Origin of the sequence: Flavobacterium plurextorum (genome assembly GCF_002217395.1) — a bacterium.
Classification (GTDB): Bacteria; Bacteroidota; Bacteroidia; order Flavobacteriales; family Flavobacteriaceae; genus Flavobacterium; species Flavobacterium plurextorum.
In genome coordinates, this window is sequence record NZ_MUHD01000018.1 from 469 (window position 1) to 58139 (window position 57671).

The 57671-nt window shown below is 33.8% G+C and carries 54 protein-coding genes and 1 pseudogene (1 of these 55 running past the window's edge); 27 read left to right on the plus strand and 28 right to left on the minus strand.

The features are described 5' to 3' along the window. Positions 1-201, plus strand: a 201-nt coding sequence (locus B0A81_RS21745; RefSeq protein WP_208861313.1) for a hypothetical protein, incomplete at its 5' end; no start/stop codon positions are given. 403 nt (positions 202-604) lie between these two features. Here B0A81_RS21745 and hemF read toward each other — a convergent pair. From hemF to hemA, 8 genes are all read right to left on the minus strand, one after another. Beyond that, entirely contained in the window at positions 605-1507 is a 903-nt protein-coding gene (hemF, locus tag B0A81_RS10490; protein WP_089057992.1) for an oxygen-dependent coproporphyrinogen oxidase, read from the minus strand. After that, positions 1497-2048: a GNAT family N-acetyltransferase gene (locus B0A81_RS10495; RefSeq protein WP_089057993.1), complete on the minus strand. Its 552-nt coding sequence runs from the start codon at positions 2046-2048 to the stop codon at positions 1497-1499. The genes hemF and B0A81_RS10495 overlap by 11 nt, the downstream gene beginning before the upstream one ends. Before the next feature lie 2 nt (positions 2049-2050). Then, complete coding sequence (locus B0A81_RS10500; protein WP_089057994.1) at positions 2051-2428, minus strand: hypothetical protein; 378 nt, start codon at positions 2426-2428, stop codon at positions 2051-2053. Between the two features lie 11 nt (positions 2429-2439). Further along, a complete protein-coding gene (locus tag B0A81_RS10505) occupies positions 2440-3258 on the minus strand; it encodes a hypothetical protein (protein WP_089057995.1) in 819 nt (272 codons plus the stop codon). Positions 3259-3326: 68 nt separating this feature from the next. Next, on the minus strand, positions 3327-4352 hold the full coding sequence (gene hemE, locus B0A81_RS10510) for a uroporphyrinogen decarboxylase (protein WP_089057996.1): 1026 nt from the start codon (positions 4350-4352) through the stop codon (positions 3327-3329). A 52-nt stretch (positions 4353-4404) separates the two neighbouring features. Continuing rightward, the gene (locus B0A81_RS10515; RefSeq protein ID WP_089057997.1) at positions 4405-5070 is read right to left on the minus strand and encodes a uroporphyrinogen-III synthase; all 666 of its coding nucleotides are present in this window, start codon (positions 5068-5070) and stop codon (positions 4405-4407) included. Further along, complete coding sequence (gene hemC, locus B0A81_RS10520) at positions 5070-5993, minus strand: hydroxymethylbilane synthase (RefSeq protein ID WP_089057998.1); 924 nt, start codon at positions 5991-5993, stop codon at positions 5070-5072. The genes B0A81_RS10515 and hemC overlap by 1 nt, the downstream gene beginning before the upstream one ends. Before the next feature lie 97 nt (positions 5994-6090). Then, entirely contained in the window at positions 6091-7341 is a 1251-nt protein-coding gene (hemA, locus tag B0A81_RS10525) for a glutamyl-tRNA reductase (protein ID WP_089057999.1), read from the minus strand. Between the two features lie 227 nt (positions 7342-7568). Here hemA and B0A81_RS10530 point away from each other — a divergent pair, with 227 nt between their 5' ends. The 7 genes from B0A81_RS10530 (at position 7569) to B0A81_RS10560 (ending at position 13747) form a co-directional block, all read left to right on the plus strand. Next, complete coding sequence (locus tag B0A81_RS10530; protein WP_089058000.1) at positions 7569-8441, plus strand: helix-turn-helix domain-containing protein; 873 nt, start codon at positions 7569-7571, stop codon at positions 8439-8441. Positions 8442-8662: 221 nt separating this feature from the next. Continuing rightward, complete coding sequence (hemH, locus tag B0A81_RS10535; RefSeq protein ID WP_089058001.1) at positions 8663-9676, plus strand: ferrochelatase; 1014 nt, start codon at positions 8663-8665, stop codon at positions 9674-9676. Between the two features lie 16 nt (positions 9677-9692). Further along, complete coding sequence (locus B0A81_RS10540; RefSeq protein ID WP_089058002.1) at positions 9693-10289, plus strand: hypothetical protein; 597 nt, start codon at positions 9693-9695, stop codon at positions 10287-10289. After that, positions 10290-10838 (plus strand): CopD family protein, encoded by a 549-nt coding sequence (locus B0A81_RS10545; protein ID WP_089058003.1) that lies wholly within the window; start codon positions 10290-10292, stop codon positions 10836-10838. A 121-nt stretch (positions 10839-10959) separates the two neighbouring features. After that, on the plus strand, positions 10960-12375 hold the full coding sequence (locus B0A81_RS10550) for a sensor histidine kinase (protein ID WP_089058004.1): 1416 nt from the start codon (positions 10960-10962) through the stop codon (positions 12373-12375). A 10-nt stretch (positions 12376-12385) separates the two neighbouring features. Then, the gene (locus tag B0A81_RS10555) at positions 12386-13168 is read left to right on the plus strand and encodes an enoyl-CoA hydratase/isomerase family protein (RefSeq protein WP_089058005.1); all 783 of its coding nucleotides are present in this window, start codon (positions 12386-12388) and stop codon (positions 13166-13168) included. A 180-nt stretch (positions 13169-13348) separates the two neighbouring features. Further along, positions 13349-13747: a hypothetical protein gene (locus B0A81_RS10560; protein WP_089058006.1), complete on the plus strand. Its 399-nt coding sequence runs from the start codon at positions 13349-13351 to the stop codon at positions 13745-13747. A 557-nt stretch (positions 13748-14304) separates the two neighbouring features. Here B0A81_RS10560 and B0A81_RS10565 read toward each other — a convergent pair. The 3 genes from B0A81_RS10565 to B0A81_RS10575 all read right to left on the minus strand — a co-directional run bounded on the left by B0A81_RS10565 (position 14305) and on the right by B0A81_RS10575 (position 17394). Then, the gene (locus B0A81_RS10565; RefSeq protein ID WP_089058007.1) at positions 14305-14958 is read right to left on the minus strand and encodes a metal-dependent transcriptional regulator; all 654 of its coding nucleotides are present in this window, start codon (positions 14956-14958) and stop codon (positions 14305-14307) included. Between the two features lie 100 nt (positions 14959-15058). Then, positions 15059-16927, minus strand: a complete 1869-nt coding sequence (locus B0A81_RS10570; RefSeq protein ID WP_089058008.1) for an Nramp family divalent metal transporter — start codon at positions 16925-16927, stop codon at positions 15059-15061. A gap of 74 nt (positions 16928-17001) precedes the next feature. Next, positions 17002-17394, minus strand: a complete 393-nt coding sequence (locus B0A81_RS10575) for a Fur family transcriptional regulator (RefSeq protein ID WP_089058009.1) — start codon at positions 17392-17394, stop codon at positions 17002-17004. Between the two features lie 94 nt (positions 17395-17488). Here B0A81_RS10575 and B0A81_RS10580 point away from each other — a divergent pair, with 94 nt between their 5' ends. The 7 genes from B0A81_RS10580 to B0A81_RS10610 all read left to right on the plus strand — a co-directional run bounded on the left by B0A81_RS10580 (position 17489) and on the right by B0A81_RS10610 (position 24542). Beyond that, positions 17489-17842 carry a MerC domain-containing protein gene (locus tag B0A81_RS10580; protein ID WP_089058010.1) on the plus strand — a complete coding sequence of 118 codons (354 nt, stop codon included), beginning with the start codon at positions 17489-17491 and terminating at the stop codon, positions 17840-17842. 11 nt (positions 17843-17853) lie between these two features. Further along, on the plus strand, positions 17854-18759 hold the full coding sequence (locus tag B0A81_RS10585) for an NAD(P)/FAD-dependent oxidoreductase (protein ID WP_089058011.1): 906 nt from the start codon (positions 17854-17856) through the stop codon (positions 18757-18759). A 257-nt stretch (positions 18760-19016) separates the two neighbouring features. Then, on the plus strand, positions 19017-21278 hold the full coding sequence (locus B0A81_RS10590) for a TonB-dependent receptor (protein ID WP_089058012.1): 2262 nt from the start codon (positions 19017-19019) through the stop codon (positions 21276-21278). Between the two features lie 158 nt (positions 21279-21436). Then, positions 21437-21901, plus strand: a complete 465-nt coding sequence (locus B0A81_RS10595) for a thioredoxin family protein (protein WP_089058013.1) — start codon at positions 21437-21439, stop codon at positions 21899-21901. 18 nt (positions 21902-21919) lie between these two features. Continuing rightward, positions 21920-23092, plus strand: a complete 1173-nt coding sequence (locus B0A81_RS10600) for a lycopene cyclase family protein (RefSeq protein WP_089058014.1) — start codon at positions 21920-21922, stop codon at positions 23090-23092. 17 nt (positions 23093-23109) lie between these two features. Further along, entirely contained in the window at positions 23110-23907 is a 798-nt protein-coding gene (locus B0A81_RS10605) for a tetratricopeptide repeat protein (RefSeq protein ID WP_089058015.1), read from the plus strand. Between the two features lie 224 nt (positions 23908-24131). Further along, complete coding sequence (locus B0A81_RS10610; protein WP_089058016.1) at positions 24132-24542, plus strand: BrxA/BrxB family bacilliredoxin; 411 nt, start codon at positions 24132-24134, stop codon at positions 24540-24542. Positions 24543-24711: 169 nt separating this feature from the next. On the opposite strand, the gene B0A81_RS10615 is transcribed toward B0A81_RS10610, so the two are convergent. The 3 genes from B0A81_RS10615 to B0A81_RS10625 are packed head-to-tail and all read right to left on the minus strand — an operon-like array spanning position 24712 to position 30409. After that, on the minus strand, positions 24712-26079 hold the full coding sequence (locus tag B0A81_RS10615) for a TolC family protein (RefSeq protein WP_089058017.1): 1368 nt from the start codon (positions 26077-26079) through the stop codon (positions 24712-24714). Beyond that, positions 26072-29245 (minus strand): efflux RND transporter permease subunit, encoded by a 3174-nt coding sequence (locus B0A81_RS10620; RefSeq protein ID WP_089058018.1) that lies wholly within the window; start codon positions 29243-29245, stop codon positions 26072-26074. The genes B0A81_RS10615 and B0A81_RS10620 overlap by 8 nt, the downstream gene beginning before the upstream one ends. 18 nt (positions 29246-29263) lie before the next feature. After that, a complete protein-coding gene (locus tag B0A81_RS10625; RefSeq protein WP_089058019.1) occupies positions 29264-30409 on the minus strand; it encodes an efflux RND transporter periplasmic adaptor subunit in 1146 nt (381 codons plus the stop codon). Positions 30410-30728: 319 nt separating this feature from the next. Between B0A81_RS10625 and trhO the strand changes: the two genes are divergently transcribed. From trhO to B0A81_RS10670, 9 genes and pseudogenes are all read left to right on the plus strand, one after another. Then, positions 30729-32087, plus strand: a complete 1359-nt coding sequence (gene trhO / locus B0A81_RS10630) for an oxygen-dependent tRNA uridine(34) hydroxylase TrhO (protein WP_089058020.1) — start codon at positions 30729-30731, stop codon at positions 32085-32087. A 23-nt stretch (positions 32088-32110) separates the two neighbouring features. Next, positions 32111-32537, plus strand: a pseudogene (tnpA, locus tag B0A81_RS22010) (IS200/IS605 family transposase). A gap of 128 nt (positions 32538-32665) precedes the next feature. Beyond that, complete coding sequence (locus tag B0A81_RS10640; RefSeq protein ID WP_089058021.1) at positions 32666-33907, plus strand: peptidase U32 family protein; 1242 nt, start codon at positions 32666-32668, stop codon at positions 33905-33907. Beyond that, on the plus strand, positions 33907-34137 hold the full coding sequence (locus B0A81_RS10645) for a ferredoxin (RefSeq protein WP_089058022.1): 231 nt from the start codon (positions 33907-33909) through the stop codon (positions 34135-34137). Before B0A81_RS10640 ends, B0A81_RS10645 begins: the two co-directional genes overlap by 1 nt. 177 nt (positions 34138-34314) lie before the next feature. Continuing rightward, a complete protein-coding gene (locus B0A81_RS10650) occupies positions 34315-35679 on the plus strand; it encodes a PSP1 domain-containing protein (RefSeq protein ID WP_089058023.1) in 1365 nt (454 codons plus the stop codon). Further along, positions 35663-36142, plus strand: a complete 480-nt coding sequence (locus tag B0A81_RS10655) for a gliding motility lipoprotein GldH (RefSeq protein WP_089058024.1) — start codon at positions 35663-35665, stop codon at positions 36140-36142. Before B0A81_RS10650 ends, B0A81_RS10655 begins: the two co-directional genes overlap by 17 nt. 9 nt (positions 36143-36151) lie before the next feature. Then, positions 36152-38458 carry a penicillin-binding protein 1A gene (locus tag B0A81_RS10660; RefSeq protein WP_089058025.1) on the plus strand — a complete coding sequence of 769 codons (2307 nt, stop codon included), beginning with the start codon at positions 36152-36154 and terminating at the stop codon, positions 38456-38458. Positions 38459-38626: 168 nt separating this feature from the next. Further along, positions 38627-39325 (plus strand): CoA transferase subunit A, encoded by a 699-nt coding sequence (locus B0A81_RS10665; protein WP_089058026.1) that lies wholly within the window; start codon positions 38627-38629, stop codon positions 39323-39325. Between the two features lie 87 nt (positions 39326-39412). Further along, positions 39413-40069, plus strand: a complete 657-nt coding sequence (locus B0A81_RS10670; protein ID WP_089058027.1) for a CoA transferase subunit B — start codon at positions 39413-39415, stop codon at positions 40067-40069. Positions 40070-40232: 163 nt separating this feature from the next. Here the strand turns inward: B0A81_RS10670 and B0A81_RS10675 are convergent, their stop codons facing one another. Both B0A81_RS10675 and B0A81_RS10680 read right to left on the minus strand, forming a co-directional pair. Continuing rightward, positions 40233-40763, minus strand: coding sequence for a DUF6646 family protein (locus B0A81_RS10675; RefSeq protein WP_089058028.1), 531 nt, complete (start codon positions 40761-40763; stop codon positions 40233-40235). A 46-nt stretch (positions 40764-40809) separates the two neighbouring features. Further along, positions 40810-41544 (minus strand): metallophosphoesterase family protein, encoded by a 735-nt coding sequence (locus B0A81_RS10680; RefSeq protein WP_089058029.1) that lies wholly within the window; start codon positions 41542-41544, stop codon positions 40810-40812. A gap of 140 nt (positions 41545-41684) precedes the next feature. Between B0A81_RS10680 and dinB the strand changes: the two genes are divergently transcribed. Both dinB and B0A81_RS10690 read left to right on the plus strand, forming a co-directional pair. Next, entirely contained in the window at positions 41685-42767 is a 1083-nt protein-coding gene (gene dinB / locus B0A81_RS10685) for a DNA polymerase IV (protein ID WP_089058030.1), read from the plus strand. Between the two features lie 100 nt (positions 42768-42867). Next, positions 42868-43368 carry a PAS domain-containing protein gene (locus tag B0A81_RS10690; RefSeq protein ID WP_089058031.1) on the plus strand — a complete coding sequence of 167 codons (501 nt, stop codon included), beginning with the start codon at positions 42868-42870 and terminating at the stop codon, positions 43366-43368. Between the two features lie 166 nt (positions 43369-43534). Here the strand turns inward: B0A81_RS10690 and B0A81_RS10695 are convergent, their stop codons facing one another. The 11 genes from B0A81_RS10695 to B0A81_RS10745 all read right to left on the minus strand — a co-directional run bounded on the left by B0A81_RS10695 (position 43535) and on the right by B0A81_RS10745 (position 56470). Further along, the gene (locus B0A81_RS10695; RefSeq protein ID WP_089058032.1) at positions 43535-45139 is read right to left on the minus strand and encodes a fumarate hydratase; all 1605 of its coding nucleotides are present in this window, start codon (positions 45137-45139) and stop codon (positions 43535-43537) included. Positions 45140-45210: 71 nt separating this feature from the next. Beyond that, positions 45211-45939: a hypothetical protein gene (locus B0A81_RS10700; RefSeq protein ID WP_089058033.1), complete on the minus strand. Its 729-nt coding sequence runs from the start codon at positions 45937-45939 to the stop codon at positions 45211-45213. Between the two features lie 151 nt (positions 45940-46090). Next, positions 46091-46552: an IS200/IS605 family transposase gene (gene tnpA, locus B0A81_RS10705; RefSeq protein WP_089058034.1), complete on the minus strand. Its 462-nt coding sequence runs from the start codon at positions 46550-46552 to the stop codon at positions 46091-46093. Positions 46553-46838: 286 nt separating this feature from the next. Continuing rightward, a complete protein-coding gene (locus tag B0A81_RS10710) occupies positions 46839-48278 on the minus strand; it encodes a nucleoside recognition domain-containing protein (protein ID WP_089058035.1) in 1440 nt (479 codons plus the stop codon). A 112-nt stretch (positions 48279-48390) separates the two neighbouring features. Then, complete coding sequence (locus B0A81_RS10715) at positions 48391-49464, minus strand: winged helix DNA-binding domain-containing protein (protein WP_089058036.1); 1074 nt, start codon at positions 49462-49464, stop codon at positions 48391-48393. Between the two features lie 73 nt (positions 49465-49537). Beyond that, positions 49538-50251 carry a 3'-5' exonuclease gene (locus tag B0A81_RS10720; RefSeq protein WP_089058037.1) on the minus strand — a complete coding sequence of 238 codons (714 nt, stop codon included), beginning with the start codon at positions 50249-50251 and terminating at the stop codon, positions 49538-49540. Positions 50252-50407: 156 nt separating this feature from the next. Continuing rightward, complete coding sequence (locus tag B0A81_RS10725) at positions 50408-50884, minus strand: methylated-DNA--[protein]-cysteine S-methyltransferase (RefSeq protein WP_089058038.1); 477 nt, start codon at positions 50882-50884, stop codon at positions 50408-50410. Between the two features lie 203 nt (positions 50885-51087). After that, on the minus strand, positions 51088-51903 hold the full coding sequence (locus B0A81_RS10730; RefSeq protein ID WP_089058048.1) for an SDR family oxidoreductase: 816 nt from the start codon (positions 51901-51903) through the stop codon (positions 51088-51090). A gap of 283 nt (positions 51904-52186) precedes the next feature. After that, positions 52187-54583 (minus strand): M28 family peptidase, encoded by a 2397-nt coding sequence (locus B0A81_RS10735; protein WP_089058039.1) that lies wholly within the window; start codon positions 54581-54583, stop codon positions 52187-52189. A gap of 13 nt (positions 54584-54596) precedes the next feature. After that, on the minus strand, positions 54597-54944 hold the full coding sequence (locus B0A81_RS10740) for a hypothetical protein (RefSeq protein WP_089058040.1): 348 nt from the start codon (positions 54942-54944) through the stop codon (positions 54597-54599). Continuing rightward, positions 54944-56470: a bifunctional GNAT family N-acetyltransferase/carbon-nitrogen hydrolase family protein gene (locus B0A81_RS10745; protein ID WP_089058041.1), complete on the minus strand. Its 1527-nt coding sequence runs from the start codon at positions 56468-56470 to the stop codon at positions 54944-54946. The genes B0A81_RS10740 and B0A81_RS10745 overlap by 1 nt, the downstream gene beginning before the upstream one ends. A 174-nt stretch (positions 56471-56644) precedes the next feature. Between B0A81_RS10745 and B0A81_RS10750 the strand changes: the two genes are divergently transcribed. Continuing rightward, positions 56645-56977, plus strand: a complete 333-nt coding sequence (locus tag B0A81_RS10750; protein ID WP_089058042.1) for a single-stranded DNA-binding protein — start codon at positions 56645-56647, stop codon at positions 56975-56977. A 67-nt stretch (positions 56978-57044) separates the two neighbouring features. Here B0A81_RS10750 and B0A81_RS10755 read toward each other — a convergent pair whose 3' ends face one another. Next, on the minus strand, positions 57045-57671 hold the 3' portion of the coding sequence (locus B0A81_RS10755; protein WP_089058043.1) for a DUF2461 domain-containing protein. The gene runs 66 nt beyond the window's last position; the window shows 627 of its 693 coding nt (coding positions 67-693); its start codon lies beyond the right edge, outside the window; its stop codon occupies positions 57045-57047.

Here is a 57671-nt window from a genome sequence, read left to right on the forward strand (position 1 = left end):
AACTTGTCGTATATAAAAAATGCTCCGGAGGAGCAAAATATTTATAGAAATTTATACATAATCGATAAAAAGCTCCATCGGAGCGACATCTATTATAAAATAGAAATTCATCAAATTAAAACTAACTCCGCTCACGCGGATTTGCCAATACTTTTGTGGCAAAATAAATATGTCGCCCCTCTGGGGCTTTGTGTAGGATGAATGTAAATTGGTCTATAAATATTTCGCTTCTCCGAAGCTTCTTTAGTAATAGTCTAAAATTTTATAGGAACTTGTCGTATATAAAAAATGCTCCAGAGGAGTAAAATATTTATAGAAATTCATCCAATTAAAACTAAATCCGCTCACGCAGATTTGCCAATTCTTTTGTGGTAAAATAAATATGTAGCCCCTCTGGGGCTTTGTGTAGGATGAATGTAAATTGTTCTATAAATATTTCGCTTCTCCGAAGCTTCTTTAGTAATAGTCTAAAATTTTATAGGAACTTGTCGTATATAAAAAAATGCTCCAGAGGAGCATTATATTTATAGAAATTTATACATAATCGATAAAAAGCTCCATCGGAGCGACATCTATTATAAAATAGAAATTCATCAAATTAAAACTAAATCCATTCACGCGGATTTTCTAACACATTTATTAGTTTTTCTTCATTACTTCCCACTTCTGGATGATGATCGTAAACCCATTGAACATGCGGAGGTAAACTCATCAAAATACTCTCGATTCTTCCGTTTGTTTTTAAGCCGAATAAAGTTCCTTTGTCGTGAACGAGATTAAACTCAACATAGCGGCCGCGGCGAATTTCCTGCCACGTTCTGTTTTCGGGAGTATATTCTAAGTTTTTTCTTCTTTCCACAATCGGAACATAAGCTTCAAGGAAACTATTGCCGACTTCGGTTACAAAATTGTACCAGTTTTCCATCGACATTTGCTCATTTGCTTTGCAATAATCAAAGAATAAACCGCCAATTCCGCGGGCTTCATTTCTGTGCGCATTCCAAAAATACGAATCACATTGCTTTTTATACTTTGAATAAAACTCAGGATTGTGCTTATCACAAGCCGTTTTACAAGTTTGGTGAAAGTGTTTTGCATCTTCCTCAAACAAATAATAAGGCGTTAAATCCTGTCCGCCGCCAAACCATTGTTCGATCACTTTTCCAGATTCATCATACATTTCAAAATAGCGCCAATTCGCATGAACTGTAGGAACCATTGGGTTTTTTGGATGCAAAACCAAACTTAATCCGCAGGCAAAGAAATCAGCTTCGCCAACGCCAAACATTTTTTGCATCGTTTCAGGTAATTTTCCATGAACGGCTGAAATGTTGACACCGCCTTTTTCAAAAACATTTCCGTTTTCAATAACGCGTGTTCTTCCGCCGCCGCCTTCTGGACGTTTCCAAAGATCTTCACGGAATTTCGTCGTTCCGTCAACAGCTTCTAATCCAGCACAGATTTGGTCTTGTAATTGTTGTATGTATGCGTAAAATTTATCTTTCATGTGTATTATATTCTGATTTAAGTAATCCAAAATAAACGACATCTTCAAGTGTGCCGTCGCCGCCTTTAAATTCGTCTCTTAATATTCCTTCTTGCTTAAAATGATGTTTTAATGCAATTTGCTGACTTGCTTTATTGATTTTTGAAGTACAGATAAAAACCTTGTTCATTTTTAAAGTATTGAAACAAAAATCTAATGTTTCTGAAACCAGTTTTGAGGTAATTCCTTTTCCTTGATAATCTTCATCAATAAAGTAACCCAATTCACATTTTGAAATGCGATAATCAATGCTTTTTACACATAAGTAGCCTATCAAATGATTGGTTTTTATATCTCTTGCAAAAAAATAGAACCATTCTTTATTCTTTTCTTTCTCTTGATTTACAGCAATAAACTGTTTCGTTTTTTCTAAATCTAAACAATTTTCAAGTGTAACAGGAAAAGTTTTTTCGATGTGTTTTACATTCTTTTCAATAAGGGCATAAAAATCTTCAGGAAGAATATTTTCTATTCGATCTATTTTCCAATCTATAAAACTCATCTCTATTTGTTTTTAGCCGAAGCAATTTTAGTGTTAATTCCAAAAGAAAAAACCTTGCTTTCTTGTTGGATATATTGATAAATGGCAAGCGCCTTTCCTAGAAAATCAAATTGTTTTTCTACGGAAAGTCCCATTAAAATATCTGCAAACTGCTCTTGTTGATTCCAGTCTAAATGGCATTGTTGTAAAAGAAGAATTAATTCCTCTTCTGGAATTTCGACTGTTTTTTGCAGACTTAATCCAAAACTTTTCAGCTGCTCATCGATAAGACTAGTGTCTTCAGCATTCCAAAATTTTGGAACAAAAATTAAGGCATGCAAAGTTCTTAGAGTATTCTCTATTCTGATAGATTCTTCATCTCTAAGGCCTTTGTTTAGCATGATTTTTAAGGTTACGGATTAAGTATCAATTCTGATATTCTTTTCGTGTCCCAAGTTCCTTTTCTTGAAAAAACAACCGTTTTAAAAGAGTGCTCTTGTCCTGCTCTTTTTAGAATGCCAGTTGTAGAAAAAACTTTGTCTTTTTTTGCTGTATCTTTTAGAAACAAATCTTTATAAACAGAATTTCCAACACAAACAATTAATTTTGGCTGAAGAGCTAAAATTAAGTCAATTGTTCTTTGACGAAAAAAATTCTGAACCGTTCCATTCCAGTGATCTTTTAATGAATCTTCTTTTGACAGTTTATTGTAAATTATTTTTAATTCTTTAGCAGATTTTGTCGCTATTGGAGAAAGATTGGTATAAACAATTTTATCTGCAATTTCACGAATAAATAATTTGCGATCCTCTTCATCTGAAAGATTTATTTCTTTTTTACATTTAACTTTTGAGGTATAATGAAGAATATCAATCATTTGTTTTGGAAAAGTATTTTTTACTTTTCCATGATACCATTTTCCTTGACGTGCATTGTTATCTTGAAGCCAGTTTAGTTCTAATTTTTTATCAGAATCAACTAATTCTTTAGGATAATAAAACGTATTTCCTTCTTTATAGTTCTTTTGAATGAAAGCGCCTTCTCCAGGATTTATTCCTAAAAACAATATTTCTGGTTGAAAAGAAATCTTACTTTGAATAGAAATAATTCCCTTATATAAATGTCTGTACTTAAAGCCTTCTTTGTTGTTTTTTTCTTCTAAAACAGGAATAATTGAATTGAATTTTTCTTCAATTTCTATAATTCTATCAGTAAGGTCTTTAATTTCCATAATTTATTTTATAGCAGGAATTTTTTATAAAACTAAAAAGAAATTACGATTTCTAAAAGAGTAATGATCTATTGTCCGTATTCCTTCACTGCATCAATAAACGCTTTTGCGTGATCTACTGGGATGTGAGGTAAAATTCCGTGACCTAAATTTACAATATATTTGTCTTTTCCAAACTCGTCGATCATTTCGTGAACCATCTTCTTGATAGTCGGAATTGGAGAAAGTAATCTTGACGGATCAAAATTTCCTTGTAAAGTAATGTTTCCACCTGACAAATAACGAGCATTTCTAGCCGAACAAGTCCAGTCAACTCCTAATGCAGAAGCTTTACTTTTTCCCATTTCGCCAAGAGCAAACCAACATCCTTTTCCAAAAACAATAACTGGTGTAATATCAGCTAAAGCATCAACAATCTGGTTGATGTATTTCCATGAAAACTCTTGATAATCAACAGGAGAAAGCATTCCTCCCCAAGAATCAAAAATCTGAACCGCATTTACGCCCGATTTTACTTTTTCTTTTAAGTATAAAATTGTCGTATCTGTGATTTTTTGTAATAAAGTATGTGCTGCAGCTGGATTTGAAAAGCAGAATCCTTTTGCAATATCAAAACTTTTAGAACCTTTTCCTTCAACCGCATAGCAGAAAATTGTCCAAGGTGAACCTGCGAAACCAATTAAAGGCACTTCGTCGTTCAACATTTCTTTAGTCAATTTTACAGCATCAAAAACGTAACCTAAAGTTTCATTTACATCTGGAACAAAAACTTTGTGAACATCGGCTAAAGAACGAATCGGATTTGGAATTATTGGTCCCAAATTGTCTTTCAGTTCTACATGAATTCCCATTGCGCGAGGTACCACTAAAATATCCGAGAATAAAATTGCAGCATCTGGAGCAATTCTGCGAATTGGCTGTACAGTAATTTCAGCAGCTAATTCTGGAGTTTCACAACGTGTAAAAAAATCATATTTATCACGCAGTTCTCTAAATTCAGGTAAATATCTTCCTGCCTGACGCATCATCCATACTGGCGGACGTTGAACTGTTTCTCCTTTTAATGCTCTTAAAAATAGGTCGTTTTTTAACATTGTTTTTTTATTTTAATTGCAAAGCCGCAAAGGGACAAAGTTGCAAAGGTTTTTATTTGTATTCGTTAATTACATCTTCAATTACGTCTTCAACTGTGGGCTGATCTGCAATAATGATGTTTTTGGTGATTTTATGTAAAGCTTCTGCAGTGGTTTCTCCAATGCAAAAACAGATTTCTTTCTTGATTGTATTCTCTTTTAAATAACTTTCAACGCCAGACGGACTATAAAATAAAATGGCATCAATTGCCGACTTTATTTTTTGAGGCTGTAATGAGGTTTCGTAAACCTGAATTTCGTTCAGTTTTATTTCAGCTTCTTTTAAAGCCGTTGGTAAAGTATCGCGTCTTAAATTTCCACTGAAAAAAGTATAACTTTCATTGCGGTAAATTAAAGTGATAATTTCTGCTAAATCAGCGGCATAACCTGTATAAGCTACAACGTTGAATCCGTTTTCAGACAAAAGAATTTTTGTTTTTAAACCAACGCAATAAACGTTTTTGTTTTTTAATTCTTCCGATTTTGGATCGGATAAAACACTTCGAACGGCATTTTGACTGGTGAAAATCAAACTTTCGTTGAGGTTTTTAAGTTCAAAAGGTTTATTTTCGGTTTTGATAAAGTCAGCTTCGATTACTTCTATGCCGGCTTTTGTCAACTCTTGTTTTTGAACAGGAGATAATATTTTTGTAGATAATATCTGAATTGATTTTGCCATTATTTTTTTAGGGATTCTTTAATCTTCTGCATTAATTCTGCTCCGCCATTATTTAAGATTTCCTGAGCCGAATGAAAACCTAATTTTTTCCATTCTGAAATATCAACTGTTTTATTGATTTCTAATTTTTGTTTTCCGTCAATAGAAAGTAAAACACCTTGAAAATGGAGTGTGTCTTCATCCTCATTATAAGTAACCAAAGCTCCGATTGGTGCAGTACATCCGCCTTCAAGCGTTCTCAAAAACTGACGTTCTATATATGTGCAAATTTCAGTCTCAATGTGATTTAGCTGCGAAAGTGCATCTAAAGTATAATTGTCATTTTCCATTGCTACAACAAGCATTGCTCCTTGTGCCGGCGCGGGAATCATCCAGTCTAAATTGATGAAATTTTCAGGTTTCAGGTTAATTCGTTCCAAACCTGCAGCAGCAAAAACAGCTCCGTCCCAATCGTTGTCTTTTAGTTTTTGCATACGCGTATTTACATTTCCGCGTAAATCAACTACAGTATGATTTGGGTATTTGTTGAACCATTGTGCCTGACGACGTAAACTGCCGGTTGCAATTGTACTTGGATTTGCAAAATCAGGATTTCCTTTATGAACTAAAATGTCAAGAACATTTGCTCTTTCTAGAACAGCCGCCTGAACAATTCCTTTTGGTAAAGCAGTTGGAACATCTTTCATAGAATGAACCGCAATATCAATATCGCTATTAATCATGGCAATATCCAGCGTTTTTGTAAAAATTCCTGTAATCCCTAATTCGTAAAGAGGTTTGTCCAGAATAATATCGCCTTGAGATTTTACAGCAACAATTGAGGTTTTGTAACCTAAGTCGTTTAATTTCTTTTCGACAGTATGTGCCTGCCAAAGTGCTAATTCGCTGTCACGAGTTCCAATTCTGATTGTTTTTTCTGCCATGTTTTGTTCTTTGAACCATATAAGTTATATAAGTAAATTTAAGCAGTTTGGGTAAAACAACAGTTTTGTTAAATGAACTTATATGGTTTAAATTTATTTAAGATGCTTTTATTTTGAAGACTTTTTCGATCCATTCGATGCTTTCATCCACCATGGTATCGTCGTCTTTTAAATGATTCGCAAAATGAGTAGTGATTTTCTGAATGATTCTATTGCTGATGATTTCAGCTTGTTCTTCATTAAAATCAGCAATTTTTCTGCTTTGAAAATCTAATTCCGAAGCTTTTATTGCATTTAGTTTCTCTTTTAAGGCATTAATTGTCGGAGCAAATTTGCGGCCTTTCATCCAGATTACAAATTCTTCTTTGATTTCTTCGATGATCGCTTCCGCAGGCGGAATGTGTAATTTTCTGTTTTCCAAAGTTTCATCTGTCAATTGCGACAAATAATCCATGTGAATCAAAGTTACACCATCTAATTCCTCTACGTTTTCATTTACGTTTTTCGGAATAGATAAATCCAGAATCAACAAAGGTTTTTTTAGATTTAGAATCGCTTTGTCAACCGTTGGGTTTTGCGCGCCTGTTGCAACAACCACAACATCGGCTTTTTGAAGTTCTAAATGTAATTCAGAATAATCTTTAACAATCAAATTAAGTTTTCCAGCTAATTTTTCAGCTTTGTCTTTAGTTCGATTGATTAAAGTAATATGTTCGTTTTTAGTATGTTTTACTAAATTCTCACAAGTGTTTCTACCAATTTTTCCAGTTCCAAAAAGCAAAATGTTTTTATTGCTGATATCTTCTACATTTTTTAGAATGTATTGTACCGAAGCGAAAGAAACCGAAGTTGCACCTGAACTGATTTCTGTTTCGTTTTTGATTCTTTTACTGGCCTGAATAACTGCATTAACCAATCTTTCTAAAAAAGCATTGGCTAATCCCATTGATTTTGAATGGGCAAAACTGGTTTTAATTTGAGATATAATTTCAAAATCGCCTAGAATCTGACTATCTAAACCAGTTCCTACGCGAAACATATGATTAATTGCTTCTTGGTTTTTGTAAACAAAACCAACTTTTTGAAAAGCATCAACAGAACCGTTGCTGTTGTCGCAAATAAGTTTGATTAATTGAAAAGGATGTTCTGCAAAACCATAAATTTCGGTTCTGTTGCAGGTTGAAGTAACAATTAAACTTTCTATTCCATCATTTTTAGCTTGTTCCAGCAAACGAGTTTTTGCAACAGCATCCAAACTAAATTGACCTCTGACCTCAGCATCAGCTTTTTTATAACTCAGACCAACTGAATAAAAATAAAGGTGTTTCGGTACGTTATTGTTTTCCATAAATTCACTTTCATAAAAGTGCAACAAAATTATTACTATAGTGTTTATAAAAGTAACGCTTAAAGTACTTTTTGTATCGCTATGTGTTTTTTTGATTGTAAACGACTGTTTTTATGCAAAAAGAAGTACTTTTGTAGCAAAATCAAGTCGTTTGAAATGATTTGTTTAGAGTCGTTCTAAATAACATTTTAGATTTGCTTTGATTTTCTTTTCTAAAAAACATCGCTATGAGTTCTCAAGAAATTATAAAAATTGAAGACGACTTTACGCTAATCCGTTTTCAAAACGACAGTCCAAAACCTTTTTTTGCGCAGCATGAAGTAGGTAGTGGGCTGATACAGTTTCACTTCGGGATAAAAGGCAACGCTAAATTTTTGTTCAATCAAGGTAATTATGCTTTAGAATTGAAAGAAGAAAAATCGCTGCTTTTGTATAATCCGCAAAAAGAATTGCCGCTGAATTTAGAATTAGCTCCAAACTCTTGGGTGATTTCTGTAATTGTTTCAATTAAAAAATTTCATGCGTTATTTTCTGCAGAAGCTGATTATATTACTTTTTTAAGTCCTGATAATAAGGATAAAAAGTATTATAACGAAGGAAATATTAGTCCGTCAATGGCAATTGTTCTTAGTCAGTTGTTTCATTATAACCTTCATCCTTCTATAAAAAATCTTTATTATAAAGGAAAAGGATACGAATTATTGAGTTTGTATTTTAATAGAACCGAAGATCCAAATGCAGAACAATGTCCGTTTTTGATAGATGAAGATAACGTCTTGAAAATTCGCAGAGCCAAAGAAATTATCATCGCCAATATGGCTGAACCGCCTGGATTACAAGAATTGGCAGATGAAATTGGTTTGAACTTGAAGAAACTGAAAATGGGTTTCAAACAAATTTACGGCGATACAGTTTATGGCTTTCTATTTGATTATAAAATGGATTTTGCGAGAAAGCTTTTAGACAGTGGATCTTATAATGTAAATGAAGTTGGACTTAAAATTGGCTACAGTACGGGGAGTCACTTTATAGCGGCATTCAAGAAAAAGTTTGCAACAACTCCAAAAAAATATTTGATGTCGATTAATGCGAATGTTTAGATTTTTTTGCCGCTAATTTCACAAATTAGCACGAATTAAAAATCTGCAAGATCTGCGAAATCTGCGTGAAAAATTGCAGTAATATTGATTTTAAATATTCCACAATAATTAAAAAGTAATAAATATCATATTTCTAAAAAGCAGCAAGTTCTACTTTTGACGAAATTTTAAAAACAAATAAAAAGCTTAAAGCCTAGAGCTTAAAGCCTAAAGGAAAAAACATGAAAGGCGTATTATTAGTAAATCTTGGATCTCCAGAAAGTCCAACAACAAAAGATGTAAAACCGTATTTAGATGAATTTTTAATGGATAAATACGTGATAGATGTTCCGTATTTATTAAGAGCATTTTTGGTTCGCGGTATTATTTTAAGAAAAAGACCAGAAGAATCAGCGCATGCTTACGCAAAAATCTGGTGGGAAGAAGGTTCTCCTTTAGTGGTTCTTTCTGAAAGAATGCAGAAAAAAGTACAGCCTTTGGTAAATGTTCCAGTTTCTCTAGCAATGCGTTACGGAAGCATGACTATCGAGAAAGGACTTCAGGAATTGAGCGATAAAGGCGTTACAGAAGTTTTGCTTTTCCCGCTTTATCCGCAATATGCAATGGCTTCAACTTTGACGATTTTGGTGAAAGCAGAAGAAATTCGCAAGAAAAAATTCCCACACATAACTTTTACAGATGTTCCGGCATTTTACAACAAACCAGATTACATCAAGAATTTAGCTGATTCGATTCAAAAGCATTTAGTTGGGTTTGATTACGATCATTTATTGTTTTCGTACCACGGAATTCCAGAACGTCATATTCGCAAAACAGATGTAACCAAATCACATTGCAAAATTGACGGTTCTTGTTGCAACACACCATCTCCGGCACACGATTTTTGTTATCGCCACCAATGTTATGAAACTACAAAACAAGTCATAAAATTATTAGGACTTCCAGAAGATAAATACAGCCTGACTTTTCAATCGCGTTTAGCAGGAGACAAATGGCTGGAACCTTACACAGATGTTGAAATTGATAAAATGCCTGCAAAAGGAATTAAAAAATTAGCAGTTGTAACGCCCGCTTTCGTTTCAGATTGTTTAGAAACGCTGGAAGAAATCGCAATGCGTGCCAAAGAAGATTTTGAAGCAAAGGGTGGAGAAGAATTCTTGGCAATTCCTTGTTTGAACGATGATGACGAATGGTGTCAGACCGTTGGAAATTGGATAAACGATTGGGCAAAGTAAATTAGTGCTGAAATAAATGAAGAAATTAAAATACTTTTCGGTTTTGCTTCTTACGCTGGTAGTTTTAGCTGGATGCAAAAATGATAATGCTGCAAAAAGCAATGATTTTTATGATAAAACATTTAACTGGAAAATTACTATTCCAGGAGATTATGAAGTATTAGATCAAAACGAAGTAAATAAATCTAAAACAGATGGCAAAGATTTACTAACGGATAAAAATAGTGTTCCAGCCGAAACAACAAAAGACATTCTTGTTTTCAAGAAAGATGATGCTAATTATTTTTCGGCAAATTATGAAGAGTATTCTGGAAGTGAACAGTTTGTTGATCTTAGACTGAAATTAAAAGATTTTCTTATTCTAAAAAACATAGGTCAAATATATCCGAAAGGAAAAATGGATGATTATTCTGTTAGTAAAGAAAAGATCTCTGGTCTGGAATTTAGAAAAGCAAAAATTGTATTGACAGAAGAAGGTAAAACGATTGCAACAGCAGTAATTTTTTCTAGATTCTTTAACGGCAAAATTTTTGTTGCAGCTATAGTATATGAAGATGAACTTTATGGAAAAGCTATGATCGATCTCTTTAAACAATCTACATTTAAGAAATAAATGGAATATTATAACTATTTAAAATCACTGCATATTATTTTCGTACTAACCTGGTTTGTAGGTTTGTTTAATATTGTGCGTTTGTTTGTCTATCAAATTGAAGCTAATGATAAACCATCACCTGAAAAAGAAATTTTACAGGCGCAGTTTAAAATTATGAGCTATCGTTTGTGGTATATTATTACATGGCCGTCAGCAATTTTAGCTAGTATTTTTGCTTTTTGGATGTTGTTTTTTACTGATTTAGGAAATGCCTGGCTTAAAATGCCTTGGATGCATATCAAATTAGGCTTCGTATTCTTGTTGTACCTGTATCATTTAAAGTGCCATCAGATTTTTAAACAATTACAAAAAGATGAGGTAAAATATTCAAGTAACTATATGCGTTTATGGAATGAAGGTGCGACGATTATATTATTTGCTATTGTTTTTTTAGTAGTTTTAAAGAGTGCTTTCAATTGGATTTTTGGCGTGGTTGGGATCATTTTATTCTCAGTTTTACTTATGCTGGGCTTTAAATTTTATAAAAGAATAAGAGAAAGAAAATAGTTATAAGTTTTGAGCTGTAAGTTTATAACGCATAACTCAAAAACCATAATCCATAACTAAAAATATGTTTAACAACTTCAAAATGTCAATGCTTTCGCTTCGTACCAGGATTTTCCTGTCGATGATTGTATTGATTGTTGTAGCATCTTTTTTATTGGCTTCGATTTCGATTATACAATTCAAAACCGAAGCAAAAGAATACCATCAAGAGCGGTTGGAACGTAAAGAAAATGCTGTAAAAGAGCATATCAATTATGTACTTTCTACAACGACTTATCCTTTGAAAACCCAGAATTTAGATTTAATTTTCAAAGATAAAATTCATGAACTTGCTCAGATTCATAAAATTGAAATCAATATTTACAGTCTTGACGGAAAGCTGCTAAAATCATCTAAAGAATCATTTGCGGTAGATAAAATATCGCCGCCAATTCCTGAATATATTCTGAAATTAGTTCGTTCATCAATCGAAAAACGTTTTGTAGATATAAAAACCATAGACGGCGTTAAAAACAGATCGTCGTACAGTTTAATTAAAGATGAAAAATTTAAACCTCTAGGGATTTTGAATCTTCCCTATTTAGAAGATGACGGTTATTACGATAACGAGCTGAATACGTTTTTAATCCGCTTAAGTCAAGTATATTCTTTTATGCTGCTTGTTGCTTTTGCATTGGCTTATTTTCTTTCGACTTATATCACAAAATCATTAAAAACAATTTCTGATAAATTAGAAGAAACCAACTTAGATCAGAAAAACGAAAAAATCGTAATAGAAGCAACGAGTAAGGAAGTAAATTTCTTGATCAAGGCTTATAACGGAATGGTGGATAAACTTGAAACCAGCGCGATAAAATTAGCCCAAAGCGAACGTGAAGAAGCTTGGCGCGAAATGGCGAAACAAGTTGCACATGAAATAAAAAATCCGCTTACGCCAATGCGATTGACGGTTCAGAGTTTTCAGCGAAAATTTGATCCAAACGATCCAGATGTAAAGCAGAAGATGAATGATTATTCAGAGACTTTAATTCAGCAGATCGATACAATGACAGCCGTTGCTTCGGCATTTTCGAATTTTGCCTCGATGCCGGCACAGCAAAATGAGACTTTAAATGTCGTTGAGGTTGTAGAATTGGCATTGGATATTTTTAATGAAGATTATATTTCTTTTGAAAGTGATGAAGAAGAAATCATTTCAAAGATGGATCGTACCCAGTTAATACGTGTGATCACGAATTTGGTTAAAAATGCGACACAAGCAATTCCAGAAAGTCAGATTCATAAATCGATTGTTGTCAAGGTAAAAAGGCGAAATAATAATGTTGAAATCGCAGTAAAGGACAACGGAATTGGAATTCAAAAACAAGATACAAGTCGAATATTTGAGCCAAAATTCACCACTAAAACCAGCGGGATGGGACTTGGATTAGGAATTATAAAAAACATTATCGAAAATTACAAAGGAACAATTACCTTTGAATCAACATACGGGAAAGGAACCACTTTTAGAGTTTCTTTACCAATAACAAACTCATAAAATCAAGGTCATGAACTACGAAAATCTTTTAATTTCGATTGAAGAAAAAATAGCGACTGTTACGATTAACAGACCTGCGAAACTGAATGCTTTAAACAAAGCAACAATCAGCGATCTTAGTAAGGCAATTAAATTATTGGGAAAAAACGACGATGTTCGTGTTATCATTTTAACAGGAAGCGGAGAAAAAGCGTTTGTGGCTGGAGCCGATATTTCAGAGTTTGCAAATTACACTATTGTTGAAGGTGCGCAATTAGCAGCCGAAGGTCAGGAATCATTATTTGATTTTATAGAAAACCTTAAAAAACCTGTTATTGCGGCTGTTAACGGTTTTGCATTAGGAGGCGGATTAGAGTTAGCAATGGCTTGTCATTTTAGAGTAGCATCTGATAATGCTAAAATGGGATTGCCAGAAGTTACTTTAGGATTAATTCCAGGTTATGGAGGAACACAGCGTTTGCCTCAATTAATTGGAAAAGGACGCGCAATGGAAATGATTATGACCGCAGCAATGGTTTCTGCTGAAGAAGCAAAACAATACGGTTTGGTGAATCATGTTGTGTCTCAAGAAGAACTTTTGGCATTTACAAACGGGATTGCGCAAAAAATAATTAAAAATGCTCCATTTGCAATAAGTAAAGCCATTAAAGCAATCAATGCGAACTTTACTGATGGAAAAAATGGATTTGATACGGAAATAAAATCGTTTGGAAAGTGTTTTGGAACACAAGATTTTAAAGAAGGCACCACAGCATTTTTAGAAAAGCGTAAAGCTGAATTTACTGGAAAATAATTTTTCGTAACTGCAAAGTTCGGTAAGATTGACGCAAGGTTCGCAAAGTTTTTAATTTTACTTGCGTTCTTTGCGAAAAAACTTTGCGAACTTTGAGGTTAAATAATAACAGACAAAGGTTTTTAAAAACTTAGTCCCGAGACTTCGGGATAGTTCTTAGAACCTTAGAAAACTAAAAAAATGTACGAACCAATATTTGCTCTTTTTTGTGAGCGTGTTAAAGAAAGTATTCAAAACGGAACTTTTGCTAAACTTACTTTGGCAAAAACAATGGGAGATACTGAAATTAAAAACATCTACTTTCGTTTAGTTTTAAATGACGACAATACTTTTTCTATTTCATTAACTACGCGTTATAAAACAGAAGAAATCGAAAGCATCCACACTTTAGATGAAGCTTTATTAGTTTTGGGCACCTATATTAAAAACCCGTTTTTAACAGCTTTGTTATTTACAACTGATAATGATGTTACTTTTAAAGTAAACAAAAAGAATGCTGGAAGTATTATCGAACAACCGCCAACATTTAAAAATGCTTCGCCGGTAATGCTCGAAATGATTGAGAAGGGAATAGTTTAAAAGTTAAAGTTAGTTTCTTTTTCTAATTCGTACGAAAAACACTTTATTTTAGCAGTAATTTTCAGATATAAGATAATTGCAGATGAATGTATATAGGGTATCAGGTCGATTGAAAGCTTTTATTTTCTTTTTTTCAATAGTATTAATATTGATTTTTGGCAGCTTATTATTAGTTCCTTTTATTACATTACCTCCTGATTCCCGTATTTTCGAATTGTATAGTTTCTGCTGTGCTTCAGTTTACTTAAATATTCTAGTGGTGTTATTAGCAATTGTGATTATTGTCTTAGCGCTGGTTTTATTAATTAATGTCTTTGTAAGAAGGGTTATTTTTACAAATGATTCCATTATTTCGAGAAATATATTTAGTACGCAAAAACTAGCTTACTGTGAGATAAAAGGCTATAGAATTAATAACTCTATGCTTTATATAATCACAAATTCAAGCGAGAAAAAACAGATTGCGATAAATCTTTTTAGTTTAGAAAGAGCGAATAATCTAATACGCAGTTTAGAAGTGCGATTTACAAATCTAGATTTCTAATCGATAAATAAGTCTACACTAGTTTTACAAACAAATTAGAAGCAATTTTGTTCGAAATAGACAATTCCTTGTTGTCAACCTTGATTTTAACCGATAAATCAAAAGATTCTTTAGAAAGGAATTCTATTTTAGAACCCAAAGCAATTCCTTGTTTGTCCAGATATTTCAAGAATTCAGAAGAAGTATCTTTTACACCTACACAAACACCAGTTTGATTTTCGGATAATTCAGAAAGCAGTTGTTTCTCGATCTTAATAATTCGGCCATTTGCATCTGGAATTGGATCTCCGTGTGGATCTTCAGTCGGATTTCCCAGAAAATCATCCAAGCGATTTATTAATTGCTCTGATTTTATGTGTTCTAATTGTTCAGCAATATCATGAACCTCATCCCAGCTGAAACTTAATTTTTCCACCAGAAAAACTTCCCATAAACGATGTTTTCTAACAATCATTTTAGCGGCCAGTTTTCCATTTTCTGTTAAAGAAACACCTTGATATTTTTTATAATTAACTAAGTCTTTCTCAGCCAATTTTTTAAGCATATCAGTAACAGATGAAGCTTTAGTTTCCATCATTTCAGCAATTGCATTCGTGCTCACCTCAGTTTCTAGAGAAGCTGTAAGGTGATATATAGATTTAAGGTAATTTTCTTCTGAAAAGGTCATTTTTTTGAGGTTCTAAGGTTCTAAGATGCTGAGGCTCTGAGATTATGATCTTAGTTTTAGAAAAAACTTAGAACCTCAGCATCTTAGCATCTCAGCACCTTTATTTAACAATCAACAAAGGTATCGAAATTTTATGTCTGAGTTTGTCTACTGTAGTGCCAAAAAGAATATCTTTTAATCCAGTGTGGCCGTGAGTTCCCATAACCAAAACATCAAAATTTCCTTGATTAATAATATTTGGAATCACAGTGTTAGGTTTTCCAAAACCGAGTTCAGTTTCGATTTTAAAACCTTTCTGCGAAAGCATATCTTTATATTCCAGCAATAATTTTCCGTCTATAGTAGTTTCATGGTCGGCAATATTTCCTCCGTACATTAGTGCTCCTACAGTTTCAACAATATGAATTAAAGTGTACTGAGCGTTAATTCCGCCCAGTTCAAACGCATTGTTAAGTGCCGCTTCATCGGCTTTAGAAAAATCAACAGAAATCGCTATGTTTTTTTTGTTATAGATTTCTTTTTGAATATATTGTAATTTAAGATGATGAGGAGAATGATTCTCGATATTTGATTTTGCTCTATTGATAAATGGTTTTACAATGATGTAAAGTAATAAAGCCAGAAAACCAAAAGCAAGCGGAACAACTGTAAGCCATATTATTGTAGAATGTTCTGAAGTTTCAAGCCAAGAAGTTATTTCGTCGTAGACTAATTTTGCATTTAATGAAACGATAATCGCCGCAATGATCCAAGAAACTGCTTGAGTAGTTTTAGAGATATGAAAACCATTCATTTTAGATTTATCGCTCACAAAATGAATAAGTGGGATAATGGCAAAGCCAAGCTGAAGACTTAAAATTACCTGACTTAAAATTAATAGTTTTCCGGTAACACTTTCGCCATAAATTGATATAACAATTAGTGCGGGAACAATAGCAATTAAACGAGTTAAAATACGACGAACCCAAGGCTGAATGCGCAAATGCAAATAACCCTCCATTACAATCTGTCCAGCAAGAGTCCCGGTTACGGTCGAACTTTGTCCTGCAGCAATAAGAGCAACAGCAAATAAAATTGGAGCCCATTTAGTTCCCAATAAAGGCTCTAGAAATTGATGAGCATCTTGTATTTCGGCAACTTCAAACATTCCGTTTTTATGAAAAGTTGCGGCGGCAAGAATTAAAATTGCGGCGTTTACGAAGAAAGCTAAATTTAAGGCAATCGTAGAATCGATTAAATTATATTTTAAAGCTTGTTTTATACCGGCTGGACTTCGGTCAAATTTTCTAGTTTGTACTAAAGAAGAATGCAAATATAGATTGTGCGGCATGACAGTTGCTCCAATAATTCCGATGGCGATGTATAAAGCTGCCGAATTTGGAATTGAAGGAATAAGACCTGCGAGGATTTTTGGAACTTCGGGTTGTGCAAAAATCATTTCAAAAATGAAAGAAAGACCAATAATTGCGACCAAAACAATTATAAAAGCTTCCATTTTTCGAATTCCTTTATTGATTAAGAATAAGAGAAGAAAAGTATCTAAAACAGTTATTAAAACGCCTTCAAACAGCGGAATTCCAAATAATAGATTAATTCCAATCGCCATTCCAAGAACTTCTGCAAGATCACAGGCGGCAATGGCAATTTCTGCCAAAAAATATAAAATGTAATTAATAAATTTTGAATAGGTTTCTCTTGAAGCCTGCGCAAGATCTCGCTGTGTTACAATTCCTAAACGCGCACTTAAGCTTTGAAGCAGCAAAGCCATTAAGTTACTCATTAATAAAACCCAGACTAAAGTGTAACCAAATTGACTTCCGCCGGCGATATCTGTTGCCCAGTTCCCCGGATCCATATATCCAACACTTACTAGATATGCGGGGCCTAGAAAGGCTAATATTTTTCTGAAACCTGTTTTTTTATGCTCTGTAGCAACCGATTGGTTTACCTCTTCTAAAGATTTGGTCATTTTAAAAGTATTGTTTTAACAAATATAGGTATAAATTATATTCGCAGAACAATATTTTTAGGCGAGTCTAAATATTAGATGTTAGAATTTAAACAATTTGGACATAAACCTGATAATGTAAAATTTATCTCGTTTACTTTATAATTATGCGGCATAATATAGCTTGGCTTTACATTTTCAAGGCACGTAATTTCATGACAGCTTTCACAGCTGAAATGGGCATGATTATGAATTTGTACGCGCTGATGTGAATGATTGCATTTTGCATATTTTACGGTGCCGTCTAGATTCGAAATTTTATGAATAATATCATCATTAACCAAACGATCTAAAATTCTATATGTAGTAACGCGATCACATATATCGTTCAATTGTTTTTGAATTTCGGTATGCGACAGTGCTGTTTTAGATTCCTCAAAAATCTCTAAAACGGCTGTCTTTGCTGTAGTATTGCGCGTGGTTTTCATTTTATTTATAAATTAAAAAATTAACGCAACAATGTTGCAATTGATTTTAATGTGTATATTTGCAACAAAATTGCATTAAGCAAAAATACGAGAAATGAAGAAAACAACAACATCCTTTTACGATATTTTAGGAATTTCGAGTGCGACTATCTGCTTGGTTCATTGTTTAGTTTTTCCGCTTTTAACCATTTTGCCTTTAGGCTTAAGTCACAATCCAATTATCGATTTATTATTTGCTTCAATAGGTTTATTTGCCATCTTCAAAATTATTAAAAAATCTGCTCTTTTAGTCTCAACAATTCTAGTTGTTTCAATGATGTTGATTTGGATAAGCATTTTAAGCGAACTGCTTTTAGATGTGCATTCGGAATTAATTTATTTGGGAGGTGTTGGAATGATTCTCGGGCATTTGATCAATTATAAACTACACAAAAAACAAAATCATTAAAAAGCAGTCTTATGAAACAGAAAAATTTTGATGTGATTATCGTTGGCGGCAGTTACAGCGGTTTGTCAGCGGCAATGAGTTTAGGACGTTCTCTACGTCAGGTTTTGGTTATCGACAGTGGTTTGCTTTGTAACAGACAAACACCGTATTCTCATAATTTTATTACGCAGGATGGCGAAAAACCGGCTGTTATTTCGGCAAAAGCCAAGTTGCAAGTTGATCTTTATAAAACGGTTCACTTTTACAACGGACTTGCGGTAGAAGCGGTTAAGAGAGATAACGGATTTGAAATCTCAACGGAATCTGGTGAAGTTTTCAGCTCCAGAAAAGTTTTGTTTGCAACTGGCGTTAAAGATTTGCTTCCTGAAATTAAAGGTTTTGAAGATTGCTGGGGAATTTCAGTTTTACATTGTCCATATTGCCATGGTTATGAAGTTAGGAACGAAAAAACAGCAATTATTGCTAATGGTGAAATGGCTTTTGAATATGCAAAGCTGATTTCGAATTGGACAAAAGATCTTAGATTATGCACGAACGGAAAATCAACTTTGACTTTAGAACAAATTGATGCTTTAAAAAAACACGGTGTTAGCGTATTTGAGGATGAAATTGAGGCTTTTGAGCATACAAATGGATATGTAGAGTATATTGTCTTCAAAAACGGTGAAAAAACGGCTGTAAAGGCTGTTTATGCGAAACCGCCTCTGGAACAACATTGTTCTTTGCCAATAACATTAGGTTGTGATTTAAATGAGCAAGGTTTGCTAAAAGTAGATGCAATGCAAAAAACAAATATTGCTGGTATTTATGCAAGTGGTGATTGCACGGTTCAAATGCGATCTGTTGCAATGGCAGTTTCTACAGGATCGTTTGCCGGAGCTGTGATTAATAAAGAACTTATTGATGAGGATTTTTAATTGATATTTCGAAAATCTTTCGCGAAGCTGGAAAGCTTTATTAAAAAAGCTTGAAAGGAAAATACTTTGTGTCTTCGCGGCTTTGCGAGATTTAAAAAAAGATGTTTTCAATAAAAAAGCGCTTCCAGATTCTTGTCTTTATACTTTTAAAATAAAAATATAACATCTTGACATGATTTGAGTTGTAAAAATAAAAATTCAAAGTCGTTATTTGTCAAATTTAATTTTTAGTTTTGTCTAAATTTAATTTTACCACGATGAAAAATTCAATTTGGATATTGATATTATTTAATTTACACTTTTCTTTTGCACAAGAAACTACAAAAGTATCGGGTTTTATATCTGGAGAAGGAAGGAAAATACAAGCCGCAAATGTTCATTTATTAGGTTCGAAGCAAAAAACGGTTTCAGATAGTTTGGGATTTTATGTATTCGAGAATGTTGCTTTAGGAAATTACACCATTCAGATTTCTCAAATGGGATTTCAGACTTTAAAAAAGAAAATTGAGGTAACTAAAGATTCTATTCAATCTTATGATTTTGAATTGACGGATAACGAGAATCAGCTTAATGAAGTTGTAGTTTCGGGGACTTTAAAAGCTGTAAAGCGTTTAGAAAGTGCTGTTCCGGTTGAGGTTTATTCGCCCGTTTTCTTCAAGAAAAACCCAACACCAAGTATTTACGATGCACTTCAAAATGTAAATGGCGTTCGTCCTCAGCTTAATTGCGGGGTTTGCAACACGGGTGATATTCATATAAATGGTTTAGAAGGACCTTATACTTTGGTTTTGATTGATGGAATGCCAATTGTAAGCAGTCTTTCGACAGTTTACGGTTTGTCAGGAATACCAAATTCGCTGGTCGAGAGAATTGAAATTGTAAAAGGTCCCGCTTCTTCTCTTTACGGAAGCGAGGCGGTTGGAGGATTAATTAATATTATCACTAAAAATCCAACAAATGTACCTATGTTTTCAGCAGATTACTTTACGACAACTTATCTTGAGAATAATCTTGATTTGGGAATGAAATTTAATGTTGGAAAAAAAGCAACTTCACTTTTAGGAATTAATTACTTCAATTATGATCAGGTTATCGATAAAGACAAGGATAATTTTACAGATGTGACGCTTTCTGATCGTATTTCGGTTTTTAATAAATGGAGTTTTCGTCGAAATAATAACCGTTTATTTACCATCGCAGCACGCGGAATGTATGAAGATCGCTGGGGCGGAGATGTAAGATGGGAGAAAAAATATCGCGGCGGCGATGAAATTTACGGCGAAAGTATTTATACAAAAAGAGGAGAGTTGATAGGAAGTTATCAATTACCATTTGAAGAGAAACTAATGCTTTCTTTCTCTGGAAATGTGCATTATCAGGATAGTCGTTACGGAACAACTTCGTATATAGCAAATCAAAAAATTGGTTTTCTGCAATTGACTTGGGATAAAAAAATAGGAAGAAATGATTTCCTTGCCGGAATTGCCACTCGATATTCTTATTATGATGATAATACAACGGCAACAAAAGAAGCGGAAAGTACCTGGCTGCCCGGAATTTTTGTTCAGGATGAAATCACAGTTTCTCCAAAAAGTCAAGTTTTGTTGGGAGCGCGATATGATTATAACTCCATTCATGGTTCGATTTTTACGCCAAGATTTGCTTATCGCTTAAAAGCAAATGAAAATACTATTTTTAGATTGAATGCCGGAACAGGATTTCGAGTTGTGAATTTATTTACCGAAGATCACGCAGCGCTTACAGGTTCTCGAGATGTTGTGATTCAGAATGATTTGAAGCCAGAACAATCTGTAAACGTTAATTTCAATTATATTCAGAAAATTAATTTCGGAAACGGAACATTTATGGGAATTGAAACGACTGCTTTTTATACACGATTCAGCAATAAAATAATTTCAGATTATGAAACTGATCCTAACAAAATCATTTATGATAATATTGATGGATATGCCATAAGTCAAGGAATCAGCACTAATGTTGATGTGAATTTTACAAATGGATTGAAATTTATTCTTGGTGCGACTTTCTTGGATAATAAAAATGTTGAAGATAGAATTTCTGCACGTCCTTTTTTAACAGAAAACTTTACAGGAACTTGGAGTATTTCGTACAAAATTGAACCTTGGAATTTGTTATTAGATTATACAGGAAATGTTTACAGCCCAATGAAACTGCCTTTGCTGAACGAATATGATCCAAGAAATCCAAACTCGCCTTGGTACAGTATTCAAAATATCCAGTTTACGTATACAGGATGGAAAAATTTTGAACTTTACGGAGGTGTAAAAAATCTGCTTAATTTTACTCCAATGCAGAATAATCCGTTTTTGATTTCGAGAACAAATGATCCTTTCGATAAAAATGTACAATATGATTCGGCTGGAAAAGTATTGGTTACACCTGATAATCCATACGGTTTAACTTTTGATACGACTTATGTTTACGGGCAAAACCAAACTATTCGCGGTTTTATAGGATTGCGATATACTTTGAGATAAGTTTATAAGACGCAGATTAGAATGATTTTTTCTAATTGTCACTCTGAGCGAGGTCGAAGGGCTTGTCAATTGGAGCGAGGCTTCGACTTCGCTCAGCCTGACAATTGCTAATCAATTATATAAAAAAAACTTTTAATCTGTGGCAAAAAAACAAAACAATGAAAAAGCTATTTCTCTTAATTTGCTTGTTAGGAATCACTTCAACAGGATTTTGCCAGTTAAAAAGCAGAACTTTTGAAGAAGTGGATAGTTTGCAACAAATTCAAAAGCGAAAAATTATTGTCTTTATTCATACTGATTGGTGTCAGTTTTGTCAAAGAATGAAAGCAACAACTTTCAGGAATAAAGAAATCGTTGAAATGTTAAAATCAAATTTCTATTTCATTGATTTTAATGCCGAAGAGAAACGCAATATTGCTTTTAATAATCAAATATTTAAGTACAAACCTTCGGGGAACAATGTTGGTGTTCATGAATTGGCTTTGCAGCTTGGAACGATTAATGACCAAATTGTATATCCAGTTTTGTGTGTTTTGAATGAGAATTATGAAATCATTCTTCAGTATAACAACTATTTAAACCCAAAAGATTTTAAACTTCTTTTAGAAAAATTGGAAGAATAAAATTTCTTATTTTTGAGAATGAATTCTTCGCAAATCAAACACTTCGATTACATTTTTACGGGAACTGGACTGGCTGCTTTAATGACAGTTTACAAAATGATTTTAACTGAAAAATTTTCAGATAAATCTATTTTGCTGTTAGATCAAGATTCAAAGAAAAGAAATGACAGAACTTGGTGTTTTTGGGAAAAGGAAGATTCAATTTGGAATCCTATTATTTCAAAACAGTGGGATTTTGCTTTGTTTGCCAATCAAGATTTTAAACGTGATTTAGATCTTAGTCCTTATACATACAATAAAATCAATGGATTAGATTTTTATGATTTCGTTTTTGAAGTTATTTCAAATCAGCCAAATATTACTTTTTCGAATGAGAAAGTTACCGATATAAACGAACTCGAAACTCATGTTTTTGTGGGTACAGAAGAAAATCGATATACAGGCAGCTATTTATTCAACAGTATTTATACAAAGGCTTTCGCCGAAAGTCAAAACAAATATCCCGTTTTACAACAGCATTTTGTGGGTTGGTTTGTGAAAACAGAAACTGAAATTTTTAATTCCGAAAAAGTCACTTTTATGGATTTTTCGGTAGAACAAAAAGGAAATACTCGATTTATGTATATTTTACCGACTTCTACAACCGAAGCTTTGGTCGAATATACTTTGTTTTCGGAGAAAAGACTTTCAACAGCAGAATATGAGAGTGAAATTCAAGTTTATTTAGAAAAACTCGGAATTCATAAGTATGAAATTATAGAAAAAGAACAGGGGAGTATCCCAATGACTTGTTATCCTTTTTGGAAGAAAAACACGAAAAAGGTTTTAAACATTGGAACTGCCGGTGGATGGACAAAAGCAAGTACAGGTTATACTTTTAAAAATTCGGATAAAAAATCTTCAGAATTAGTAGATTTTCTTCAAAATGAGAATTTTAAAATGATAGATTTTCATAAGAAAAGCCGATTTTGGTTTTATGATTTATTGCTTTTGGATATTTTGTATCGTCACAATGAATTAGGAAGTTCTATTTTTTCTTCTTTATTCAGAAAAGGAAATCCACAATTGATTTTTAAGTTCTTGGATGAAGAAACAAGTTTTTTAGAAGATGTTAAAGTTATTTTAAAGTGCCCAAAACTTCCATTTATAAAAGCGTTATTTAGAGTGATTTTTCTTTCAAATAAGTCTTAACGCAAAACTTTAAACCATTGAAAAAAATTATTCTGAGTTTCAGTTTTTTTATTTCCATTTTTTCTTTTGGACAAGTATCAATCAATAAGGTTCGAGATGCTATTGTTGCCCAAAGTCTCGACAGTTGTGCTTATAAATACAATTATGTTTTTCAAATGTCTGAGTGGCAAAGTTGTATTGATGAAGGACTAAAAAAAGACAGCACAATTGCTTATTTGTGGCAGCAAAAAGCAATGCCCTATTTTAAATGTAAGAAATACGAAGTGGGAATGGCTTATTTAGACAAAGCTGTTCTTTATAATAAACAGGAATGGCTTCCTTACAGAGCTTTTATAAAATGCATATTTGCAAAGACCTACAAAAGTGCGATTTCAGATTTTGAAGAATGCACCAAACTTTATGGAAATACTTATGTAATGGATCATACGTATAGTTTTTATATTGGGCTTTGTTATTTGCAATTGAACGAATATGAAAAAGCGGAAAAGCTTTTTGATGATTATGTAAATGATATTTATAAAAACAGACAGCAATTGGAGCATCCAACAGCTTATTTTTATCAGGGAATTGCTAAATATGAACTTAAAAAATGGGATGAAGCAATTGCTATTTTTGATAAGGCAATTAAAATCTATCCCGAATTTTCAGACGCGAAATATTACAAAGCGATTTGCTGGTTGAAACAAGGTAAGTCAAGAGAGGAAGTTGTGGCTTTGGTAGGAATTGCCAGAGAAGATGCCGCTAAAGGGTTTTCTCTTAATGAAGACAATACAGTTTACGAAACCTATCCGTACCAAAAGAAATTCAGTAAATAACAACTGAAAGAAATCAGATTATGTCTTTGTTAACGAGTTTGTTGTGAGTTTTATCGTTTGAAAAATGTATTGTTTTAAGATTTGGTTTTGACTTCCGACTTTATGACTTTACAACTTTTGACTAAATCAATCGAACTATAACAAAACTTTATACTTCAAATTAAGTAGTTGCGAGTAAACTTTGTAACTTTGCAGTTCAAAAGTAAAATTTAAAAATAAAAAATATGTATCCAGAAGAAATGGTAAAACCAATGCAAGCTGAATTAACTGTTGCAGGTTTTCAAGATTTACATAGTGCTGAGGCTGTAGATAATGCTATCAAAGCTGAAGGTACCACTTTAGTTGTTGTAAACTCTGTTTGTGGTTGTGCTGCAAGAAATGCGCGTCCGGGAGCAAAAATGAGTTTAGAAGGTGCTAAAAAACCAGATCATCTTATTACAGTTTTTGCTGGTGTTGACAAAGAAGCTGTTGATGCTGCAAGACAACATATGTTTCCATTTCCTCCATCATCGCCATCTATGGCTTTGTTCAAAAACGGAGAATTGGTTCACATGTTAGAGCGTCACCACATCGAAGGTCACCCAGCTGAAATGATCGCTGAGAATTTGCAAGATGCGTTTAACGAGTTTTGTTAATTTAAGGGACTAAGGTTCTGAGTTGCTGAGGCTCTAAGGTTTTAGGCTCAAAGTGGCAAAGATACAGAGGTACAAAGATTAACAACAAAAGCACTATGAAAATAGTGCTTTTGTTGTTTTATAACGTTTTTAAAATCTCAGTACCTTAGAATCTTAGTAACTTAGAACTTTAGAGGTTCCATCCTCCGCCAAGTGCCTTATACAACTCCACCATTGAGCTTAATTGTCTTTCAGATAATTGAGAAAGGCTTAATTGAGCCTGAAACAAGTTGCTTTCGACATCTAAAACTTCTAGATAAGAAACATAACCGCTGTCGTATCTTTCGTAGGACAGTTTATAATTTATTAAAGCCGCTTTAACTTGTTTGTTGCGCGCTTCCCATTCTTCTTTATACGTTTTGATGTTTTGAATGGATTGCTCTACTTCGGTAACGGCAGAAATATATGTTTTTTGATAGGAAAATTTGAGCTCTTCAGCCTGTTGTCTGTATATTTCAACTCTTCGTTTGTTTCTTCCAAAAGCAAATATTGGACCTGCGATTCCGGCTGATGCATTCTGGGAATAGGAACTTCCTAAAAATAAATTGCTTAAATCGGCACTTGCAAATCCTGCAATTGCGGCAAGGTTTAAAGAAGGAAAACGCATAGCTTGAGCTGTTCCAATTCTTTCATTTGAAGCTTTATACTTTAATTCTGCCGCTTTTACATCTGGTCTGTTTTCTAATAAAGAAGAAGGAATTGATAATGGTATTTCGTTTACAATTCGCAATTCGGTGTTAGATTTTCCTCTTGGAATTTCTGTGGGAAGCTGCCCCGTAAGAAGAGAAATTATATTTTCCTGATAGGTAATTTGTCTTTTGATATTCGGAATAGCAGCTTGTGCTATGGCAACTTGTTGTTCAATTTGCACTTTATCGACCTCAGAGATATAACCGCTTTCAAATCTCTTGCTTATAATGTCATAATACTTCTCTCTAGTAGAAAGAGTGTGTTTTGCAATTTCTAATTGATCGTCAAAGTTTCGCATCTGAAAATAAGCTTTAGCGATGTTACTTACGATATCAGACAGAACAACTTTTCGAGCTTCTTCTGTCGCAAGAAGTTCGTTTTGTACAGCATTATTCTCATGGCGATATCTTCCCCAAAAATCAATTTCCCACGACATACTAGCCCCGACATTCGATGGTGTTAAGTTTTTCTCGTTGCTGTTTATGGTTGCTCCGTATTGAAATGAAGGTAATAAATTTGTTTTAGAATATCCTAATTCTGCTCTAAGCTGATCAATTCTGGCGACTGCAATTTTTAAATCATAATTATTTTGCAGTCCTTTTGTAATCAGATCTTTTAAAACATCATCATTAAATAGATCAAACCATTTTAAGTTGGTTACCGAAGCCAAAGTATCTAAATTTCTTTCGTTTTTATAAGAATCTGACTTTAGCTGTTCTGGTTTAGTATATTTTGGCCCCACCATACAGCCCACCGGTAATAGTGAAAGTATAAATATAACTACGATTATTTTGTATTTCTTAATCATGGTCTGTAGTTTTTGAGTCCATATTATTTTCAGTTGTTACGATCTCATCATCTTTCTTTTTACCGATGTTTTCAATCATTACAAATAAGCCGGGAACAATTAATACACCTAAAACGGTGGCGATTAACATACCGCTGAATACTGCCATTCCCATTACAATACGAGCTTGAGAACCAGCTCCTGTAGCAGTTAATAGCGGAACAACTCCAAGAATGAAAGCAAAGGCTGTCATTAAAATTGGTCGAAAACGAAGTTTTGCAGCGACCATTGCTGATTCATAGAGAGGTTTTCCTTTCTCATATTCTTCTTTGGCAAACTCGACAATAAGAATGGCATTTTTGGCGACTAATCCAATTAACAATACTAATCCAATTTGAGCAAAAACGTTGTTAACATATGCATCGCTTCCAATTCTGGCTAAAAGCAGTCCTAAAAATGCACCAAAAACTGCAAAAGGCGCACCAAGTAATACACTAAAAGGCAGCTTCCAACTTTCGTATTGTGCGGCTAGAATTAGAAACACAAAAACTAACGCCATTATAAATACTGAACTTCCGCCGGGCGAATGTTTTTCTTGATACGAAAGGTTGATGTAATCGTAGCCCATATCTGCCGGCAAGGTTTGCTTGGCGACTTCTTCTAACGCTTCTAGAGCCTGCGCACTACTGTAGCCGTCATTTGGACTTCCGCCAATTTCGGCTGATCTAAACAGATTTAAACGATTCGTGAAATCTGGCCCCATAACTTTTGTCGCCGTAACTAATGTGGATATTGGGAGCATATCGCCATCATTGTTTTTGATATAAATTAAATTTAGATCTTCAGGTTTTACTCTATTAACGGCTTCACCTTGTATGAAAACTTTATATTGACGCCCAAAACGATTGAAATCATTTACATAGCTTCCTCCTAAAAATGCGCCTAATGCTTCCGTAACTTTCGAGACGGGTACACCCAGTTTCATAGCTTTGTCATTATCAATATCAAGTTTAATCTGTGGAGAACCAGCATTAAAAGTGGTGTAAATACGTTTTATTTCTGGTCGCTGCTGAGCTGCAGCTATAAAGGCCTGAGTTTGCTCGGCTAAATATTGCGGACTATTACCGCCTTTATCTTGCAGCATTAAACTAAAACCTGCAGATGCACCTAGACCTTGAATTGCAGGAGGACCAAATCCAAATACAGAAGCAGTCGTTATTTGAGTTGCAAATTTTTTGTTTATTCTGTCTACAAATTGTTTTGAGGTTTCTTCTCTTTCTTCCCAAGGTTTTAATGAAATGAAAACGAAGGCACTATTAGGCTGGTAAGAATTAGTAAGCATACTAAATCCATTTATTGTAGTATAAGAAAGTATTGATTTCTCTTCTTTTAATAAGCTGTCCACTTTTCTAGATACTTCGTCAGTGCGTTGTAATGAAGATGCTGGCGGTAAAGACATATTGACTAACACATAACCTTGATCTTCTTCAGGAATGAATCCTAACGGAATTTTTTTGCCAAGTAATACAACGGCAGCTAGAATAACCGCCAGTAATACAACAATTCGCATTGATTTTTTAGCAAAGAAAGTAGCTCCTTTTATGTATCTGCCTGTTACTTTTTCGAAGATTCTATTAAATCCAGTAAAAAACTTAGCTAACCAGCCTGTTTGTTCTTCGATTGGTTTTGTTGGTTTTAACAACATGGCACATAAAGCGGGACTTAAAGATAAGGCGCTAAAAGCAGAGAATGCTACAGAGACGGCAATGGTTATCGCAAATTGCTGATAAAAACGACCAGTAATTCCAGGAGTCATTGCAACTGGCACAAATACAGCAATCAAAATTAAGGCAATTGCGATTACAGGGCCAGATACTTCGCGCATTGCCTGAATTGTTGCTTCTCGCGGATTTTTTCCTTTTTCGATATGATGAACTACAGCTTCTACCACAACAATGGCGTCATCGACTACAATACCAATCGCGAGCACTAACCCTAAAAGTGAAAGTGTGTTTATAGAAAATCCTAATAACGGGAAAACAGCAATTGTGCCTATTAAAGAAACGGGAACTGTTATTAAAGGAATTAATGTCGCACGCCAGTTTTGAAGGAAAATAAAAACGACCAGAATTACCAGTATAATAGCTTCAAAAAGGGTATGAACAATATCATCAACTCCCGCAGTAATGGCAAGAGTCGTATCTAGAGATTCTTGATATTCTATGTCTTGTGGGAATTTTTCAGACAATTTTTTCATGGTGCTTTTGGCTAGTTCAGCCACTTCAAGAGCATTACTGCCCGGCATTTGATAAACTGCCATTACTGCACTTGGAGAACTGTTACGACGTGCAGATGAACTATAATTTTCAGTTCCCAATTCAATTCTTGAAATGTCACTGAGTAAAACCTGAGCACCGTCTTTTTTACTTCGAACAACGATTTCTCCAAATTGTTTTTCAGTAACTAAACGATCCTGCAGCGTAACACCATAAGTAAATTCGGTTCCGGGCGGAGCAGGCTCAGCTCCAAATTTTCCTCCGGGGCTAATCATGTTTTGAGCATTCAATGCATTTTTGACATCATCTACAGTAACGCCCAGTTTGCTCATTACATCTGCTTTTAGCCAAATACGCATCGAATAATCACTTCCTCCAAAAAGTGAAACCTCTCCAACACCTTTTATACGTGCCAATTGATCTACAATATTGATACTGGCATAATTATTTAAAAATTTAGCGTCATATTTTGGATTGTTTGATGTCACCGTAAATAACATCATCGGGAATGAAAGGGATTTTTTTACCACAACACCTTGTTGCTTTACACTTGCAGGCATAAAAGGTGAAGATTGATTCTGCCTGTTTTGCGTAAGCATATTGGCATTATCCAAATTGGTCCCTACATCAAAAGTTACCTCAATAGTACAAGCTCCATCAGAAGTATTGGTAGATTTCATGTACAGCATGTTTTCTACACCATTTACCTTTTGTTCAATTGGTGTAGCAACAGCTTGTTCAACATTCAAGGCATTAGCTCCTGTAAAACTTGTAGTGATTTTTACAACAGGCGGATTGATGTCTGGGTATTGTGAAATAGGCGTTTTTTGTAATGCCAGTAATCCAAGTATCACAATAATAATACTTATTACAATAGCAACGATTGGTCTGCGAACGAAAAATTCTCCCATAATACTGTGTTGTATAAATTATTTAGCTGCTCCAGCCTCAGTCTGACCTAATTCCCATTGTACTATTTTTGGTGTAATAACACTTCCGTTTTTTAATAATGAAGTGCCTCCCATGGCAATTTTATCTCCAGGTTTTAAACCGTCTTCAATAACGTATCCATCTTTTACAGACGGACCTGGTTTTACAATCTGCATATTGACTTTATTGTCTTTTCCAAGAACATAAACTTGATAAATTCCTTGAACTTCTATTACAGCTCGCTGCGGAATCACGATGGCGTTTTTACGAACATCTGTAAGTAATCCGACTTTTACATATTGGCCAGGACGCAATAATTTATCAGGATTTGCAAATGAAGCTTCAAATGTTATTGCACCAGTAGAAGGATCAATTTGTCTGTCGGCAAAACTAACTCGACCGCTTTCAGGGTAAGTTGATCCGTCTGATAATTTTAAAGAAACAACTGCGCCAGTTCCTTTTAAAGGAGAGTCTGGTTTATTAAATTCTCTAAAAAGACGAAGAAATTCCTGTTCGCTCATTGTAAATCGAACCCTTACATCTCCCAAATCAGAAATTGTATTTAGAACAGATGCCGCGCCGGGTCTCACATAATCGCCGACTCTTACTTTAGATATTCCGATTAGACCTGAAATTGGAGCTAGAATTTGGCAATAACCAAGTTCAATTTTTGAATTTTCTAAAGAAGCTTGTGACGCTTTAATCTGAGCCTGAGAAGCATTATATGCTGATTTTGCCGAAATTAATTCTCTCTGGCTGACAGCATTTATCTTGGCTAATGGAGCAATCATATCTAAGTCAGCCTTGGTTTTTGCCAAACGCGCTTGTGATTCTGCCAATGCTCCTTCAGATTCGTTAACTTTTGCTTTATAAGGTAATGGATCAATGGTATACAATAGTTGACCTTTGGTTACAAAACCACCTTCCTTAAAATTCATACTTATAATAACGCCATCGACTCGCGGATTTATTTGAATATCTGATTGCCCATAAGTTTGTCCAGTATATTCAGATTCAACTTTTACATCCTGATTCAAAACTGTAAGGATTGAGATTTCTAATGGTTTGGGCGCTGGCGGAGTTTCTTTTTTACAGGCTGAAAGAAAGAAAAGGATTAGAATTGCCGAGAGGTAAATTTTGTTCATTTTTAATTTATATTAAGATGCATTAATATTCAACTAATTAAAAACCAATTAAGTCCATAGCTAAGTTAACATTTTTTTAATAAAAAAGTATAAAAAGTGTATTTCATTTTACTTCACGCTGTTTAGTTTGTATTTGTTTGATAATCAGTAATTATTAGGGTTTTTGATAAGTAGTAATTAAAAAACACAGGAATTGATCTGATTATTTAATAAAAAAAACAGATAAAATGTTAATAGAATTTTTAATCTGAAAATAAACCTTATTTTTGCAGCAGATTTAAAAAATCACATATATTCTTAACTTAAAACTGTTTATAGCATGCAACTGTACAACACTTTGAGCGCAGAAGAAAGAGCCATCATGATCGATGATGCAGGTAAACAACGACTTACGTTGTCTTTCTATGCGTATGCAAAAATTGAAGATCCCAAAAAATTTCGCGATGATTTATTTTTAGCCTGGAACGCACTCGATGCTTTAGGTCGAATTTATGTTGCCAATGAAGGAATTAATGCTCAAATGAGTATTCCTGAAGAAAATTTGGAGGCTTTTAGAGCAACTCTTGAAGTTTATGATTTCATGAAAGGCATTCGTTTAAATGAAGCTGTAGAACATGATGACCATTCCTTTTTAAAATTAACTATTAAAGTTCGCCATAAAATTGTTGCAGACGGTTTAAATGATGATACTTTTGATGTAACAAATATTGGCGTTCACTTGAAAGCCAAAGAATTTAATGAAATTTTAGATGATCCAAATACAATAGTTGTTGATTTTAGAAATCACTACGAAAGTGAAGTAGGTCATTTTAAAAATGCTATTACTCCAGACGTTGAGACTTTTAGAGAAAGTCTGCCAATTATCAACGATCAGCTTCAAAATCATAAAGAAGATAAAAATCTGGTAATGTATTGTACCGGAGGAATCCGTTGCGAAAAAGCAAGTGCTTATTTTAAACACCAAGGATTTAAAAATGTATTTCAATTAGAAGGCGGAATCATCAATTACGCTAAGCAAATTGAAGCTGAAGGCTTAGAAAGCAAGTTCATTGGAAAAAACTTTGTATTTGATAATCGTCTTGGCGAAAGAATTACAGATGATATTATTTCGCAATGCCACCAATGCGGAAAACCTTGTGATAATCACACAAACTGCGAAAATGACGGATGTCATTTATTGTTTATTCAATGTGATGATTGCAAAACCGCTATGGAAAACTGCTGTTCTACAGAATGTTTGGAGATTATTCATATGCCTTTAGTAGATCAAGTAAGATTGAGAACTGGAAAGCAAGTTGGAAACAAAGTGTTTAGAAAAGGAAAATCTGAAAATCTAAAATTCAAGCATTCAGGAGAATTACCAAATTCAGCTTTGGGTGCCGCAGAAAAACCAGTTGATATTCGTCAGAAAGTAAAAGTAAAAAAGGTACTTCTTGGAAAAGCAGAACATTACTATGTAAAAGCACAAGTGGCGCAATTTACTATTGAAAACCAAGAGTTAAACAGCGGAGATAAAATCTTAATTTCTGGACCAACAACTGGTAATCAGGAAATGATTTTAGAAAAACTGATTGTCGATGGAGCCGAAACTACAACAGCTAAAATTGGTGATAAAGTTACTTTTGAGGTTCCTTTTAGAATTAGATTATCAGATAAATTGTATAAAATTGTGAATTAGCCAAGTTTTATGCTAATTTATTTATGTTACATTCCTTTATCAAATTATGGATTCATGCAATTTGGGCAGCCAAAAATCGTCAGGAATTAATTGATTATTCAATTGAGAAAAACTTATCCGATTGTATTCGAGAAGAGTTAACTGAACTCGGATGTTCTGTTAGAATCATAAATGGAATGCGTGATAATGTGCCTGTTTTGTTTTTACAAAATCCGCAAAAATCTATTTCAGATATCATAAAATAAATAACAAGGAAGTTCTTCTCATTTTATAAATAGAGGAGAACTTATCCTTGAAAAATTTGCTTGGCAGACTGGCTTTGCAGCTTTCTCTGTTAGTGAATCTCAGTTAGATGCTGCTTACAATTATATAAAAAATCAAAAGCAGCATCATCTTAAGAAAAATGGGAAAGATGAATTTGATGCGTTTCCTGTGGTTTCAACCGCATGAATACAACGGATATCGACAATGATTATTAATACTTCTACGAATAATTTTTAAAATATAGACTATGATATAAATCATAGGAATCTAATCTATAGCCACATTATTTTTGTCATTTGAATAATAAATCAAAAATGACACTTACCAACAAAATTGAACTCATGGCTCCCGCTGGGAACTTTGAGTCACTTCAGGCTGCTTTAGATAATGGTTGTGATTCCGTATATTTTGGAGTTGAACAGCTGAATATGCGTGCAAGATCAACAGTAAATTTTACCATTGAAGATTTAAAAGAAATTGCGAATCGATGTGATGCAAAAAATGTTAGAAGCTATCTTACATTAAACACGATTATTTACGATCACGATTTATCTGTTGTAAAAACATTATTGAACAAAGCCAAGGAAGCCAATATTACGGCGGTAATTGCTTCGGATCAAGCGGTAATTGCTATGGCAAGATCAATTGGAATCGAAGTTCATATTTCAACTCAGTTAAATGTAACGAATATTGAAACCATAAAATTCTACAGTTTATTTGCAGATACAATGGTTTTGAGTCGAGAATTAAGTTTGCGTCAAGTAAAGAATATTACGGCTCAAATTGAAAAAGAACAGATAAAAGGTCCAAATGGAAATTTAGTCGAAATCGAAATTTTTGGACACGGTGCTTTGTGTATGGCAGTTTCGGGGAAATGTTATTTGAGTTTACATTCGCATAATTCATCAGCGAATCGTGGTGCCTGCAAACAAAACTGTCGAAAAAAATATACCGTTATCGATCAGGAAACTGGTTTTGAAATCGAACTCGATAACGAATACATGATGTCGCCAAAAGATTTATGCACGCTGGATTTCTTAGATCAGGTTATCGATTCTGGAATTCAGGTCTTAAAAATTGAAGGACGTGGTCGCGCGCCAGAGTATGTAGCAACAGTTATTAAAACCTATCGTGAAGCTATTGATGCATATTATGATGGAACTTTCTCCAAAGAAAAAGTAACAGTTTGGATGCAGGCTTTAGAAACCGTTTATAATCGCGGCTTCTGGTCAGGATATTATTTAGGTCAGGAATTGGGAGAATGGAGCGCTATTCCAGGATCTGCAGCAACACAGAAAAAGGTTTATGTTGGAAAAGGAACACATTATTTTCCAAAAGCCAACGTAGGACAATTCAAAATAGAAGCGTACGATATTAAAATTGGCGATAAAATTCTTGTAACCGGACCAAGCACCGGCGCTCAGGAAATGATTATTGACGAAATGTTTGTAAATGATCTTGAAGCCGAAAAAGCAACAAAAGGAGACGATTGTACTTTTAAACTTCCGTTTAGAATTAGAATGTCGGACAAATTATATAAAATTGTTGAAGCGTAATGGTTATTGTTACTTTACAAAGAGATAAATGCATAGGCTGTAATTACTGCGTCGAAATGGATCCAGTGCATTTTCAAATGTCAAAAAAAGACGGTAAGTCAGTTTTGATTCATTCTGTAAATGCAAAAGGGTTTTTTACATTAAAATCGCCTAATCATACTATTGTTGAAAGCTGCGAATTAGCGGCAAAAGTTTGTCCCGTTAAGATTATAACGGTAAAAGAGACATAGATATATTCAGTCTAAAAAAAGCTTAAAAAAACCTATTTTGTGTTAAACAGAACAGGTTTTTTTATTTTAGACGTCTTATAATTCAAACGATAAAAAGCAAAATAAAAAAAATACTATCTTTACCGATCAAACGTTTATGAACTTAAGTTGCTTTTTTGCAACACTACATATATAATTATGGCATGTACAAGTTGTTCAACCTCTGATGGCGGCGCACCAAAGGGTTGTAAAAATAATGGGACTTGCGGCACCGATAGCTGCAATAAATTGACGGTTTTTGATTGGCTTTCGAACATGAGCCCGTCTAATGGAGAGGTGATTTTTGATTGTGTTGAGGTTCGTTTTAAAAACGGACGTAAAGAGTTTTTTAGAAATTCAGAAAAATTAAGTTTAAGTATTGGCGATATTGTAGCAACTGTTGCTTCGCCGGGACATGATATTGGAATTGTTACTTTGACAGGAGAATTAGTTAAAATTCAAATGAAGAAAAAAGGAGTAAATCCGGATAGTAACGAAGTTCCGAAAATTTATAGAAAAGCATCTCAAAAAGATATTGATATTTGGTCTGTAGCACGTGATCGTGAAGAACCAATGAAAGTTCGTGCACGTGAATTGGCAATTCAGCATAAACTTGAAATGAAGATTTCAGATATTGAATTTCAAGGTGATGGTTCAAAAGCTACTTTTTATTACACGGCAAATGACAGAGTCGATTTTAGACTTTTAATTAAAGATTTTGCAAAAGAATTTAGTACAAGAGTTGAGATGAAACAAGTTGGTTTTCGTCAAGAAGCTGCTCGTTTGGGCGGAATTGGATCTTGTGGAAGAGAACTTTGCTGTTCAACTTGGTTAACAGATTTTAGAAGTGTCAACACATCGGCAGCACGTTACCAGCAGCTTTCATTGAATCCGCAGAAATTGGCAGGACAATGCGGTAAATTAAAATGCTGTCTAAACTATGAGTTAGATACATATATGGACGCATTGAAAGATTTTCCAGATTACGACACTAAATTAGTGACTGAAAAAGGAGACGCAATCTGCCAGAAACAAGATATTTTTAAAGGATTAATGTGGTTTGCTTATACCAATAATTTTGCAAATTGGCATGTTTTAAAAATTGATCAGGTAAAAGAAATTATAGCTGAGAATAAACAAAAAAATAAAGTTTCTTCATTAGAAGATTTTGCAATTGAAGTAACTTCAGAACCTGAAAAAGACTTTAATAATGCAATGGGTCAAGAAAGTTTAACTCGTTTTGATCAGCCGAAAAGAAAGAAAAAACCAAGTCGCAAGCGTAAGCCAAATGCTGAAAATGCGATTGTTGCAGCTCCTGAAAAAGCACAGCAAGCAAATAATAAGCCTGCTGGAGGAAATTCGAATAAGCCAAACAAACCAAACAATTCGAATAAGCCAAATCATCAGAATAAGCAGCAGAATCCGAATAAAGGAAATAACTCGAATAAGCCAAATTCAAATGAAAATAAAACGGCAGAACCTAGAAAACCTATAATTATTACAAAAAATGAGAATAAAAAATAGCGGAATTCTTTTTTTGGCAGCGATACTTCTTTTTTCGTGCGATAAAAAAAGAGTATTCGATGAGTATAAATCTGTTGGAAGTGCTTGGCATAAAGACAGTATTATAACTTTTGATCTGCCAGTTTTAGATTCTACCAAAAAATACAATTTGTTTGTAAATTTGAGAGACAATAACAATTATCCGTTTAATAATCTGTTCTTAATTGTAGCTTTAGAAACACCAAGCGGTTTTACAAAAGTGGATACTTTAGAATATCAAATGGCAAATCCTGATGGAAGTCTTTTAGGAAACGGTTTTAGTGATATTAAAGAAAGTAAACTTTTTTACAAAGAAGATGTAAAGTTTAAAGGAACCTACAAAGTTCATATTAAACAAGCGGTTAGAGAATCAGGAAAAATACCTGGTGTTGAAGCTTTAGATGGTATTACAGATGTAGGTTTTAGAATAGAACAAAAAGATTAGAAAATAGTTATGGCTGCTAAGAAAAACAATCAAACAAATAGCGTAAAAGATATTAATTATTATAAAAAGAAGTTCTGGAGAGTTTTTGCCTATTCCTTATTAGGTATTCTAGCTTTCTTTTTATTTGCTTCTTGGGGACTTTTTGGCTCAATGCCTTCATTTGAAGATTTGGAAAATCCAGATTCTAATTTGGCAACCGAGATTATCTCTTCTGATGGAGTTGTAATTGGTAAGTATTTTAAAACCAATAGATCACAGCTTAAATATTCAGATTTGCCAAAAAGTTTAGTTGAAGCTTTGGTTGCAACCGAAGATGCTCGTTTTTATGAACATTCAGGAATCGACGGACGCGGAACTTTAAGAGCGGTATTTAGTTTAGGTACAAATGGAGGTGCAAGTACATTAACACAACAGCTTGCAAAACAATTATTTCACGGAGAAGGTTCTAAATTTCTCCCTTTTAGAATTGTACAAAAAATAAAAGAATGGATTATCGCCATTCGTCTGGAACGACAATATACCAAAAATGAAATTTTGGCCATGTATTGCAACGTTTACGATTTCGGAAACTATTCAGTAGGAGTTAGTTCTGCCGCACAAACCTATTTTTCAAAAGATCCAAAAGATTTAACTATGGACGAATCGGCTATTTTAGTCGGAATGTTCAAAAACTCAGGATTATACAATCCAGTTCGTAATCCAGAAGGAGTAAAAAATCGTCGTAACGTAGTGCTTTCTCAAATGGAAAAAGCAAAAATGATTACCGAAGCTGAAAAACTGAGATTACAAGCTTTGCCAATTTCATTAAAATTTAAGTTAGAAAGCCACCGTGAAGGAACGGCTACTTATTTTAGAGAATACCTTCGTGACTACATGAAAAAGTGGGTTGCTGAAAATAAAAAACCAGACGGATCAGATTATGATATCTACAAAGACGGTTTAAAAATATATACCACAATTGATTCTAGAATGCAGTTACATGCTGAAGAAGCAGTTTCTGAGCATATGAAAAATCTGCAGCAGCAATTTTTTATTGAAATGAAAACCAATAAAAATGCGCCTTTCGTAAACATTACGCAAGCTGAAACTGATCGTATCATGATGCAGGCGATGAAAAATTCTGTTCGCTGGGCTCAGATGAAAGACATGGATAAAAGCGAAGAAGATATTATTGCTTCTTTCAAAGTAAAAACAAAAATGCGCATCTTTACTTGGAAAGGAGAACGTGATACGGTAATGACTCCATTGGATTCTATTCGTTATTTCAAGCATTTTTTACAATCAGGTATGATGGCCATGGAGCCGCAAACTGGAAACATTAAAGCGTGGGTTGGAGGAATTAATTATAAATATTTCCAATACGATCACGTTGGGCAAGGAGCAAGACAAGTTGGTTCTACTTTTAAACCTTTTGTTTATGCAACCGCAATTGAACAATTAAATATGTCTCCTTGTGATTCAATTCTTGATGGACCATTTATGATTCATAAAGGACGTCATAATGTTACTGCAGATTGGGAACCAAGAAACTCTGACAACAGATACCGCGGAATGGTAACTTTAAAACAAGGTTTGGCAAACTCTATCAATACGATTTCTGCAAAATTAATTGATCGTGTCGGGCCAGAAGCTGTTGTAGAGTTAACGCATAAATTAGGTGTAAAAACCGAAATTCCTGCACAACCATCTATCGCACTTGGAGCCGTAGATATTACAGTTGAAGATATGGTTGCGGCTTACAGCACATTTGCCAATCAAGGAGTTTATGTAAAACCACAATTTTTAAGCCGTATTGAGAATAAAAGTGGTGAGGTTATTTACGAACCAATTCCAGAATCTCATGACGTTTTGAATAAAGATATTGCTTTTGCTGTAATCAAATTATTAGAAGGAGTTACTGAAACTGGTTCTGGTGCACGTTTGCGTACAGAAGGCGGAGGAAGCGGAGATAACCGTTGGACAGGATATCCGTATATGTTTAGAAATCCAATTGCAGGTAAAACAGGAACGACACAAAATCAATCAGATGGATGGTTTATGGGAATGGTTCCAAATTTAGTAACCGGAGTTTGGGTAGGTTGCGAAGATCGTTCGGCTCGTTTTAAGAGTTTAACTTACGGGCAAGGAGCAACAGCGGCATTACCAATTTGGGGTTATTTCATGAAACTTTGTTATGCTGATCCAGGACTTCAAATTTCTAAATCAGAATTTGAGCGTCCAGCAAATCTTTCTATAAAAGTAGATTGCTACAGTAGACCTGCCGTTGTAAAAGACACAACACAGACAGAACAAAATACAGACGAATTCGAGTTGTAATTTAGTCTCTTTTTAAAATATAAAATATCCTTTTGCAGCTTTCAAATTTGAAAAATGCAAAAGGATATTTTTTTTGGATGGGTTGATTTTATTTTTTACGAAATCGATATAAATTAATCTAAAAATCTTATTTTTATCAAAAATATACGATAATAAAGACCCTTTGTTATGATAACAAAAAAAGTAAATAATGTTCAGGAAGCAATTGATGGAATAAAAACTGGAATGACAATTATGTTTGGCGGTTTTGGTCTATGTGGTATTCCTGAAAATACTATTGCGGCTTTAGTAGAAACTACAATTTCAGATTTAACTTGTATTTCGAACAATGCCGGAGTTGATGATTTTGGTTTAGGATTGCTTTTGCAGAAAAAACAAATCAAAAAAATGATTTCATCTTATGTGGGAGAAAATGCTGAGTTCGAGCGTCAGATGCTTTCGGGAGAATTGGAAGTAGAGTTAACTCCGCAAGGAACTTTAGCAGAACGCTGTCGTGCAGCACAAGCTGGAATTCCTGCTTTCTTTACGCCTGCTGGTTACGGAACCGAAGTTGCTGAAGGAAAAGAAGTGCGCGAATTCAACGGTAAAATGCACATTATGGAAGAAGCTTTTAAAGCTGACTTTGCCATTGTAAAAGCATGGAAAGGTGACGAAGCTGGAAATTTGATTTTTAAAGGAACGGCCAGAAACTTCAATGCTTGTATGGCGGGTGCAGGGAAAATTACAATTGCAGAGGTTGAAGAATTAGTTCCAGTTGGAACTTTAGATCCAAATCAAATTCACATTCCCGGAATTATGGTACAGCGTATCTTTCAAGGTGAAAAATTTGAAAAAAGAATCGAGCAGCGCACTGTTAGAATTAGATAATTAGAAAATGTGATAATTAGATAATTATTAAGATAGTGCAACGTTTGGCATTATCTAATTGTCTAATTTCCAAATTGACACATTATTATGGGACTTAGTAAAGAAGATATCGCAAAACGAATTGCGAAAGAAGTAAAAGACAGGTATTTTGTGAATCTAGGAATTGGGATTCCGACCTTGGTTGCAAATTATGTTAGGGAAGATATTGCAGTTGAATTTCAAAGTGAAAACGGCGTTCTCGGTATGGGACCTTTTCCGTTTGAAGGTGAAGAAGATGCAGATATTATCAATGCAGGAAAACAAACTATAACAACACTTCCAGGTGCGAGTTTTTTCGACTCCGCTTTTAGTTTCGGAATGATACGCAGTCAAAAAGTTGATTTAACTATTTTGGGTGCAATGGAAGTTTCGGAAAATGGAGATATTGCAAACTGGAAAATTCCAGGTAAAATGGTAAAAGGAATGGGAGGCGCAATGGATTTAGTAGCTTCCGCCGAAAATATCATCGTTGCTATGATGCATGTGAATAAAGCAGGAGAATCAAAAATACTAAAAAAATGTACTTTGCCATTAACTGGCGTAGGATGCGTTAAAAAGGTTGTAACTGAGTTGGCGGTTCTCGAAGTAACAGAAAAAGGTTTTAAGCTCTTAGAACGAGCGCCAGGCGTTTCTGTCGAGCATATCATTGCTTCAACGGAAGCTGATTTGATTATTGAAGGAGAAATTCCTGAAATGGCAATTTAGATTTTAAATCGAAAGGTACATGATACTTTATTGTAACGCTCCTTAATCTCGCAAAGACGCAGAGGTGCAAAGTATATAAAAGAAAAAAACCGCCAATAAGGCGGTTTTTTTCTTTTTAAAAACTTTGTCCCTTTGCCACTTTGAGCCTATGGAACTTAAAAGCTTAATCTAAATTGAAAGAAGCCCCTAAGCTAAAAGTCGTTTGATTATTTAAGTGATCAAAAACACCATCATTACTTCCGTATTTTGCAATTGGAAATCCAATTTCAGTAAAAACTCCAAAACCATCTGTAAAGAAATAACGTCCTCCAATGTGACCTCCAAAATTATGTAATCCTAGGCTTAAACCTGGATAAACATCTAATTGTTCTACACCAATAACACTGCTTAAATTAGCATTAATTCTTGCTTTAGCATCAAAACGATCTTGAAAATCTGGTTTGTAATCGTTGTAAGGAGTTGGATTGTTATGGTAAAAGCCAGTAAAATTATCTACACCAAGTAAATAATTGGCAACAAAACCAAAAGAGAAATTTTCTCCTAAACCAAAATCTACAGACCCTTGAATTCCTGAACCTCCATCTTGTATATTAGCACCAACGTTTACTTTGATATCTCCTTTTCCTTTAAAAGCCTGCTGCGCCTGAGTAAACCCAAATGTTACTAAAAACAAAAATGTAATAACCTTTTTCATAAAACTTAAATATTAATTATTGAGTGCAAATTTAATTTTTTAGGTGCTAATTCCTACCTTTTTCATCGGAATATAATTCGTTCAGCGGATCACTCTGCCAGAATTCTTTAGTATCAATGTCCATAATTGTCAACGGACCTTTGAAAGCAGCACCAGTGTCAACATTCCAAACACAAGCCCTTTGTACAGGAACAGTCTGTCCAATTCTGGTAACAGGAGTATGCCCAATATAGATTTCTTTATAAACTGTAAAACGCTTAGGATAGTACAAATCATCTGGTTTTAAGTTTGGATCTAATGAAAGCGCGGTTTCCCATAATGTTCTATCCCAATAAAAAAGTTTCGGAAAGTATTCCCAAACAACACCGTTTAAATTAGTAAAACCAGCATGTACAAATAGACGATTTTGATCATCTAAATAATAATCCTTAAGTGCTTCTAAAAAAGCAATATGTGTTTTCTTTTTTTCTTCAGATACTTTAGCGTAACCTTCAACAGTAGCTCTTCCGCCATGTTTGTACCACATTTCTTCATCAAGGTCATCATGTCTGTTTTCAAGCCATTCAAGAGCCAATTGATCGTGATTTCCTCTAATGCAGATGCAGTTTTGTTTGCTTTTTAGATCAATCAAATAATCAATCACTTCTGCTGACTGACTCCAGCCGTCAACATAATCACCTAAAAATATAAGAGTATCTTTTGTAGTAACTTGAGCTTTTTTCATCACTTGCTCAAGTGCGAGTAATCCTCCGTGTATGTCGCCTATAACAAATGTTCGCATTTTAAAAAATTTCGGGTATTAACTACAAAAATAATTAAAATGATTTGTTTGGAATCATTTAGTTGTTAATCTTTAAAAATTGATACTATTTATAACAGTAGAAGCTCTCTAGTTATAGGTTTCCTGTTTAAATTTGCATCATGTCAGACTCGTCAACATATCGAAAAATTATTCATATTGATATGGATGCTTTTTATGCTTCTGTCGAGCAGATGGACAATCCGATGCTGAGAGGAAAACCTGTGGCAGTTGGAGGTTCAGAGAATAGAGGAGTGGTTTCTGCGGCAAGTTATGAAGCTCGAAAGTTTGGAGTTAGAAGTGCGATAAGCGGAGTTTTGGCCAAGAAATACTGTCCAGATATTATCTTTGTTCCTTTAAGATTTGATCGATATAGAGAAATCTCTAGTAAAATTCATAAGATCTTTCATGAATACACAGATTTAGTTGAACCGCTTTCGCTGGACGAAGCTTATCTCGATGTTACTCAAAATAAAAAAGGAAATCCCAGTGCAAGTTTATTGGCACAAGAAATTCGATTTAGGATTTTAAATGAAGTTGGTCTAACCGCTTCGGCTGGAATTTCAGTTAATAAATTTGTTGCTAAAATTGCCAGTGATGTCAACAAGCCAAACGGGCAAAAAACGGTAAATCCGGATGAAATTTTGAGTTTTCTAGAAGAACTGCCTATTCGGAAGTTTTATGGTGTGGGAAAAGTCACAACAGAAAAAATGTATCAGTTGGGCATTTTTACAGGATTAGATTTAAAAAACAAATCGCTGGAGTTTCTTGAAAAACATTTTGGCAAGTCAGGGACTTTTTATTACCATGTTGTTCGAGGAATTCATAACAGCGAAGTAAAAGCATCTCGTATAACTAAGTCTGTCGCGGCCGAACATACTTTTGATGTTAACTTGTCATCTGAAATTTTTATGCTGGAGCAGCTTGAAAAAATTGCCGCTTCACTAGAAAGGCGGTTGAAAAAGCATAATATTTCAGGAAAAACAGTTACACTAAAAATAAAATACAGCGATTTTACACAGCAAACTAGAAGTAAAACACTGCCTTATTTTATTTCAGATAAAAGTTTAATTATTGAAATTGTTGAAGAATTACTATATCAAGAAAAAATGAAAGATTCAGTGCGACTACTGGGGATTTCTTTAAATAATTTAAATACCGAAGAAAAAAAAGCAGTTGTTGTACAGTTAAAGTTTTCGTTTTAAGAAGATTAATAATTGATTAAAATTGTTTTTGTTTCTTTATTTGTGATGAATTTTCTTCTTATATTTGAATTGAAATTTTGATAAAATCAAATATCTAAGCATGAAAACAAACTTATCTGAGGAAGCTTCGGATCGTAATTCAGTTCCTATTTTAGCATGGGATTTTCATTGTGAGTATTTTAGAGAACTGAAATTATTTCTTGCAGATTTAAAAAGAATGAATAAAATCTCCAATCAGTTCGTTTGGAATCAGGAAAACTTTGATATTGAAGAACGCATCACAAACGAAGTTGTTTTGGTTACAGATCTAAATTTGAAAATCATTTTCGCTTCAAATGGAATTAAAAAAATGACTGGTTATACAGAAGATGAGGTTTTAGGAAAAACACCAAAAATGTTTCAAGGACCAGCCACATCAAAAGTTGTTTTAAATGAAATAAGAGAAGCCATAAAACAGCAAGTTCCGTTCAATAAAACCCTTGAAAACTATAAAAAAGACGGAAAAGTATACAAGTGCAGCATTGATGCAATACCTGTTTATAATCTAAAAGGCAAAATTTCTCATTTTATAGCTTTCGAAAAAGAAGATAAAAGTGCTTAGTTTTAGGCTCAAAGATCCAAAGTTGCAAAGGCTCAAAGTCACTAAAGAAAATCATAAAAGGGTACACACCTTTAAGTTATAGTAAAAAAGAAACCGCCAATTGGCGGTTCTTTTATTTAAAATCTTAGGAGCTCAGAACCATAGTTCCTTAGCATCTAAAAAAAAACTATAAATTTTCAAAGAAGTCATTTCCTTTATCATCAGTGATAATAAAAGCTGGGAAATCTTTAACGGTAATTTTTCTAACCGCTTCCATTCCTAATTCTTCAAAATCAACAACTTCAACTTTTAGGATATTATCTTGAGCCAAAATAGCTGCCGGTCCGCCGATAGAACCTAGATAGAATCCACCGTATTTATGACAAGCATCCGTAACCTGTTTAGTTCGATTTCCCTTTGCAAGCATAATCATGCTTCCGCCATGTTTTTGGAATTCATCAACATAAACGTCCATACGTCCCGCCGTAGTTGGTCCAAAACTTCCTGAAGGCATTCCTTCTGGTGTTTTTGCTGGTCCAGCATAATAAACAGGGTGATTTTTAAAGTATTCCGGCATTGGTTTTCCTTCTTCAAGCATTTCTTTAATTTTAGCATGTGCAATATCACGCGCTACAATTACAGTTCCGTTTAACTTTAAACGTGTTTTGATAGGATATTGAGATAGTTTTGCAAGCATATCTGCCATTGGCTGATTCAAATCAATTTCAACCGGAGCTTCTAAATGTGGAGCTGTTTCTGGTAAAAATTGTTTTGGATTCACTTCTAATTGCTCAACAAAAATTCCGTCTTTCGTAATTTTTCCTTTGATATTTCTATCTGCAGAACAAGAAACTCCTAATCCAACTGGACAAGAAGCAGCGTGACGAGGTAAACGAATTACACGAACATCATGCGTGAAATATTTTCCTCCAAACTGAGCGCCAATAGCACTTTCCTGGCAAATTTGCTGTACACGTTCTTCCCATTCATGATCACGAAACGCTTGACCAGCCATATTTCCTGAAGTTGGTAAATGGTCATAATATCCAGCAGAAGCTTTTTTAACAGCACTTAAATTCGCTTCAGCAGAAGTTCCTCCAATAACCAAAGCTAAATGGTATGGCGGACAAGCTGAAGTTCCTAAATCTTTAATTTTTGCACGGATAAAAGCATCTAAAGATTTATCGTTTAATAAAGATTTAGTTTGTTGGTATAAATACGTTTTATTTGCTGAACCTCCGCCTTTAGCCATAAATAAGAACTCATAAGAAGCTCCTTTTTTAGCATAAATATCAATTTGAGCCGGAAGATTTGAACCTGAGTTTTTTTCTTCAAACATCGAAATTGGAACGATCTGCGAATAACGTAAATTACGTTTTTGATAGGTATTAAAAATTCCTTTACTTAACCACTCTGCATCATCAACACCAGTAAAAATGCTTTCACCTTTTTTTGCCATTACAATTGCAGTTCCGGTATCTTGGCAGCTTGGCAACTGTCCTTCGGCAGCAACCGAAGCATTTTGAAGCAAATTGTAAGCCACAAAACGATCATTATCTGTAGCTTCAGGATCGTCAAGGATTTTTCTTAATTTCTGTAAATGCGTCGTTCTAAGCATAAACGAAACATCAGTTAAAGCTTCTTCAGCCAATAACTCTAAACCTTTTGGGTCAACGGTAAGAACTTCACGTTCTCCAAATTGTTCCACTTTTACAAAATCAGAAGTGATTTTGCGGTATTGCGTATCATCCTTTAAAATAGGATAAGGATCTTGGTATATAAAATCAATCATTGCTTTGTTTTTTACAAAGTTAGAAATTATTTACCTAAGAAAGAATTTGAATAAGAGTTGTTTTTGGGTGTTTATTCTCGTTTGTGAAATTCGTCAAAAGGCACTTTTTTCTCGAAATAAACCTTGTCTCTGACAGAAACTAATTCCTTTTTCCATTTATTTCCGTTTAATCGAAAAGCAATTGAGTCAGAATGTGAAACAGTTCCCATATCATCATTATCGTCTTCAGGGAAATAGGTTACGGTTTTACAATAAAAAGACTCTGGATTAGATTTTGCATTAGGATTGTCAAACTCAACCCAGCTTCCCCAACCGCCATCGACCATAGAATCCCATTCATGAACCAGTTGTAAGTCTCTGTTTTTTAAATAAAACAAATAATTATTTTGACTATAACTGCAGGCAGGATACCCAAAAGTAATTTGAACAAAAGGAGAATTTTTGGAAGCTGTCGAACTTAATCCATATCTTGCTCCCCATTCAGATCCTTTATCAACGCCTTTAATTGAAATTTGTGAATCGGTAACTTTAGTTTTGTTCACATAAAAATCAAGACGGTATTTTGCAGTTACAATGCTGTCTTTATCTGCCGTTTGATTTAGAAGATGCGCCAAAATAAAATTGCTTTTTGAGGTTTCTTCTCCCTCAGCAATTGAAATAGTATCTGTTTTTAGAAAATGTTCTTTTACAGAAGCTGTTTCAGTTTTAGGTTCCGCAGTTGTACTCGTAAGTTGATTTTCAGATTTTGGTTTTTGGCAGCTTATTAAAAGCAATAAAAATAAAAGAGCTTGTGGTTTCATTATTTTAAATCGATATTATTTTAAATGTTCCTTTTTAAGTAAAGTTATAGTTTCAATATATTTAAACTCATTCCAACAGAATAAGCCAAAGGCTCAATTCATATTTATAGAGCCGGACTTCCGTCCAGTTTACAATGATTTTAGATTCAAATTATATTAAGTTTTGAAAAACATGTTTTTGTTCAAATTTGACGTTGAATTTTTCCAAGAAAGAAAAGTATTCATCTTTAAAATTTTGTTTTTTATGGTGTTCTTCTTGATTTTTGATGTATTTATAAACAGCATCAATATGAGACTGACTATAGGAAAAAGCGCCATAGCCTTCCTGCCATTCAAATCTAGAAATTGTTAATTGATTATCATTAATGTATTTTGAAGATTTTCCTTTTACAATTTTCATTAATTCAGAGATAGAAACGGTTGGCTTTAAGCCGAAGAAACAATGAACATGATCTTCTGTTCCATTTACAATTATTGTTTTGCATCCAGTTTCATTGATTAGATTTCCAATAACACCTAATATTTTTGATTTACATTCAACGGTAATAAGCGCTTCTCTATATTTAACTGCAAAAACGGCCTGAATATAAACTTGATGAAAGGTATTGGACATATCGCTGTAATAATTTTAATTGCTAAAATAATACAAAATACCTTACAAACTTATTGATTCAATCTCAAATTTATTTTAAACTGGACTGAAGTCCAGCTCTACAAAATAAATCATTCCTTCGGAATTAAAAAAACTGATTTAAGAACAAACAATATTGTAAGGCTGGACTGAAGTCCAGCTTATACAGAATAAATTGGTTTTTCAAAATCAAGAAAAGTGCGAGAGCACGAACAATATTGTAGGGCTGGACTTCAGTCCAGTTTAAACAAGATGTAGGATCAATTAGTTAAAAAAACCAAGTAGCCACAAAAATTGCCGTAATCACACAAATCAAATCAACCAAAAGCATTGTTCCTAAAGCGTAACGTGTGTTTTTGATATTTACAGACCCAAAATAAACAGCGATTACATAAAAAGTACTTTCGGCGCTGCATTGAAAAATACTGCTTAATCTGGCCGTCAATGAATCTGCTCCAAAAGTATTCATCGAATCAATTAAAAATCCTCGAGATCCCGCTGAGCTAAATGGACGAAGCATTGCTACAGGCAAAGCATTGGTAATTTCTTTACTCACACCCATATTCGAGAATATAAAGGCAATTCCATTACTTATAATTTCAAATAAACCACTGTTTCTAAATAAAGAAATAGCAACTAACATACCCAATACATAAGGAAAAATCGTAACACCAGTTTTTACACCATTGTTTGCTCCAACTACAAATGTTTCAAAAACGGTTGTATTGGCATCCGTAAATTTTTTCTCGTGAATGAATGAAAAAATCAAAGTAAAAGCGATAATTGCAATCAATATCAAACCAGAAAGGTTAGAAGTAAAGTAGTTTTTTCCAATTAAATCTAAATGATTTACATACATCAGTAAACCAACAATTGCTGCTATTAATCCCATTAATACAATTAAAAGAGAAGCACTTTTAAAGTTGATTTTTTGTTTAATTCCCACAATTAAAAAGGCTGCAATTGTGCCAATAAAAGATGTAATGATACAAGGCAGCATAACATCCGCTGGATTTGTTGCATTAGCCGCTGCGCGATATCCAATAATTGAAGTCGCAATTAATGTTAACCCAGAAGCGTGAAGACACATAAACATAATTTGAGCATCGCTCGCCTTGTCTTTGTCGGGGTTTATTTCCTGTAAACTTTCCATGGCCTTAAGTCCAAATGGAGTTGCAGCCGAATCTAATCCTAAGAAATTAGCAGCAAAGTTTAAAGTCATATAAGATATTGAGGGATGATTTTTAGGAATACTCGGAAACACCTTTACAAATACAGGACTTAATACTTTAGCCAGTCTTCCAGATGCTCCAGAAACAATTAAAAGCTCCATTAATCCGCAGAAAAAGGCTAGATAAGCCATAAGAGGCAGAATTAAATCAAGTAAAGTAGTTTTACAAGTTGGAAGTAAACCATCAGATTTTTGAAGACCGCTGAAAATTTTTACTGTTTTGTTTTTATAAACATAAGTTGTGTCAGCATTAAGCGTATCACGATTGATAATCATCGTTTGATCTGGCGCTTTTTTAATGCTGTCTTTGATAAAAGCAGGAAGTTGTTCAATGTATTTTTCTGAAACTAAAATCGGATCATCTTTCTTTCCATTTAAGACAGAATCAATAGTATAAGTATTGACAGTAAATAAACTTACTACAATAAAGACAATCGAAGAAATAAAAATCACTAACCAGAATCTGCTTAATACCATAATGCTAATTTTTTTTGTAAATGTAATTATTTAGGGATAATATGCACAAAGATTTTATAATCGAAAGATGAAGTATCTCTCACAAGTAATAATCATTTAGTGAAATTTTGATTTATTCAATGATAATTTTGGTCTCGAGATAATTTTCAAAAGCTTTAATTTCTTTCAAAAGCAGTTCTTTTTTTGCGCTTTTGATTTCACTAAAAAATTGTGTTTCAATTTTTGCGTGATCTTTTTTGATCGTTCTTTTCCATGTTCCAATAACCTTTCCGTTTTCCATAATTATGGGTTTAAAAATACCGTTATTGGTAAAGGCTTTAGCTTGATGTTCTAATAAAATTGAAGCTTCACGAGTTTTATACGAAATGAGAATTTCATCAAAAGCAGGAAGAAAATGTACGCTTTCGCGGAAAATATTCTCATTAGAAACATCAGAACCAAACCAATAAGTTTGATTTTCAATTTCAACTGAATTCAATTCTGATGCGATTGAATGAATTGCAATTTTGCAGACTGTTGGTGAAAAACCAGACCACCACGAGAAATCTAGTAAAGTTGCCGGGCCATGACTTTCGAAATAACGTTTTGCTAATTTTACTAAGCCTTCTTCTTTTGTAAGCTTAGTATTTGGTCGTTCAACACGTTCTTCAAGAAGTGCGTATGTAATTTGTCTGCCATTCATTTTTCCATTACAAACCAAACCATCGAGTTCTGCATTCATCATAATTGCGGCACTTAGAAAATCTTCTTTGGAAGTTTTTTTAATGCCTAATTCCTGCATTATTTCATCTCGTGTCAAATGATTGTTTCTAGCCAATAATTTTTCAATCGAAGTATTAATCTGATCTAGTTTTTTGGAATCAAAACCATATTTCTTTGTGGCTGAAGCGGTGAATTTTTTTACCTGTGGTGCCGAAAGATCCAGCATCCAATAAATATCGTCTGCCGAAACTAAATGCCACGTAGGTCTTAAAATATGGGTTCTGATAATCTTGCCAGAATCTAAAGCTTCTTCAATTTCCTTTTCAGATGCATCACATCGAGATCCCACAGCCCATTTTGCCATGGCATAATCTTGAGCTTGCATCGCACCTAAATATTGTACAATTTCTTGTGGAGAACATTTAGTTGTTTTGTAAAGTTTTTGAGAAACAAGACGATAGTGAGAAATTTCTGAATGTGTCATTTTTAAAATATCAAAATTCTAATAAATTTAAACTTTGCACCTCTGGTCCTTTGTGTCTCTGAATCTTAAAAAATTAGACATGAATAATTTCATCGTCAATCAATAAATCTTCGCGACGCAGACGGAGAAAAATCTGTGCAACGGCAATAGTATCTTTTTCACAATACGTTACAATTCGATCAATATCTTTTTCTACATAAAACACATGAGCAACTTGACTGCCGTCAATATCTCCTTTTGGCGATGGAACGCCTAGAATTTTAGTTAGTAATTTTAAAGATGTAAAATGTTTATAATCGCCAAACTTCCATAATTCTAAAGTATCTAAATGCGCAATTTCCCAAGGCTTTTTACCAAACAAGTTCAGTTTGTCTGGAATTGCAATTTGGTTGATAATCATTCGGCGAGCTAGAAACGGAATGTCAAATTCTTTTGCATTGTGTCCGCACAAAAGATGCTGTGGCTGGTTGAAATGATTGTTTAATAAATTATTAAAGTCTTTCAAGATTTTTTTCTCTTCTCCAAAAAAAGAAGTCACTCTAAAATTACGTATATCACCTTTAATTGTAAAATAACCGACAGATATACAGACGATTTTTCCAAATTCGGCCCAAATTCCGGCACGATCGTAAAATTCTTCTGGAGTAAAATCGTCTTTTCGCTGATATTGCGTTTTATGATCCCAAAGTAATTGCATTTCTGCATCAAGCGAATTGAAATTTTCTTCTTCTGGAACGGTTTCAATATCAAGAAAGAGAATGTTGTTGAGGTTTATTTTTTCAATCATAATTTTGTGGCGAATTACACTAATTTTTTATGAATATAAATGTAAACAATTTTGATTTTATGATAAGAAATATAGTATGATTTCGAGTAGTTTTATGAAACTGAATTTAAAATGTTTTTAATTCGTGTCAATTTGTGAAATATGTGGCAAAAAAACTTAAAATAAGCTTTGTTGTAAAGATGGGCTTTCGTGTTCAAGAAGCCATTTTTTACGAGATAATCCGCCTGCATAACCTGTTAAAGAACCATTTGTGCCAATAACACGATGACAAGGAACTACAATCCAAAGCGGGTTCTTTCCATTTGCCGAAGCCACTGCGCGAATCGCTTTTATATCACCTAATTTTTTGGTTTGATCCATATAACTTACTGTTTTTCCATACGGAATTTCAAGTAATGATTTCCATACTTTTTGTTGAAACTCGGTGCCTTTTGGATTTAGTTTTAGATCAAAATCGGTTCTTTTCCCTTCAAAATATTCTTGGAGCTGCAAAACAGCTTCCTGCAAAACGTCTGGAATTGTTTTAGAAATCTCATTGCTGTCAATATCTGAAACTGAAATTACTGAAACACCATGTTCATCTCCAATAATTTTGGTGATTCCTAAAGGTGAATTAATGTAAACTGTTTCCATGATTTTTTTACTCCAAAGGTGCAAAGGTATATCGCAAAGTTCGCAAAGTTTTTTTTAACCATATAAGATTTTATGTAAGTAATTTAAGTTTTTGTTCGTTTTACTAAAGTTCGTAAAATTTACACTATTGTCACTCTGAGCGAAGTCGAAGGCTTATGAAAACAAAAGGACTTCGACTTCGCTCAGCCTGACATTCGTCGTCTTTAATAATTCTCCAGTTTAAATTGATAGTTTAATTCGTTTTCAATTTTTTCGCTTGAAATAGTCTTTTTTGTATCTGATTTTTCAGAACTGAATATTGGCAAAACTAAATTCAATTCTTTTGCTTTTTGAGTGTAATATTCTTTTCGCGAAGGGTGAAAAGGAGCCGCGGCATTAAAAACTTCATTCCATTTTGATTGTGTGATGATTGTTTCAATTATGCCAATGCAGTCATTTTGATGAATAAGATTTACCGGCGCATCTGCGTTTTTAAGATTTTCTTTTCCGGCTAAGAACTTTACAGGTTGTCTGTCAGCTCCAATTAATCCGCCGAAACGAAGTATTGTGGTTTCGAAGTTTTGATTTTTTTGAAGAATCTGCTCTGCCAAAAGCAATTGACGACCGCTTTCGGTTTCTGGATTTGGGTTTGTTTCTTCTGTAATTAAACTGTTTTCATCGCCATATACAGAAGTTGAGCTTACAAAAAGCACTTTTTTGATTGCTTTATTTTCTATAAAAGGAATTAGGTTTTCGATTTTTTTGACAAAAGTTTTATCGGAAGATGCAGAGTTATTTTCTCTTAATTTGGGCGGAATATCAATAATTAAAATTTCACTTCCGTCTAGAAAATTGTTTATGCTTTCTGAGATTTCCTCGCTTTCAACGGTAACTAAAAAAGGATTTATACTGGCATTTTCTAAAATAGAAAGCTTATGTTCGGAAGTTGTTGATCCTTTTACGGAATTTCCTGTTTCAATTAGTTTTTTAGCCAGAGGTAAACCCAGCCAGCCACAGCCTAATATACTTATTTTTGCCATTTTCATGTAAAGATTCAAAGTTGAAAAAGCTCAAAGTTAAAACTTATAAAAGACTTTTTCATGACTGCCTTACGATTGTTTCAGAATGTTTGCAAGAAGAACCAAAGATCGAGTATAGATAATTTCTAAAAAAAAACAGGGCAGTACTTAATTTAAAAGTCTGCCCTGAGATTTAATTTTCGACTAAAGTTTTTAAACTTTAAAGTATAGGATTTTTATCACCTTGTGGCTTTTACTAAACAGCTCCTAAACGATTCCTTGAAATATTCGTCACCATAATAAACTATTGTTGTTTAATAACCGGTTTTAAACTGTCTTTTGCAATTATGGTAGAATCTTTCACAGCTGCTGCCGGCGGTAAAACTGGTGCAGGAGGAGGTGTATATCGTTTTATTTTTTGTTGTATTAAAACCGCATCATTTAAAACAAAAGGAGTCGGCATCATCCAATTGCTTCTTGGTTTGATTTTAAGTAATGGATTTGCTAACAAATCAAAAGAACTCTCAATTAAATCCATATCAAAAATAGACGATTTGTTAATGTAGAAATCTAAAACTAGAGGCTCATTGCCCACAACATAGTAACATAAAAGACGCATTCCTTCTCGTTCTAAACGATTTCCTTTTTCTCCAGAAGTCGAAACTCCATTTGCCTTAAAGTTGTAAAATGTCATTTTTGGGTTAGCATAAATATCGTAGCGGTTTACTTTTCGATTAGGAGTAATTTTAATTTTTAAATATCGATTATTGCCCACAACGCTGTCTTTTATGAAAGAAATAGTTGGTTTTGGCACATCGACAACTGGAGCAATTGCGCTGTATGTAAAACCAGAGCTGTATTTACTGCTTAAAGGAAGATTATTTAATCCAGGAGCTTTTTGGTTTTTTTCTCCTAGATAAGCTTTTGTCCAATCATCTAGATTTACATCGTAAGTAGCCCACATAGCAGAATTTGAGTTTGCATTGTATATGTATAACAAACTGTTTGATTTTGCTTTTCCTGGTTCATATCCTGAATGATAGCCTGCGTAAACGAAAAACCCGATCGAGCAGACAAAGAAAACGATAAGCCAAATACCTTTTTTTAGGAAAGAATTAAAAACAGGAAGCAATAATCCGAAAAGAAGAACGGTTAGAACTGCGCTTCCAAAAAGTATTTTTAAGCCCAAACCAATTGGGAACATCACAATAAATGGTGCTACAATTGCCAATGCAGGAATACTAAAAATCAAGTTTAAACCTAATCCTGAATATTGAGTAAAAACGTAGATTGCGAATGACAATATTCCAAAATAAACAGGAATAATTAAAAATCCTGCACCAGTTAAGCTGTTTGCTAAAAAGGCATTTATAATAATCCAAAGCAATAAAGGAGCCGCAAAATGATTCATAGTTGCTTTTGCATCTGAAAAATGATGATAAAAGGCGAAACAAATAGCAATGCTAAGCGTTACAAATGCTCCAATATAAGCGTGACCATTATAAGTGAATCCGTTTAGTAAATCAGAATATTGCGGATAGATTTCTAAGATAATTTTCCAACCTAAAAAAGTAACTAATCCAGCCGTAATTATAGATCCTAAAAGCGGAACAAACCCTTTGAATATTTCTCTAAAAGTAATTATACGTTTTGCTTTTCCAATGAAAATAAGAATAATCAATAAACCTAAAGCAATTAGAGTCATTGGAGCAACCCATGAAAAAGGATAGCTTATAAACGAAAATGGAACATTGAAATAGACATTATCCTCTGATGAAGAAGTTTTGTTTAAATCTGTGTTTGAAAAGTATTTTAGCAAAGGCATTAAATAAGAGCCTTGATGCGCAAGTGTTGTTTTGCTTAAATGGTGAATATCATCTTGCTGCGTATGATAATTGTAATGCCCGTCGATAAAAGCAAAGTTGAATCCTTGAATATTTCCCTGCTCTCTAAAAACAGTTAAATCAGTATCATTTGGCAGCATTTTATAGATGCTGTACATTAACGAGTTAGAAACAGGATAAGCAGTTTTTGCTTTCGAAAATTCTTCAACAAGCGTTTGATTGCCTTTGTTTGTTTCCATTAACATATAACTTGGTCCTGAAGTTCCTCTAGCTTCAAAGTTTAAAACTAGACCAACATCTTTGGCCCAAGGATGTTTGTTTACAAAAAGTGCGGCACCATTTAAACCTAATTCTTCAGCATCTGAAAAAAGAATAATAATGTCATTTTTTTGAGGCTGTTTAGAGTATAAAAAAGCACGAATTCCTTCTAGAATTGTAGCTACGCCCGATGCATCATCACTTGCTCCTTTTGAAAAAGAGTGCGGAGCACTGTCGTAATGCGATAAAAGTAAAAGTGCTTTAGTATTATTTGTACCCTTAATACGGGCTAAAATGTTTTTTGATTTTACTAAAAGACCTTTGTCGTTTAGTGTAAAACCTTCTTGAACACTCGTTTCTAAACCAATTCGATTAAGTTCAAGCTTAAGATAGTTTGCTACTAATTCATGATTTGTTGACCCAACATAATGTGGTTTTTGAGCGATAATCTGCACTTGATTGAAGGCTCTTTCAGTTGAAAAATCGGCAAGAGCTTCATCATTTTTTGACAGCCATTGCGGCATCATTGCGGCATAAATGATACCTAATATGGTTAAAATGCAGACTACTGCCAGAATTGAGGCTGGGTTTTTTTTCATGATGAGTATTAAACTAAATTTCTTTTTTAACAAGCATATAATAATCATTGTCCAAAGAGCGATATCCTTGGTCGTATAGGAAATAGTAGGTATTTCCTGTTTTGGTCAGCAAGATATTGGTAAAGAAATCAAAATCAAAACCTTTATTAATCATTTTGTCTTTTGTTGCTTTCGATTTTCCATCAGTATTTAGCTCAGACAAAATACGGTAATTTTTTCGTAATTTATTGTTTACATTACGCATATAATTGTTGCTGTCTTTATTTATTTTATTGTTGTAGGCGTTTCGGCAGCTGTCTGAGCAGAATTTTTTGTCTTCTCTGCCAAAGAGTTTTTCAGAACATTCGAGACACGTTTTCATTAATTTACTTTTTTAGTTTCGTACAAATCTGTTCTTCTGTCTTTTAGAATTCGTACGCTTCCATGTTCATGAAGCTCTTTAAGCAGATTTAAGTCAACATCTACAATCAATGTCATTTCAGTATTTGGCGTTGCTTCCGCTTTAATTCCATTACTAGGAAAAGCAAAATCTGAAGGCGTAAACACAGAAGCCTGTGCATATTGAATGTCCATATTATTTACCTTCGGAAGATTGCCAACGCAGCCTGCAATAGCAACATAACACTCATTTTCAATAGCACGCGCCTGCGAACAGTGTTTTACACGAGTGTATGCATTTTGAGTATCGGTCAAAAACGGAACAAATAAAATATTCATTCCTTCATCTGCTAATAGTCTAGAAAGTTCTGGGAATTCGACATCATAACAAATTAAAATACCAATTTTACCACAATCCGTATCATAGGTTTTAAATTCAGAACCGCCTTTCATTCCCCAATGTTGTACTTCATTTGGTGTGATATGAATTTTCGAATACATCTCTGAAGTACCATCTCTTTTACATAAAAAACCAACATTGTATAAATTACCATTTTCTAAGTGCGGCATGCTTCCAGTTATAATATTGATATTATATGAAATGGCAAATTCCTGAAAACGCTTTCGAATTGGATCTGAATGACGCGCTAGTTCTCTAATTGCTTCGGCTTCTGATAAATGATTAAAATCGGCCATTAAAGGTGCAATAAAAAGCTCTGGAAACAGTGCAAAATCACTTCCGTAACCCGAAACAACATCTATAAAAAATTCCGCCTGTTCAAAAAGAGCTTCAACATTGTTTAACTGACGCATCTGCCATTGAATCAATCCTAGTCTGATAACACTTTTTTCGAGATTTATAAGTCTCGGACTTTCATCATAGTAAACATTATTCCATTCTAGTAAAACAGCAAATTCTTTTGATTCTTCGTCGCCTTCTAAATAATTTTTGATGATTCGCAATACATGAAAATCATTGCTGAGCTGAAAAGAAAGTACAGGATCATGCAGTTCTTTATCTTTAACTTTTTCGATATAGTTTTTTGGAGATAATTTTTTGGCGTATTGATTGTAGTTTGGAATTCTACCGGCAAATACAATGGCTTTTAAATTAAGCTGTTCACAAAGTTCCTTTCGAGCATCATAAAGACGTCGGCCCAAACGAAGACCTCGATAGTTGGGATGAATAAAAACATCAATTCCATACAAAATTTCTCCATTAGGATTGTGAGTTGAAAACGTATAATCGCCAATTATTTGTTTGTAGTTGTGTCTTTTATCCACTAGTTTTTCATCAACAATAAGCGATAATGCCGATCCAACAACTATACCATCGACAAGGATGACTAATTGTCCTTCGGGAAATATCGAAAGTAATTTTTTGATATCACTAGATCTCCAATACGAATTGGCCATTTCAGGATACGCTTCAACCATTGAGTTTTTCAATTGTTTGTAATCTTCAAGAGCTAAATTTCGTAGTTCTACTTTTTTGATTTCTGCTTGCATATCGTAGGATTTATCTCAAATATACAAAAAGATTCCCACTTACAAACGTTTACAAATATTTACAACCGAAAGTAATTAGTTTACAACCGAATATTTTTTGCAGTCGATCGCATCTTTGCCTTGTTGAATTTGATCAACGAATTCTTTATATGAACATTTAAAAAAGTAAAAGCCATGAATGCAATGAGAAACAGAGTACAATTAATTGGTAACGTAGGAAATGATCCAGAAATTAAAACGTTAGAAACAGGTAAAAAAGTTGCACATTTAACGATCGCTACAAATGAAACCTACAAAAATGAGCAAGGTGATAAAGTAGAAAAAACAGAATGGCATCGAGTAACAGCATGGGGAAAAACTGCCGAAATCATTGAAAAGTTTGTTGTAAAAGGAAAAGAGGTTGCTGTCGAAGGCAAATTAACTCACAGAAGTTATGACGATAAAAACGGAGAGAAAAGATATGTTACTGAAGTTATCGTAAATGAAATTTTACTGCTTAGCAAATAATCTTTTAAGCAACAGAATAAAATTAAACCTAACATGTTTTTAAAACATGTTAGGTTTTTTTATGAAATTATAGAATCGAAGCGCCATTTGTATCAGTTGTTAATACTTCGCTCATATAATCTAAAAAAGGTCTCATGTTCTTGAAAGTTTGTAAAGCTTGTTCTAAAAACTGAGGGCTCAAAACTTCATCATCTGTAAAGCGTTTAAGAACTAAAAACTGTTTGTAACGCAGTAAATCAATAGCTTCATGGGTTGTGTCAAAACCTTTTGGTGCTGTTTTAAGCTGTTCGCCTTGTAAAGTTCCAAAGGTAGAAACAAAGGATTTGGAGTTCAATATCGTTCTAAACGATTCTGAGTCGTGTCCAAATTCACTTCTTATGCGTTTTAAATCTGCTGTATTGGGGCCCCAAAATCCGCCGCCTACAAAAGTATTTCCTTTCTCGATATGAAAATAATAACCGCCACGTCTTTCATTTGTTGCTCGTGTAAAACTGCCTCCCCAAAAGGTTTTGAAAGGAGTTTTGTCTTTAGAAAAACGAATATCACGATAAATTCTGTACACGCTTTTTTTGCCAGAAGCCGTTTCTATAAGATCAGTTTTAGAAAGTTCCTGTAATAACGCGCCTGCAAAAGTTTCAATATGATTTAATTCTTTTAAGTATTCTGGTTTATGTGCATCGAACCAAGGTTTGTT

Excerpts from the sequence above, each read along its gene's own strand:
- hemF (WP_089057992.1), bottom strand. The coding sequence starts at position 1,507 with ATGAAAGATAAATTTTACGCATACATACAACAATTACAAGACCAAATC.
- B0A81_RS10495 (WP_089057993.1), bottom strand. The coding sequence starts at position 2,048 with ATGAGTTTTATAGATTGGAAAATAGATCGAATAGAAAATATTCTTCCT.
- B0A81_RS10500 (WP_089057994.1), bottom strand. The coding sequence starts at position 2,428 with ATGCTAAACAAAGGCCTTAGAGATGAAGAATCTATCAGAATAGAGAAT.
- B0A81_RS10505 (WP_089057995.1), bottom strand. The coding sequence starts at position 3,258 with ATGGAAATTAAAGACCTTACTGATAGAATTATAGAAATTGAAGAAAAA.
- hemE (WP_089057996.1), bottom strand. The coding sequence starts at position 4,352 with ATGTTAAAAAACGACCTATTTTTAAGAGCATTAAAAGGAGAAACAGTT.
- B0A81_RS10515 (WP_089057997.1), bottom strand. The coding sequence starts at position 5,070 with ATGGCAAAATCAATTCAGATATTATCTACAAAAATATTATCTCCTGTT.
- hemC (WP_089057998.1), bottom strand. The coding sequence starts at position 5,993 with ATGGCAGAAAAAACAATCAGAATTGGAACTCGTGACAGCGAATTAGCA.
- hemA (WP_089057999.1), bottom strand. The coding sequence starts at position 7,341 with ATGGAAAACAATAACGTACCGAAACACCTTTATTTTTATTCAGTTGGT.
- B0A81_RS10530 (WP_089058000.1), top strand. The coding sequence starts at position 7,569 with ATGAGTTCTCAAGAAATTATAAAAATTGAAGACGACTTTACGCTAATC.
- hemH (WP_089058001.1), top strand. The coding sequence starts at position 8,663 with ATGAAAGGCGTATTATTAGTAAATCTTGGATCTCCAGAAAGTCCAACA.
- B0A81_RS10540 (WP_089058002.1), top strand. The coding sequence starts at position 9,693 with ATGAAGAAATTAAAATACTTTTCGGTTTTGCTTCTTACGCTGGTAGTT.
- B0A81_RS10545 (WP_089058003.1), top strand. The coding sequence starts at position 10,290 with ATGGAATATTATAACTATTTAAAATCACTGCATATTATTTTCGTACTA.
- B0A81_RS10550 (WP_089058004.1), top strand. The coding sequence starts at position 10,960 with ATGATTGTATTGATTGTTGTAGCATCTTTTTTATTGGCTTCGATTTCG.
- B0A81_RS10555 (WP_089058005.1), top strand. The coding sequence starts at position 12,386 with ATGAACTACGAAAATCTTTTAATTTCGATTGAAGAAAAAATAGCGACT.
- B0A81_RS10560 (WP_089058006.1), top strand. The coding sequence starts at position 13,349 with ATGTACGAACCAATATTTGCTCTTTTTTGTGAGCGTGTTAAAGAAAGT.
- B0A81_RS10565 (WP_089058007.1), bottom strand. The coding sequence starts at position 14,958 with ATGACCTTTTCAGAAGAAAATTACCTTAAATCTATATATCACCTTACA.
- B0A81_RS10570 (WP_089058008.1), bottom strand. The coding sequence starts at position 16,927 with ATGACCAAATCTTTAGAAGAGGTAAACCAATCGGTTGCTACAGAGCAT.
- B0A81_RS10575 (WP_089058009.1), bottom strand. The coding sequence starts at position 17,394 with ATGAAAACCACGCGCAATACTACAGCAAAGACAGCCGTTTTAGAGATT.
- B0A81_RS10580 (WP_089058010.1), top strand. The coding sequence starts at position 17,489 with ATGAAGAAAACAACAACATCCTTTTACGATATTTTAGGAATTTCGAGT.
- B0A81_RS10585 (WP_089058011.1), top strand. The coding sequence starts at position 17,854 with ATGAAACAGAAAAATTTTGATGTGATTATCGTTGGCGGCAGTTACAGC.
- B0A81_RS10590 (WP_089058012.1), top strand. The coding sequence starts at position 19,017 with ATGAAAAATTCAATTTGGATATTGATATTATTTAATTTACACTTTTCT.
- B0A81_RS10595 (WP_089058013.1), top strand. The coding sequence starts at position 21,437 with ATGAAAAAGCTATTTCTCTTAATTTGCTTGTTAGGAATCACTTCAACA.
- B0A81_RS10600 (WP_089058014.1), top strand. The coding sequence starts at position 21,920 with ATGAATTCTTCGCAAATCAAACACTTCGATTACATTTTTACGGGAACT.
- B0A81_RS10610 (WP_089058016.1), top strand. The coding sequence starts at position 24,132 with ATGTATCCAGAAGAAATGGTAAAACCAATGCAAGCTGAATTAACTGTT.
- B0A81_RS10615 (WP_089058017.1), bottom strand. The coding sequence starts at position 26,079 with ATGATTAAGAAATACAAAATAATCGTAGTTATATTTATACTTTCACTA.
- B0A81_RS10620 (WP_089058018.1), bottom strand. The coding sequence starts at position 29,245 with ATGGGAGAATTTTTCGTTCGCAGACCAATCGTTGCTATTGTAATAAGT.
- B0A81_RS10625 (WP_089058019.1), bottom strand. The coding sequence starts at position 30,409 with ATGAACAAAATTTACCTCTCGGCAATTCTAATCCTTTTCTTTCTTTCA.
- trhO (WP_089058020.1), top strand. The coding sequence starts at position 30,729 with ATGCAACTGTACAACACTTTGAGCGCAGAAGAAAGAGCCATCATGATC.
- B0A81_RS10640 (WP_089058021.1), top strand. The coding sequence starts at position 32,666 with ATGACACTTACCAACAAAATTGAACTCATGGCTCCCGCTGGGAACTTT.
- B0A81_RS10645 (WP_089058022.1), top strand. The coding sequence starts at position 33,907 with ATGGTTATTGTTACTTTACAAAGAGATAAATGCATAGGCTGTAATTAC.
- B0A81_RS10650 (WP_089058023.1), top strand. The coding sequence starts at position 34,315 with ATGGCATGTACAAGTTGTTCAACCTCTGATGGCGGCGCACCAAAGGGT.
- B0A81_RS10655 (WP_089058024.1), top strand. The coding sequence starts at position 35,663 with ATGAGAATAAAAAATAGCGGAATTCTTTTTTTGGCAGCGATACTTCTT.
- B0A81_RS10660 (WP_089058025.1), top strand. The coding sequence starts at position 36,152 with ATGGCTGCTAAGAAAAACAATCAAACAAATAGCGTAAAAGATATTAAT.
- B0A81_RS10665 (WP_089058026.1), top strand. The coding sequence starts at position 38,627 with ATGATAACAAAAAAAGTAAATAATGTTCAGGAAGCAATTGATGGAATA.
- B0A81_RS10670 (WP_089058027.1), top strand. The coding sequence starts at position 39,413 with ATGGGACTTAGTAAAGAAGATATCGCAAAACGAATTGCGAAAGAAGTA.
- B0A81_RS10675 (WP_089058028.1), bottom strand. The coding sequence starts at position 40,763 with ATGAAAAAGGTTATTACATTTTTGTTTTTAGTAACATTTGGGTTTACT.
- B0A81_RS10680 (WP_089058029.1), bottom strand. The coding sequence starts at position 41,544 with ATGCGAACATTTGTTATAGGCGACATACACGGAGGATTACTCGCACTT.
- dinB (WP_089058030.1), top strand. The coding sequence starts at position 41,685 with ATGTCAGACTCGTCAACATATCGAAAAATTATTCATATTGATATGGAT.
- B0A81_RS10690 (WP_089058031.1), top strand. The coding sequence starts at position 42,868 with ATGAAAACAAACTTATCTGAGGAAGCTTCGGATCGTAATTCAGTTCCT.
- B0A81_RS10695 (WP_089058032.1), bottom strand. The coding sequence starts at position 45,139 with ATGATTGATTTTATATACCAAGATCCTTATCCTATTTTAAAGGATGAT.
- B0A81_RS10700 (WP_089058033.1), bottom strand. The coding sequence starts at position 45,939 with ATGAAACCACAAGCTCTTTTATTTTTATTGCTTTTAATAAGCTGCCAA.
- tnpA (WP_089058034.1), bottom strand. The coding sequence starts at position 46,552 with ATGTCCAATACCTTTCATCAAGTTTATATTCAGGCCGTTTTTGCAGTT.
- B0A81_RS10710 (WP_089058035.1), bottom strand. The coding sequence starts at position 48,278 with ATGGTATTAAGCAGATTCTGGTTAGTGATTTTTATTTCTTCGATTGTC.
- B0A81_RS10715 (WP_089058036.1), bottom strand. The coding sequence starts at position 49,464 with ATGACACATTCAGAAATTTCTCACTATCGTCTTGTTTCTCAAAAACTT.
- B0A81_RS10720 (WP_089058037.1), bottom strand. The coding sequence starts at position 50,251 with ATGATTGAAAAAATAAACCTCAACAACATTCTCTTTCTTGATATTGAA.
- B0A81_RS10725 (WP_089058038.1), bottom strand. The coding sequence starts at position 50,884 with ATGGAAACAGTTTACATTAATTCACCTTTAGGAATCACCAAAATTATT.
- B0A81_RS10730 (WP_089058048.1), bottom strand. The coding sequence starts at position 51,903 with ATGGCAAAAATAAGTATATTAGGCTGTGGCTGGCTGGGTTTACCTCTG.
- B0A81_RS10735 (WP_089058039.1), bottom strand. The coding sequence starts at position 54,583 with ATGAAAAAAAACCCAGCCTCAATTCTGGCAGTAGTCTGCATTTTAACC.
- B0A81_RS10740 (WP_089058040.1), bottom strand. The coding sequence starts at position 54,944 with ATGAAAACGTGTCTCGAATGTTCTGAAAAACTCTTTGGCAGAGAAGAC.
- B0A81_RS10745 (WP_089058041.1), bottom strand. The coding sequence starts at position 56,470 with ATGCAAGCAGAAATCAAAAAAGTAGAACTACGAAATTTAGCTCTTGAA.
- B0A81_RS10750 (WP_089058042.1), top strand. The coding sequence starts at position 56,645 with ATGAATGCAATGAGAAACAGAGTACAATTAATTGGTAACGTAGGAAAT.